Annotated in this window: 44 protein-coding genes and 2 pseudogenes (1 of these 46 running past the window's edge); 28 read left to right on the plus strand and 18 right to left on the minus strand. The window is 60.2% G+C overall.

Annotated features, from left to right (window positions below):
• Together rarD and EKA13_RS08510 are read right to left on the minus strand one after the other, a co-directional pair.
• Positions 1–580 (minus strand): EamA family transporter RarD (gene rarD / locus EKA13_RS08505; RefSeq protein WP_065758998.1); only part of this gene is annotated, 580 nt, incomplete at its 3' end.
• 49 nt (positions 581–629) lie between these two features.
• Positions 630–2,201, minus strand: a complete 1,572-nt coding sequence (locus tag EKA13_RS08510) for an EAL domain-containing protein (protein WP_100250128.1) — start codon at positions 2,199–2,201, stop codon at positions 630–632.
• 427 nt (positions 2,202–2,628) lie between these two features.
• On the opposite strand from EKA13_RS08510, the gene hppD reads away from it, so the two are divergent.
• Positions 2,629–3,705, plus strand: coding sequence for a 4-hydroxyphenylpyruvate dioxygenase (gene hppD, locus EKA13_RS08515; protein ID WP_065758954.1), 1,077 nt, complete (start codon positions 2,629–2,631; stop codon positions 3,703–3,705).
• Positions 3,706–3,789: 84 nt separating this feature from the next.
• On the opposite strand, the gene EKA13_RS08520 is transcribed toward hppD, so the two are convergent.
• Positions 3,790–4,581 (minus strand): CSS-motif domain-containing protein, encoded by a 792-nt coding sequence (locus EKA13_RS08520; RefSeq protein WP_065758955.1) that lies wholly within the window; start codon positions 4,579–4,581, stop codon positions 3,790–3,792.
• Positions 4,582–4,749: 168 nt separating this feature from the next.
• Positions 4,750–5,445 carry a type 1 glutamine amidotransferase domain-containing protein gene (locus tag EKA13_RS08525; protein ID WP_065758956.1) on the minus strand — a complete coding sequence of 232 codons (696 nt, stop codon included), beginning with the start codon at positions 5,443–5,445 and terminating at the stop codon, positions 4,750–4,752.
• Positions 5,446–5,601: 156 nt separating this feature from the next.
• Here EKA13_RS08525 and EKA13_RS08530 point away from each other — a divergent pair, with 156 nt between their 5' ends.
• Together EKA13_RS08530 and EKA13_RS08535 are read left to right on the plus strand one after the other, a co-directional pair.
• Positions 5,602–6,051: a nucleoside deaminase gene (locus EKA13_RS08530; protein WP_065758957.1), complete on the plus strand. Its 450-nt coding sequence runs from the start codon at positions 5,602–5,604 to the stop codon at positions 6,049–6,051.
• A gap of 36 nt (positions 6,052–6,087) precedes the next feature.
• Positions 6,088–7,338, plus strand: coding sequence for a two-component system sensor histidine kinase NtrB (locus EKA13_RS08535; RefSeq protein ID WP_065758958.1), 1,251 nt, complete (start codon positions 6,088–6,090; stop codon positions 7,336–7,338).
• A gap of 23 nt (positions 7,339–7,361) precedes the next feature.
• Here the strand turns inward: EKA13_RS08535 and EKA13_RS08540 are convergent, their stop codons facing one another.
• The 5 genes from EKA13_RS08540 to EKA13_RS08560 form a co-directional block, all read right to left on the minus strand.
• Positions 7,362–8,414, minus strand: coding sequence for a HEAT repeat domain-containing protein (locus EKA13_RS08540; protein ID WP_065758959.1), 1,053 nt, complete (start codon positions 8,412–8,414; stop codon positions 7,362–7,364).
• 182 nt (positions 8,415–8,596) lie between these two features.
• Complete coding sequence (locus tag EKA13_RS08545) at positions 8,597–10,021, minus strand: efflux transporter outer membrane subunit (RefSeq protein ID WP_065758960.1); 1,425 nt, start codon at positions 10,019–10,021, stop codon at positions 8,597–8,599.
• Positions 10,018–13,197, minus strand: coding sequence for an efflux RND transporter permease subunit (locus EKA13_RS08550; protein ID WP_065758961.1), 3,180 nt, complete (start codon positions 13,195–13,197; stop codon positions 10,018–10,020). The genes EKA13_RS08545 and EKA13_RS08550 overlap by 4 nt, the downstream gene beginning before the upstream one ends.
• Positions 13,198–13,209: 12 nt before the next feature.
• Positions 13,210–14,451 carry a multidrug efflux RND transporter periplasmic adaptor subunit MexE gene (gene mexE, locus EKA13_RS08555; RefSeq protein WP_065758962.1) on the minus strand — a complete coding sequence of 414 codons (1,242 nt, stop codon included), beginning with the start codon at positions 14,449–14,451 and terminating at the stop codon, positions 13,210–13,212.
• 174 nt (positions 14,452–14,625) lie between these two features.
• Positions 14,626–15,360: an SDR family oxidoreductase gene (locus EKA13_RS08560; protein WP_065758963.1), complete on the minus strand. Its 735-nt coding sequence runs from the start codon at positions 15,358–15,360 to the stop codon at positions 14,626–14,628.
• A 124-nt stretch (positions 15,361–15,484) separates the two neighbouring features.
• Between EKA13_RS08560 and EKA13_RS08565 the strand changes: the two genes are divergently transcribed.
• Positions 15,485–16,300, plus strand: a complete 816-nt coding sequence (locus EKA13_RS08565; protein WP_065758964.1) for a LysR family transcriptional regulator — start codon at positions 15,485–15,487, stop codon at positions 16,298–16,300.
• Between the two features lie 140 nt (positions 16,301–16,440).
• Here EKA13_RS08565 and EKA13_RS08570 read toward each other — a convergent pair.
• Positions 16,441–16,985 (minus strand): annotated as a pseudogene (locus EKA13_RS08570) (hypothetical protein); the annotation flags it as partial.
• A gap of 61 nt (positions 16,986–17,046) precedes the next feature.
• On the opposite strand from EKA13_RS08570, the gene feaR reads away from it, so the two are divergent.
• From feaR to EKA13_RS08590, 4 genes are all read left to right on the plus strand, one after another.
• Complete coding sequence (gene feaR, locus EKA13_RS08575) at positions 17,047–17,979, plus strand: transcriptional regulator FeaR (RefSeq protein WP_065758967.1); 933 nt, start codon at positions 17,047–17,049, stop codon at positions 17,977–17,979.
• A gap of 178 nt (positions 17,980–18,157) precedes the next feature.
• Complete coding sequence (locus EKA13_RS08580; protein WP_065758968.1) at positions 18,158–20,269, plus strand: PQQ-dependent dehydrogenase, methanol/ethanol family; 2,112 nt, start codon at positions 18,158–18,160, stop codon at positions 20,267–20,269.
• Between the two features lie 94 nt (positions 20,270–20,363).
• A complete protein-coding gene (locus EKA13_RS08585) occupies positions 20,364–21,224 on the plus strand; it encodes a transporter (protein WP_065758969.1) in 861 nt (286 codons plus the stop codon).
• A 204-nt stretch (positions 21,225–21,428) separates the two neighbouring features.
• A complete protein-coding gene (locus tag EKA13_RS08590) occupies positions 21,429–23,450 on the plus strand; it encodes a TonB-dependent receptor family protein (protein ID WP_065758970.1) in 2,022 nt (673 codons plus the stop codon).
• Positions 23,451–23,512: 62 nt separating this feature from the next.
• On the opposite strand, the gene EKA13_RS08595 is transcribed toward EKA13_RS08590, so the two are convergent.
• Positions 23,513–25,063 carry a Fic family protein gene (locus tag EKA13_RS08595; protein WP_065758971.1) on the minus strand — a complete coding sequence of 517 codons (1,551 nt, stop codon included), beginning with the start codon at positions 25,061–25,063 and terminating at the stop codon, positions 23,513–23,515.
• Between the two features lie 296 nt (positions 25,064–25,359).
• Positions 25,360–26,445 carry a CE1758 family FMN-dependent luciferase-like monooxygenase gene (locus EKA13_RS08600; RefSeq protein WP_065758972.1) on the minus strand — a complete coding sequence of 362 codons (1,086 nt, stop codon included), beginning with the start codon at positions 26,443–26,445 and terminating at the stop codon, positions 25,360–25,362.
• 140 nt (positions 26,446–26,585) lie between these two features.
• On the opposite strand from EKA13_RS08600, the gene EKA13_RS08605 reads away from it, so the two are divergent.
• The 6 genes from EKA13_RS08605 (at position 26,586) to EKA13_RS08630 (ending at position 34,686) form a co-directional block, all read left to right on the plus strand.
• Positions 26,586–26,771, plus strand: a complete 186-nt coding sequence (locus EKA13_RS08605; RefSeq protein WP_065758973.1) for a tautomerase family protein — start codon at positions 26,586–26,588, stop codon at positions 26,769–26,771.
• Positions 26,772–27,021: 250 nt separating this feature from the next.
• Entirely contained in the window at positions 27,022–28,173 is a 1,152-nt protein-coding gene (locus tag EKA13_RS08610) for an acyl-CoA dehydrogenase family protein (RefSeq protein ID WP_065758974.1), read from the plus strand.
• A 143-nt stretch (positions 28,174–28,316) separates the two neighbouring features.
• Complete coding sequence (locus EKA13_RS08615) at positions 28,317–29,402, plus strand: efflux RND transporter periplasmic adaptor subunit (protein ID WP_065758975.1); 1,086 nt, start codon at positions 28,317–28,319, stop codon at positions 29,400–29,402.
• A 9-nt stretch (positions 29,403–29,411) separates the two neighbouring features.
• Positions 29,412–32,498, plus strand: coding sequence for a MexW/MexI family multidrug efflux RND transporter permease subunit (locus EKA13_RS08620; RefSeq protein WP_065758976.1), 3,087 nt, complete (start codon positions 29,412–29,414; stop codon positions 32,496–32,498).
• 4 nt (positions 32,499–32,502) lie between these two features.
• On the plus strand, positions 32,503–33,942 hold the full coding sequence (locus EKA13_RS08625) for an efflux transporter outer membrane subunit (RefSeq protein WP_065758977.1): 1,440 nt from the start codon (positions 32,503–32,505) through the stop codon (positions 33,940–33,942).
• A gap of 384 nt (positions 33,943–34,326) precedes the next feature.
• Positions 34,327–34,686 carry an ArsR/SmtB family transcription factor gene (locus EKA13_RS08630; protein ID WP_065758978.1) on the plus strand — a complete coding sequence of 120 codons (360 nt, stop codon included), beginning with the start codon at positions 34,327–34,329 and terminating at the stop codon, positions 34,684–34,686.
• Between the two features lie 26 nt (positions 34,687–34,712).
• Here the strand turns inward: EKA13_RS08630 and EKA13_RS08635 are convergent, their stop codons facing one another.
• Positions 34,713–35,270: a chorismate--pyruvate lyase family protein gene (locus EKA13_RS08635; RefSeq protein ID WP_065758979.1), complete on the minus strand. Its 558-nt coding sequence runs from the start codon at positions 35,268–35,270 to the stop codon at positions 34,713–34,715.
• A gap of 21 nt (positions 35,271–35,291) precedes the next feature.
• Positions 35,292–35,789 (minus strand): flavin reductase, encoded by a 498-nt coding sequence (locus tag EKA13_RS08640; RefSeq protein WP_065758980.1) that lies wholly within the window; start codon positions 35,787–35,789, stop codon positions 35,292–35,294.
• Positions 35,790–36,098: 309 nt separating this feature from the next.
• On the opposite strand from EKA13_RS08640, the gene EKA13_RS08645 reads away from it, so the two are divergent.
• The 7 genes from EKA13_RS08645 to EKA13_RS08675 all read left to right on the plus strand — a co-directional run bounded on the left by EKA13_RS08645 (position 36,099) and on the right by EKA13_RS08675 (position 45,023).
• Positions 36,099–36,710, plus strand: a complete 612-nt coding sequence (locus EKA13_RS08645) for a TetR/AcrR family transcriptional regulator (RefSeq protein ID WP_065758981.1) — start codon at positions 36,099–36,101, stop codon at positions 36,708–36,710.
• Positions 36,711–37,109: 399 nt separating this feature from the next.
• Complete coding sequence (locus EKA13_RS08650) at positions 37,110–38,081, plus strand: acyltransferase (RefSeq protein ID WP_065758982.1); 972 nt, start codon at positions 37,110–37,112, stop codon at positions 38,079–38,081.
• Positions 38,078–39,292 carry a hypothetical protein gene (locus EKA13_RS08655; RefSeq protein WP_065758983.1) on the plus strand — a complete coding sequence of 405 codons (1,215 nt, stop codon included), beginning with the start codon at positions 38,078–38,080 and terminating at the stop codon, positions 39,290–39,292. Before EKA13_RS08650 ends, EKA13_RS08655 begins: the two co-directional genes overlap by 4 nt.
• 35 nt (positions 39,293–39,327) lie before the next feature.
• Positions 39,328–41,499 carry a prenyltransferase/squalene oxidase repeat-containing protein gene (locus EKA13_RS08660; RefSeq protein ID WP_065758984.1) on the plus strand — a complete coding sequence of 724 codons (2,172 nt, stop codon included), beginning with the start codon at positions 39,328–39,330 and terminating at the stop codon, positions 41,497–41,499.
• Between the two features lie 43 nt (positions 41,500–41,542).
• A complete protein-coding gene (gene rfbB, locus EKA13_RS08665) occupies positions 41,543–42,607 on the plus strand; it encodes a dTDP-glucose 4,6-dehydratase (protein ID WP_065758985.1) in 1,065 nt (354 codons plus the stop codon).
• 38 nt (positions 42,608–42,645) lie between these two features.
• Complete coding sequence (rfbA, locus tag EKA13_RS08670) at positions 42,646–43,560, plus strand: glucose-1-phosphate thymidylyltransferase RfbA (RefSeq protein ID WP_065758986.1); 915 nt, start codon at positions 42,646–42,648, stop codon at positions 43,558–43,560.
• Between the two features lie 197 nt (positions 43,561–43,757).
• Positions 43,758–45,023, plus strand: coding sequence for an SGNH/GDSL hydrolase family protein (locus tag EKA13_RS08675; protein ID WP_125862921.1), 1,266 nt, complete (start codon positions 43,758–43,760; stop codon positions 45,021–45,023).
• 24 nt (positions 45,024–45,047) lie between these two features.
• Here the strand turns inward: EKA13_RS08675 and EKA13_RS08680 are convergent, their stop codons facing one another.
• Positions 45,048–45,962 (minus strand): LysR family transcriptional regulator, encoded by a 915-nt coding sequence (locus EKA13_RS08680; protein WP_065758988.1) that lies wholly within the window; start codon positions 45,960–45,962, stop codon positions 45,048–45,050.
• Between the two features lie 193 nt (positions 45,963–46,155).
• On the opposite strand from EKA13_RS08680, the gene EKA13_RS08685 reads away from it, so the two are divergent.
• Positions 46,156–47,178, plus strand: a complete 1,023-nt coding sequence (locus tag EKA13_RS08685; RefSeq protein ID WP_065758989.1) for a zinc-dependent alcohol dehydrogenase family protein — start codon at positions 46,156–46,158, stop codon at positions 47,176–47,178.
• Positions 47,179–47,229: 51 nt separating this feature from the next.
• On the opposite strand, the gene EKA13_RS08690 is transcribed toward EKA13_RS08685, so the two are convergent.
• Positions 47,230–48,210: a hypothetical protein gene (locus tag EKA13_RS08690; RefSeq protein ID WP_065758999.1), complete on the minus strand. Its 981-nt coding sequence runs from the start codon at positions 48,208–48,210 to the stop codon at positions 47,230–47,232.
• A 420-nt stretch (positions 48,211–48,630) separates the two neighbouring features.
• Here EKA13_RS08690 and EKA13_RS08695 point away from each other — a divergent pair, with 420 nt between their 5' ends.
• Both EKA13_RS08695 and EKA13_RS08700 read left to right on the plus strand, forming a co-directional pair.
• On the plus strand, positions 48,631–49,236 hold the full coding sequence (locus EKA13_RS08695; protein WP_065758990.1) for an OmpW/AlkL family protein: 606 nt from the start codon (positions 48,631–48,633) through the stop codon (positions 49,234–49,236).
• A 12-nt stretch (positions 49,237–49,248) separates the two neighbouring features.
• Positions 49,249–50,493: an SfnB family sulfur acquisition oxidoreductase gene (locus tag EKA13_RS08700; protein ID WP_065758991.1), complete on the plus strand. Its 1,245-nt coding sequence runs from the start codon at positions 49,249–49,251 to the stop codon at positions 50,491–50,493.
• A 14-nt stretch (positions 50,494–50,507) separates the two neighbouring features.
• Here EKA13_RS08700 and EKA13_RS08705 read toward each other — a convergent pair whose 3' ends face one another.
• Positions 50,508–51,188 carry a cupin domain-containing protein gene (locus tag EKA13_RS08705; protein ID WP_065758992.1) on the minus strand — a complete coding sequence of 227 codons (681 nt, stop codon included), beginning with the start codon at positions 51,186–51,188 and terminating at the stop codon, positions 50,508–50,510.
• Between the two features lie 954 nt (positions 51,189–52,142).
• Here EKA13_RS08705 and EKA13_RS28790 point away from each other — a divergent pair.
• Both EKA13_RS28790 and EKA13_RS28795 read left to right on the plus strand, forming a co-directional pair.
• Positions 52,143–53,105, plus strand: a pseudogene (locus tag EKA13_RS28790) (HAMP domain-containing protein); the annotation flags it as partial.
• 90 nt (positions 53,106–53,195) lie between these two features.
• Entirely contained in the window at positions 53,196–53,960 is a 765-nt protein-coding gene (locus EKA13_RS28795; protein ID WP_425415167.1) for a methyl-accepting chemotaxis protein, read from the plus strand.
• A 62-nt stretch (positions 53,961–54,022) separates the two neighbouring features.
• On the opposite strand, the gene EKA13_RS08715 is transcribed toward EKA13_RS28795, so the two are convergent.
• Entirely contained in the window at positions 54,023–54,574 is a 552-nt protein-coding gene (locus tag EKA13_RS08715) for a GNAT family N-acetyltransferase (RefSeq protein ID WP_065758994.1), read from the minus strand.
• Between the two features lie 798 nt (positions 54,575–55,372).
• On the opposite strand from EKA13_RS08715, the gene gabP reads away from it, so the two are divergent.
• Entirely contained in the window at positions 55,373–56,773 is a 1,401-nt protein-coding gene (gene gabP / locus EKA13_RS08720; RefSeq protein ID WP_065759001.1) for a GABA permease, read from the plus strand.
• Between the two features lie 108 nt (positions 56,774–56,881).
• Positions 56,882–57,671, plus strand: the 5' portion of a protein-coding gene (gbdR, locus tag EKA13_RS08725; RefSeq protein WP_065758995.1) for a choline metabolism transcriptional regulator GbdR. The gene runs 326 nt beyond the window's last position; 790 of the gene's 1,116 nt are visible here — the first part of the coding sequence; the start codon lies at positions 56,882–56,884; its stop codon lies off the right edge, out of view.

The following is a 57,671-nucleotide window of genomic DNA, read 5'->3' on the forward strand; positions in this document are numbered from 1 at the left end:
CAATGAAATAGAGTGCCGCTGGCAGCAGCAGGCACATGTCGGTCCACAGCCCGCCCAGGTGATCGGTGCGCAGTTTGCGCCGCAGTACGAAATACACAGGGTAGCCGCCGGCCACCAGCAGGGTCTCCCAGGCGAAGCTGCCATGTTGGTAGAGCGCGTGGGCAACACCGGCCATGGCGCAAAGCACGGCCAGTTTTTGCAGGCGTGACAGACGTTCGCCATAGACCATGCGCCCGGTCAGCACCATGCTCAGCGGCAGCAGGAAGTACCCCAGGGAGACTTCCAGGCTACGACCGTGTAGCGGTGCCCAGAGAAACAGCCAGAGCTGCACGCCCATCAGTGCCGAGGTGGCGCACAAACCCAGCAGTAACATCGGCTTCTGACGGATTCTGGCGAGTAACCCGATGACCAGTGACCAGTCCCTGGAAATCAGCATGAACAGGGTAACGCAGGGCATTGTCAGGAGTACGCGCCAGCCGAAGATCTCCTCACCGTCCAGCGGGCTGAGCAGCGAGGTGTAGAAATACATCACGGCAAACAGGAACGAAGCCATGACGGATGAAACGATACCTTTGGACAAGGGTGCCTCTAACTAACGCAAGTGACAGAACGGTTGGCCTGCAATGATCTCAGGGGCACAAGGGCTGGGCAACCGCAGGCTCCTTTTTCTGGTGGGCCAAGGCGTCGATGAAACCGTTCAGCGGCAAGGGCTTGCCGAACAGGTAGCCTTGCTGGAAGTCCACTTGGCGTTGGGCCAGGTAATCCCGTTGCGCCTGTGTTTCTACGCCTTCGGCAACGACGCCCATGTCCAGCTTGTTCGAGAGCTCGATGATGCTGTCGAGAATGTGCAGTGACAAGGCATCCACACCGATCATGCCGACAAAACTCTTGTCGATCTTCAGATAATCCACTTTGAACTGGCGCAGGTAGGTCAGGCTCGACTGACCCGTGCCGAAGTCATCCAGGGCAATCATCACCCCCAATTCGTGCAGCTTGGCGAACAGGTTGAACGTGCTGTCGGTGGGGGTTATCAGCGTACGCTCGGTCAACTCCAGGGTCAGCCGAATGCGCCCGGGTGGAAAGGCCGCAAGCAGCTTCTGGCAGTCATCGTAGAGCGCCAGGTCCTGGCAGTGGGCTGCGCTAATATTGACACCGATATGAAAACCTTCCTCGAAGTTGTCCGCATGGGGTGCCAGTTGTTCAGCGACCTGCTGCATCAGGCGACGGGTCATGGGGATGATCTGGCCACTGTGCTCGGCGTAAGGAATGAACAGGTCAGGACGTACCAGACCGTCACGCGGGTGCATCCAGCGCATCAGCACTTCGGCACCGGCCCAACGATAGTCACCCTGGCGTACGACGGGTTGAAAGTACGGCACGAATTCATCTGCCTCGAGTGCCCGTTGCAGTTCTGCCCGAGGCGAATTGGCGCGCTTCAGTTGCCAGTTGCAGGCTACCCCGGCAATGATGCCGAGGAAGACCAGCAGGCCGAACAAGGGGCCGTACTGGCGTTGCATCAGGCGCCACACCTCGCCCTCCGGGTAACCGCTATGGACCGTGAAGCTGAAATGCGAGGACTTCAGGGCTGTCGGGGCCACGGCAAAGCCTGGCACGGGGTCGTTGCGTACCCGGCCGTCAGTTCCCATCCAGTGGGAGCCCACCTGTACCCGCAGGTCGGAATCCGGGTCGATCAGGCGCAACAGGTGTATCAAATGATCGCCATCGACGGTTGTGATTGCACCCTTGCTGCCTTGACTGAGGCGGTAGACCAGCAGTGGGTGCCCGGGGGAGACGGAGTTACCATCCATCAGCCAGAGGCTGCCGTCGCTATAGTCGCCTGGATTGACTGCTTCGCGGTAGCTGCCGAACAGCGAACTGCAGTAAAGGGTGTCGTCGTAGAACAGGTTGGTCGAGCGGACGAAGGTGCCTCGCGTGACCTGTTCACGCAAGGGCAGCTTGACCTGCTCGCAAGGTTGGCCCGCCAGCGGTAGCAGGTTGCGTGCGGCCTGGGCAATGTTGTCCAGCACCCGGTCGAACTGTTCGATGGCGTGCTCTGCGTTGAGCTGTGCTCTGGCTTGCAGCTCTCGCTGTGCTTGCCAGTTCAGCAGGAGCACGCCGCAAATTAGCGGAATGAAACCCACCAGCCAGGGCAGCAGGACGCGTCCAGTGGAGCGGCTGCGGCGTTTTCGCGAAAGGGGCATGGTTGACTACCTGTCATGGCAAAGGGTCCTTCGTTGGCAAGCATAGCGCTTGCCCCGCCCGCCTGTGATAGCGGGTGTGGCAGTAGTCTATTATGGCTACAGTGTACTCACCATCCTGATAGGGCACCGGCGTTGTCCGAGAGTGTGCCCTGCAACCCCCATGGCCGTGCAAGCAGTGGCGTGAACTAAAGTGCGGACAAATGTTTTTACGCCATGTAGAATCAGGTTACGCATACAATAATAAGGTTCTCCGCCTCCGGGGAATCAAACCCGCCGAGAATGGGTCCATATGAAGTGTCATGGGTTCAAACTGATCTTTGGTGACTACCTCGCACGCAGTGTGAGGGGCATCTCCTGCGCGCCACCCCGTCTGCTCGACATCGATAGCAATTGAACCTGTTTTTACCGTATTGATGAGGACACGAGCATGGCTGATATCTTTGACAACCCGATGGGCCTGATGGGCTTCGAATTCATCGAGTTTGCTGCACCGACCCCAGGGGTTCTGGAGCCGATCTTTCAGATCATGGGCTTCACCAAAGTGGCGACCCACCGCTCCAAGGACGTCCATCTGTACCGCCAGGGCGGTATCAACCTGATCCTCAACAACGAACCCAAGAGCATTGCCTCGTACTTTGCTGCCGAGCACGGTCCGTCGGTGTGCGGCATGGCGTTTCGCGTGCGTAATGCCCACGAGGCGTATGCCCGTGCACTGGAACTGGGTGCGCAGCCGGTGGAAATCGAAACCGGGCCAATGGAGCTGCGCCTGCCAGCGATCAAGGGGATTGGCGGCGCGCCACTCTACCTGATCGACCGCTTCGAGGAAGGCAGCTCGATCTACGACATCGACTTCAATTTCATTGAAGGTGTCGACCGTCATCCAGAGGGTGCGGGCCTCAAGATCATCGATCACCTGACGCACAACGTTTATCGTGGTCGTATGGCCTATTGGGCGGCGTTCTACGAGAAGCTGTTCAACTTCCGCGAGATCCGCTACTTCGATATCAAGGGCGAGTACACCGGCCTGACCTCCAAGGCCATGACCGCACCGGATGGCATGATCCGCATTCCGCTGAACGAAGAATCGTCCAAAGGTGCCGGGCAGATCGAAGAATTCCTGATGCAGTTCAACGGTGAAGGCATTCAGCATGTGGCCTTCCTCACCGACGATCTGCTCAAGAGCTGGGATGCCCTGAAAAAACTGGGCATGCGCTTCATGACCGCACCGCCGGAGACCTACTATGAAATGCTGGAAGGCCGCTTGCCTGGCCATGGCGAGCCGGTAGAAGAGCTGAAGGCACGGGGCATTCTGCTCGACGGCTCCTCGCAGCCTGACGACAAACGCCTGCTGTTGCAGATTTTCTCGGAGACCCTGATGGGGCCGGTGTTCTTCGAATTCATTCAGCGCAAGGGTGACGACGGTTTCGGTGAAGGTAACTTCAAGGCACTGTTCGAGTCGATTGAACGTGATCAGGTACGCCGTGGTGTATTGGCTACCGACTGATTACCGATAGCGTGATACACAAGAGGCCAGCGTTCGTACGCTGGCCTCTTTGTTTTTCAGGTGATGATGCCTGCTCGTGCAGCCCTAAAGCTTGCGGTTGCGTCGGGAAAACAGGCTCCAGTACACAAAGGCGGAGGTAATGATGCCGACCAGTAGTAGTGAGGGCGCACTGGCAAGCATGTTGCTGCGCACTTCCTGCCAGGTGCTACCGTCCGCAAAGCCGCTGTGTACGATAAAGCCGTGTTTGTGGGACACGACGTGAAGGTACTGTTCGTTGATGTTGGTGTGGCTTATATCTTCGACAATGTCCGTCGCTGACAAGTATTCCGTACCGAATTGAACGACCACGGTCGCGGGCTCCTTGATGGCACTGATCATTTGCTGCAAAAGTAAGCCGTTGGTCAGCGCCAGTACCCCGAACGGGTATTCCTGAAGGCGGTAGTACAGAACTGGGGAGTCGGGTGTTACCTGGTTACCGGCGGCCAGCAACAGTTTCTGGTTATGGAAAGTGCCTGGGTCGACGATGATTTCGCTCTCTCCATGTTGAGTGCTGCAGTAGGCGCGGTTTTCTCTCAGCAGCACCAATGAGCGCAGATTCGGCTCGGAGACGACTTCCACGCGCAGTTTGGGCATTGCTTTATCACAGGCCAGCTCTGCAAGACTGAGCACTTTACTGCTGGTAGTGTGCAGCGTTTCGATAACGGTCTCGATTCGATCAAGCGCTTCATGAGCGGCTTTTTCAGCCGCCTCCAAATGCTTTCGGTCTACTTGCAGGGCAATGATCAGCAGGCCGCTGGCCACAGGGGTCAAACCGATCAACATGATCGTCAGGAATTCGAGCAGGACACGGCCTGCGCGTTTTTTATGGATAGCCACGGTTCACCTCTGGACGCTGAGTGAAAGCCAGGGCTCGTATGCCCCGCAGAGGGGCGTTGCGAGCTTTTCGACTGTGTCGTCAGCATAAAGGGTGTTGTGGGGCGCTCCTGTAGTCCCTGAAAACGATCCGCCGTGGTATCGGTCAACAGCGTTGGTCAGGCGTATCGGTCAGGCACGCGGCAGTGTTGCCAGTACCCGCTGCGCTACTGCCGCAGCAGATGCCGGATTTTGCCCGGTAATCAGCCTGCCGTCCTTTGAGTCAACGGCTACAAAGGACGCCCAGGGCTCTTCAGCTTTCTGATAAAGCCCGCCGCGTGCGATCAACTCGGTTTCCGTTAAAAACGGAACGGTTTTGTCCAACTCTGCCAGTTGTTCTTCGATATTGGAGAAACCCGTGACCTCACGGTCCTTGACCAACAAGGTGTGATCGCTGAGCTTGATGTTCAGCAAGCCAACGGCGCCATGGCACACGGCCGAAACAATACCGCCGTTGTCAAAAATCGTTCCAGCAATGCCTTGCAATACCGTGTTTTCCGGGAAGTCCCATATCACGCCATGACCACCGGTGTAATAGATGGCATTGTAGTCCTGCACCTTGACCTGCTTTGGGTTCAGGGTCGTGCCCAGCCTGTTCATGAAGGCCTTGTCTTCATACCAGGCCCAATCGATGTCGGCAGCCATGCTCAGGCTATGTGGGTCGATAGGGACATAGCCACCCGCAGGGCTGACATAGTCAACTACCAGGCCCGCCTGTTGAACCGTATCGACAAAATGCACCGCTTCGCCCAACCACAACCCTGTGGCGCGTTTGAGTGAGGGGTATTTGGCAGTATTGGTCAACACCACCAGGATTTTCTTGCTCATTACGCTCCTCCTTAGACGATCGGCGTTTTGACGTACACCGGCAGCTCAATCTCGGACTTTTGAGCATAGCTGTCGGCTTGAAAGGTGCCATGGTGACTGTCGTGTTGATGGCCCTGTGCTAGTGTTCATTTATCCAAATGCCATTGAGTCAGCCTTATGAGCACTAACCACTCGTCATTCATGCAGGCGGCTATCGATGAGGCCCGCGCCGGTCTCGCCGAGGGCGGCATTCCTATTGGCTCGGTGATTGTCTATGAGGGCCGGATTATCGGGCGCGGCCACAATCGTCGGGTGCAGTCGGGCAGTGCAATCCTGCATGGCGAAATGGACGCCTTCGAGAATGCCGGTCGTCAGCCTGCCAGCGTGTATAGGCAAGCCACCCTTTACACCACATTGTCACCCTGCTCGATGTGTAGTGGGGCGATTCTGCTCTACGGTATCAAGGAGGTGATCATCGGTGAGAACAGTACGTTCATGGGGGAGGAGGCTCTGCTCAAGTCGCGGGGCGTGCATTTGCAAGTGTTGCAGGATCCCGACTGCATCAAGCTGATGAACGATTTTATCGCCGATAACCCCAAGTTGTGGAACGAAGATATCGGTCTATAAGTTTCAGTTGCAGCATTTCAGTACATGGAGTCGACAATGCGCATGAAGCATCTTGCTTCGCCGCTCATGCCACCGAGCGAAATGGGTGAAAAAGTCAGGCAGTTCCCTTGGGAAGACACGCCGCTGGGGCCTATCCTGAGCTGGCCTGCGACCTTGCGCATTGCGGTGGACATGCTGCTGGTATCAAAGGTGCCGACGTGCCTGGTATGGGGCGCGCAACTTTCCACGATCTACAACGACGCCTTCAACGAGATGCTGGGCAAGCGCCAGGTATTGGGCTGCAGTTTTGATGACGTGCTGGGTGAGAGTTGGGAGAAGGTCGGCCCGATCCTGTTCAAGGCGCTTTCGGGTGAAGCGACGCTGATCGAAAACCTTCCGTTGATCATCAACCGTAATGGGGCGTCAGAACCCAGTTACTTCACCTTCAGTTGCACGCCTGTACGGGATGAGAGTGGCGCCATTGTCGGGGTGCTCGACAAAGTGATCGAAACCACGGCCCATGTTCAGTCCGAGCAGCAATGGCGCATGCTGGCGTTTGCCCATGAACAGCAAGTGCGGGCGCGCACTGCCGACCTTGAGCATCTCTGGCAGTTGTCGGGTGGCATGGCGCAGGATGTGAAAAACCTGCTGGGCGGTATTTGCTCCAGCTTGGCATTACTGGAGCAACGTTTGGCGCAGGGGCACCTGGAGCGTCTGGACACCTGTATTGAAAGCGCCAGGGGGGCGGCAAACCAGGCCGTTGCACTGGCAGATCGGTTACTTGCCTTTTCTTGTTTCCAGGCGCTTGACCCTCAACCTGTCAATGTCACTCAACTGATTGATGGCATGGCAGCAGTGTTAAGCCAATCCCTCGGCTCGCAGATCACCCTGCAGATGCACCTGGAGCTGTTGCCCTGGACGGTGCTGGTGGATGTCGAGCAACTGCAGCGCGCGTTGCAGAGCCTCTGCTTGAATGCCTGTGATGCCTTGCCGCACGGCGGCAGGGTGATCGTCAGCACCGGCAATGTGCGCTATGACGCGTGCGAGCAGGGCCGTGACGGCCTGCTGCCTGGCGATTACACCTACGTGCAGGTAGAGGATAACGGTTGTGGCATGGAGCCTGAGGCTGTGGTGCGAGCCTTCGAGCCATTTTTTACGGGCAAGCCTGCTGGGCAGGGGCATGGACTGGGGTTGGCAATGATCTACGGTTTTGTCCGACAGTCGGGGGGACGCGCCTTGATCGAGTCCGAACCTGGCAAGGGCACTCGGGTAAGATTGCTGTTGCCTCGACACTTGGCTCAGGATTGAGCGTTGCGCAATCGCCGCAGCGCTCAGAGGCCTTGTTGTACCAGCGGATCGTCTGGGTTCTGCTGTTCCAGTTGGGCCAACAGAATCTGTACATTCTGCAACTGGCCGGTTTCCTTCCAGTAGTTGATCAGCAAGACCCTGGCCTTGCGGTTGGCCGGTTGTCGGGCAAGGATGGTTTCCAGCTGTTTCTGTGCTGCATCGGTCTGGTCGAGGTCGTGCAGGCTGGTGGCCAGGGTATAGCGGTAATCGTTGTTGGCCGGTTCAAGCTCAAGGGCTCGGGCAAACGCCAGCAGTGCATATTCGTCCTGATGATGACGCAGCAGCCAGAGGCCCAGCTCATGTTGCAGGAAGGCAGACTCGGGGTGGCGCTGCAGGGCCTTGGCCAGCACCTCGCGAGAAGCGTCAGTATGACCTTGGCGCTCAAGCAGGCGCACCTGGGTTGCCAGTGCCTGCAAGTCATCGGGCGCCAGGCTCAATGCGCGCTCCAGTGCGATGCCTGCCTGGTCGAAGCGTTGTTCGTGGATGTACAGCCGTGCCAGATGCACTTGAGCGGAGGGGTCGTCGACGCTTTGCAGTACGTGTTGGTATTGTTCCAGTACATCCTGCAACGGGCCAAAGTACAGGCCGATTTCATCAGGGCTGAGCCCTAGCAGGGCGTCGGCAGCGGCGAAACGTACGCTTTGATCCTTTTCATCGAGCAACGGCCCCAGCAACAGGCTGCGCTGCGCTGCCGGAACCAAGGCGGCAATGCTGGTGATTGCGGCGCGGCGTACCTGCGGGTCTTCATGCTGCAGGTCTTTGCTGGCCAGCTTCAACGCCAAGGGAGAAGGGTAGTTTGGCAATTCGGCATGCAAGCTGGCTCGGCGGATGGACGACAAGTCGTTGCGGGCCAGTTGCTGGTAGAGCACGCGTGCGGCGCCTGGCAGGCCGTCATGGGCCTGGGCCAAGGCGTTGGCGTAGCTGTTTGTGAGCGCCGGAGAAGGTTCAGGGCTTTCGTCGCGCCAAAAGTAACTGCCCAGCCCGAGAACAATGAGCAGGGCCAGACTGATCAGCGTGTAAGTTTGACGCTTGGGCATGCTGAATCCGCGTGTACGGCTGGAGCCAAAAGGGCAGCTTGTGGCAGTGCGCTGTTGGAGTCAAATCGGTTGTCGGCGTGACGCCTGGGTGGCGGGCAATTCAAGGCCTGATAAAAAAGCCCCGCAAGCCATGAGCTGCGGGGCAAAGGGTTGGTTTGCAACCAACCAAAGGAGCCGTTGCGTCAGTGCGCCGAGGCGACGGTTTCGGCTTGCCAGCCTCCACCCAGTGCCTTGTAGATGGCGACGACACCGCTATAGAGTTCAACTTCCGCTTGGGCCTGGGCATCTTCGGCGCTGAGCCGCTCACGCTCGGCATCCAGTAGCACCAGGTAATCCACCGTACCTTCGCGGTAGCGAATGGATGCCAGCTCGGCCGCCTTGCGGCTGGCCTCACTTTGGCGCAGCAGCGCAAGCAGGCGTTGCTGGCGCTTGCTGTAGTCGCTGAAGGCATTTTCCGACTCTTCCAGGGCGAGCAACACCTGCTGCTCGTAGCTGGCCAAGGCGCCTTCGGCTTCAGCATTGGCCCCGCGCAAGCGGGCTTTGACGCTGCCCAGGTCGAAGGCTGCCCAGGTAATGCTCGGGCCCAAGGCCCATGCCTGTGCTGCCGAGGAGCCCAGTTGGGAGCCGCGTGCGGCGGTGAAACCGAGAAAACCGCTCAGGCTGACCCGTGGGAACAGGTCTGCGGTTGCCACCCCGACATTCGCGGTCGCCGCCGCCAACTGGCGTTCGGCACTGCGTACGTCCGGGCGGCGCTTGAGCAGCTCGGCAGGATCACCAATCGGCAGCGCCTTGGCGATGGCGGGCAGTTGCGCCGGGGACAGGTCGACGCTCAAGGTGTCCGGACGCTGACCCAGCAGGGTGGCGATACGGTTACGTGCCCGTACCTGTTCTGCCTGCAATTGCGGCACCGTAGCTTCTACTGCGGCCAGACGCGCATCGGCACGCACCACATCCAGCTCATTGCCGACCCCGGCCTCGTTCAGGGTCTGCGTAATGGCCCTGGAGTCCTGCTGGGTTTTCAGGTTGGCCATGGCGATCTTTTCACGCAACTGGGCGCCACGCAGTTGGCCGTAGGCATCGACCAGCTCGGCGATCAGGCTGACCTGCAGCTGCTGCAAGTCGGCTTCGGCAGCGTCCTGTTGCGCCTCACTGGCTTCCAGTTGCCGCTGGATACGACCAAACAGATCGAGCTCCCAGGCCATATCCAGGCCCAGGTCATAGCGCTCGCTGTTGACCCGATGGTCGCTCTGGCCTGGAATCTGGCCTTTACCCAGATCACTGCTGGCGCGGCTGGTCACGGTTGGCAGAGCATCGTTGCTGACGTCATCGCGGATCGCCCGCGCGGACTTCAGACGGGCGAACGCCACGCGCAGCTCACGGTTATCGGCCAGCGACTGAGCCACCAACTGGTTCAGCACCGGGTCATCGAACTGGCGCCACCAGGCTGCTTCAAAACGGTTGCGGTCGAAGGCTTTAGGCGCCCCCGGCTGGTCCGCTGCACTCAGGTGTGCCGCTGCGGTATCGGGTGCGCGGTAGTCTGGCCCGACCGCACAGGCGGCAAGGGCCAGCACCAGCAGGCTGGGCATCAACAGTCTAACGTGGCTCATGCGTGCTGCTCCCGCTGGGCAACCCGGGCCGCCTTGCGGGCCTGGCTGCGTTCGACATAACGACGGATCAAGACAAAGAACACCGGGGTCAGCAACAGGCCGAAGAACGTTACCCCGATCATCCCGGAGAACACCGCGACACCCATGGCATGACGCATTTCAGCACCGGCACCGGAAGAGAACACCAGTGGTACGACACCCATGATGAAGGCGATCGAGGTCATCAGGATTGGCCGCAGACGCAGGCGGCAGGCTTCCAGTACCGCTGCCAGCGGGTCGAGGCCTTCTGCCTGCTTATCCTTGGCGAACTCGACGATCAGAATCGCGTTCTTGCAGGCCAGGCCCACCAACACGATCAGGCCGATCTGGGTGAAGATGTTGTTGTCGCCACCGGACAGGATCACCCCGGTAATGGCCGACAGCAGCGTCATGGGCACGATCAGGATCACGGCCAGTGGCAAGCTCCAGCTTTCGTACTGGGCTGCCAGCACCAGAAAGGCCAGCAGCACACAGAGCGGGAACACGAACAGCGCGGTGTTGCCGGCAAGGATCTGCTGGTAGGTCAGTTCGGTCCATTCGAAGGTCATGCCGTTGGGCAGTTCTTCCTTGAGCAGCTTCTCCATGGCTTTCTCGGCTTGCCCGGAGCTATAGCCTGGCGCTGCGGCACCGTTGATTTCGGCCGTGATAAAGCCGTTGTAGTGCATCACCCGGTCGGGGCCGGCGGTGTCGCTGACCTTGATGAAGGTCGCCAGCGGGATCATCTCGCCTTGGTTGTTGCGCACCTTCAACTGGCCGATCTGCTCGGCATCAAGGCGGAACTGCTGTTCAGCCTGGACGTTAACCTGATAGGTGCGGCCAAAACGGTTGAAGTCGTTGGTGTACAGCGAACCCAGGTAAATCTGCAGGGTGTCGAAGATGTCGTTGATCGCCACACCATGGGTCTTGGCTTTTTCGCGGTCGATAGCGGCATCGACCTGTGGCACGTTGACCTGGTAGCTGGTGAACAGCCCCGCCAGCTCCGGCACGCCCCGGCTCTTGGCGATAATGTTCTGGGTTTCCTTGTACAGCGCTTCATACCCCAGGTTGCCACGGTCCTCGATCTGCAGGCGGAAGCCGCCGATGGTACCCAGGCCCTGTACTGGCGGTGGGGGGAAGATCGCGATGTAGGCGTCCTGGATGTCCGCGAACTGGGCATTCAATGCGGCAGCGATGGCGCCGGCCGACTGGCTGGGGTCCTTGCGCTCATCGAAGGGCTTGAGCGGAGTGAACACGATGCCGCTGTTCGGGCTGTTGGTGAAACCGTTGATCGACAGGCCCGGGAAGGCGACCGAATCAGCAACGCCAGGCTGCTTGAGGGCAATCTCGCTCATCTTCTTGATCACCGCTTCCGTACGGTCAAGGCTGGCCGCATCGGGCAACTGGGCGAAGGCCACCAGGTACTGCTTGTCCTGAGCCGGGACGAAACCAGTCGGCGTCGAGGTAAAGCCCAGCCAAGTCATGACCATCAGCCCGCCGTAGACGAACAGGGCAATGCCGCTGCTGCGGATAACCCGTCCTACGGTGCCCACGTAGCTGTGGCTGGCGCGCTCGAAGAAACGGTTGAACGGGGCGAACAACCAGCCGCCCAGCAGGCGCTCAAGGGCCTTGGAGAAACGGTCCTTGGGTGCATGGTGGTCTTTGAGCAGCACCGCTGCCAAGGCTGGCGACAAGGTCAGCGAGTTGAAGGCCGAGATCACGGTGGAAATGGCGATGGTCAGGGCGAACTGCTTGTAGAACTGCCCGGTGAGGCCGGAAATGAACGCCGCCGGTACGAACACCGCGCACAGCACCAGTGCCGTGGCGATGATGGGCCCGGTCACTTCGCCCATGGCGCGCTTGGTGGCTTCCAGCGGGGTGAGGCCAAGGCCAATGTTGCGTTCGACGTTCTCCACCACGACGATGGCGTCGTCGACCACGATCCCGATGGCCAGCACCAGGCCGAACAGCGACAGCGCGTTGAGCGAGAAGCCGAACAGGTGCATCACCGCAAAGGTACCGATCAGCGAAACCGGCACTGCCACCAGCGGAATAATCGAGGCGCGCCAGGTCTGCAGGAACAGGATGACGACCAGTACCACCAGGATCAGCGCTTCAAACAAGGTATGGACGACCGCTTCGATGGAGCCACGGACGAACACGGTCGGGTCATAGACGATGCTGTAGTCCATGCCTTCAGGGAAGTTCTGCTTCAGCTCGTTCATCTTGGCCCGCACTTCATCGGAGATCTCGATGGCGTTCGAACCTGGACGCTGGAAGATCGGGATGGCGACGGCGGGTTGGTTGTTCAACAGCGAGCGCAGCGCGTACTGGCTTGAACCGAGCTCGACCCGGGCGATGTCTTTCAGGCGAGTGATTTCACCGTCGGCACCGGAACGGATGATGATGTTCTCGAACTCTTCTTCGCTGACCAGACGGCCTTGGGTGTTGACCGACAGCTGGAAGCTGGTGGTGCCCGGTGCGGGTGGCGCACCCAGTTGCCCTGCGGCAACCTGACGGTTTTGCTCACGGATTGCGGCCACCACATCGCTGGCGGTCAGGTTGCGCGATGCGGTCTTGTTCGGGTCGAGCCAGACCCGCAGCGAATAGTCGCCCATGCCGAACAACTGCACGTCGCCGACACCGCCCAGGCGTGCCAGCTCGTCCTTGATGTTGAGGATCGCGTAGTTGGACAGGTAGAGCATGTCATAGCGGTTATCCGGCGAGGTCAAGTGCACGACCATGGTCAGGTCGGGCGAGGCCTTGTCGACGGTAATGCCGATCCGCGTCACTTCTTCGGGCAGTTTCGGCTGGGTTCGGGTCACGCGGTTCTGCACCTGCACTTGCGCGTTGTCCAGGTCGGTGCCCAGGGCGAAAGTGATGGTCAGCATCAGCTTGCCGTCGGCGGTGGACTGCGAGGACATGTACAGCATGTTCTCCACGCCGGTGATGGCCTGCTCCAGTGGCGCGGCGACGGTTTCACCAATGACCTTGGGGTTGGCGCCCGGGAAGTTCGCGCGCACTACCACCGTCGGTGGTACCACTTCCGGGTACTCGCTGATCGGCAGCTGGAACAGCGAAATGCTGCCAGCGATCAAGATCAGCAGTGACAGCACTGCGGCGAAGATCGGCCGAGTGATAAAAAACTTGGAAAAATTCATCGGTGGTGTCCCTTAACCGCGTGGTGCCTGGTTACTGGCGAGCTTGACCGTGGTGTTGCCCATCGGTTTGCCCTGAGTGCTGGCTTCAAGTGCCTGACGTTGCCGGGCGAGGGCGGCCAAGGTCGCTTCGCTGGCCATCGGTGTGTCCTGCGGGGTGACTGGCGCGCCAGGGCGAACCCGCTGCAGGCCCTTGACCACGATGCGCTCGTCCTTGTTCAGACCGCTACGAACGATGCGCAGGCCTTCCAGCTTCGGCCCCAGTTCGACCGCGCGATAATCGGCCTTGTTGTCCTTGTCCATCACCAGCACGAACTTCTTGCCCAAGTCGGTACCGACGGCTTCGTCGTTGATCAACACCGCAGAGTAAGTGGCACTGCCGACCAGCTTCAGGCGAGCATACAGCCCGGGGGTGAACTGCCCGTCGCGGTTGTCGAACACGGCACGGCCGCGGATGGTGCCGGTCTTGGGGTTCACCTGGTTGTCGACGAAGTTCATCTGCCCCAGGTGTGGGTTGCCCTGTTCGTTGGACAGGCCGAGGTACACCGGGGTGCTCTGGCCACGCTGACCGTCGCGGGCCAATTGGCTGTATTTGAGGTAGACCCGCTCGTCGGCATCGAAGTAGGCATACACCTTGTCGGTGGAGACCACACTGGTCAGCGGCGTGACATCGGCGCTGACAATGTTGCCTGCGGTGTACTGGGCGCGGCTGACGCGACCGCTGATGGGGGCGGTGACGCGGGTGAAACTCAGGTTCAGCCGGGCCAGGTCCAGTTGTGCCTGAATCGCCGCGACGCCGGCGCGTGCTTCTGCAGCGGCGCTGGTGCGCGACTCGGCCAGCTCGGCGGAAATCGCATTGCCGCTGCGCAGGCGCTCGCCACGTTCGGCTTCGTTGGCGCTGCGGGTGGCGGTGGCACGGGCTTGCTGCAGTTGTGCCTCAAGGCGGCGGACTTCGGCCTGGAACGGGCGCGGGTCGATCTGGAACAGCAGGTCGCCTTTCTTCACCTGAGCGCCTTCGGTAAAGGCCACCTGATCGATCTGCCCGGAGACGCGAGGCCGAACCTCTACGGTTTCCGGCGCTTCCAGCCGGCCGGTGAACTCGTCCCATTCATTGACAGGCTGCTCCAGCACCTTGGCCACACTGACCGTGGGCGCACTGGGTGCCTGTACGGCTTCAGGGGTACGGCCGCAGGCACTCATGACCAGAAGTGCCAAAGCGGCGAGGGGATAACGCAAGGGTTTGAGTGTCTGCTCCATGGAGAGAATCCGCCAATTATTGAAAGTGGGCGAATTCTGCGTGCTAGAGCGGTCAACAACGAATCGAACGAGGCGAAGGTAACTATCACTGGGAATGATGGATGGTGTTGGATCCCTATCATCAGTATCAGCGATAGGCGTCGCCTGGCCCGTCCAGGGGCGCGTGGTTGGGCATCAGGCCTGCTGGCGGGTCGCTGCCAGAACGATCTCGCGGATGCACACGCCTTGGGGCTGGCCATAGGCGTAGTCGATGGCATTGGCGACGTCGTCGGCCGAGAGCACCACGCCACCCATGTCCTGTTTCCAAGCGTGGTAACCGGTCTTTATGGTTTCCTCGGTGGTGTGGCTGAGCAGTTCGGTTTCCACCGCGCCTGGCTCAATGGTGATGACCCGGACGTTGTGGGGGGCCAACTCTTCACGCAGGTTTTCCGAAAGGCCTGTGACGGCGAACTTGGTGCCGACGTAGGCCACGTGGTTGGAGAAGGTTTTGCGCCCGGCGACGGAGCTGACATTGATGATGGTGCCGTGTTTACGCTCTACCATGCCACGGGCTACGGCGAGGATGCCGTTGAGCAGGCCACGTACGTTGATGTCCAGCATCTGGTCCCATTCCGATGGGTCCTGTCGGGTGATATCGCCCAGCAGCATGACTCCGGCATTGTTGATGATGGCATCCACCGGGCCGAACTGTTGCTCGGCCTGGGCGACCGCGTCGAGCAACGCGGCGCGGTGGGTTACATCCACTGATACCGCCAGGGTGTCAGGCAGGTTCAGTGCCAGCATGGGTTCCAGGCGACGAGCCAGCAGTAACAGCGGGTGTCCACGACGGGAGAGCAGTCGGGCGGTGGCTTGGCCAATACCGGAACTGGCGCCGGTGATGACAATGAGGGGCTTGCCGGTAGTCGTCATGAAAGGTGCTCCTGGGATCGAAATATTTGATGGCTTGAAGTGGGCAAAACTATAGGCTTTCTCTTGAAAGCCTGAAAAATGGATTATTCTTCTTCCTGCCATCGGTTTTTGTTATGGGTAAGCAATGGACTACCGCCAGCTTCGCGCTTTTATCGCCGTTTTTGAGGCGCGCAACATCACGGTTGCTGCGCAGCGTATCCACCTCAGCCAGCCGGCACTTTCCGCGAGCATCAAGCTGTTGGAAGAAGCCTTGGGTACCCCATTGTTTGTGCGCCAGGCGCGTGGGGTGGAGGTCACCGAAGATGCTCGCGCGCTTTACCCGCAGGCCAGACGCATGGTGGCGGATGTCGACAGTCTGGCCCGACAATTTCGAGAAAAGCGTCACCGTGTGCTGCTGCAGGTCGGCGTGGAGCAGGACATAGCCCGGTGTTACGTTCAGGCGCTGATTCGCGGCGCGAGTCAACTCGTTCCCGGCGTGTTACTGGGGCTATTGGAGGGCTGTGAAGGAGATGCTCGGCTGGCGAGCGAGGAACTGCGTTGTGAAGACGAACTGTTCTTGCCGTTGTGGAGCGAGCCTTATGTGCTGGCGCTGCCTATGGACTTCAGCCTGGCGGAAGGTGAGTCGACCGTCGACCCTGCACTGGAGCAGGCAGCCTGGATCACATGCCCAGGCCATGCCAGTCATCAGCGCTTGCTGCCCTTGTATGGCGCGGGCGCCATCACGCCTGAAGCCCAGGCCGGTTCCTTCAGGCTGGCACTGGCCTTGGTCGCTGCCGGTCAGGGCATCGCGGTGGTACCAAAGTCCTTGGCCGAAGAGCAGCCTGAAGTTCTCGTACGGTCATTGCCCATGCTTGATCTCAAACGCCGCATTGGCCTGTGCTATTCGGCCCAGGCACTGGACAACCCGGCGTTGGTGCAACTGCGTGACGCCATGCGTTGACCCCCGGCGTGAATCTGTAATTCGACCGTGCTGTCGACCTTGAGCTTGCAAAATCAAGGAGGAGGCAATCTTCAGCAGCGGCCAGCGGTGATGACGACGCACTGCTTGCCCGTCTTTGGCGATACGTAGGTCATCGGGCCACTTTGGCTGCCCATCGGCATGCCTACCGATTTCGGCTGGGTCAGCGAGTAAGGCTCGTTCGGGATGTTGGCCGCCTTGACCGGAACTTCTTCAACCTTGGTTAGCGGCTGGCCAGTGTTGCGGTCCAGCACATAGATCTGGCCGGCTTTGGTGCCGATCACAACGGCGGGGACTTTGCCGCCGTCAGCCTTGGTGAAATCGATCAGGCTTGGTTGCATCGGCAGGTCGAATGCCCAGCTCATATCAGGGGCGCCGAGGACAGCTGGTAATAGGCTTTAGGCACATTGCCCAGACCGACCTTCAGTTCAACCTGTCCATTTTTGCCGAAGCCTTGGCAGTACTCGCAGGTGTCGGGGTCCAGTGCAATGAGGTTGTTGTGCGGGGTGCAGATGAATACCCTGTCGCCAACCTGCAACGGCGTCATTTGGTCTTCGGCGCCATTGCCATCACTGATGGCCATGGCGCCAATGTGGTAGGTCCAGGCTGGCGCCAGCTTCGAAACGTTGTCACGGTTGATCTGGTCCAGCACTACGAAGCGACCACCCCAGACCTTGCCCTCCAGCAATTTAGATAATATGTTAATAAAAATAGATCCTGGAGGCGCCATGTTCCTGTCATCAAGCGAGCAGATCGGATTCGAACGCTGGTGCCAGTCCCTACGCAGCATCTGCGGCAATTTCAGCACGCTGCCTTCTAGCCTTACCCGGCATTTCATCGGCGAAATCCACAGCCAGGCGATTGGGGCGCTGGATACGGCGCATATCCGTACTAATGCCCGTTTGATCAGTCGTGAGCGTATCGGTATCGACAGTGATGACAGTCACTGCTTCCTCATCTATCAGCGCAGCGGCCGCCAGCGGATCCGTCAGGCCGGGGTGGAGGTGGAGTTGGGGCCGGAGGACATTGCACTGGTGGACTCGGCGAGGCTGTTCGAAATCGAGCCGCTGGGGTTGGTGGAGAACGTCTCGGTGCATCTGCCCCGGGACATCGTCACCTGCAAATTCAAGGGCGATAACCTGTTCGGCAAACTGTCGCGCAATAACGTTTCCAGTCGCATGGTACGTTCGCTGGTGCAGTCGATCGGCATGCTTGGCGACGGTGCCGCCAGTGGTGACGATGGACAGGCGATCCAGAGTGCGCTGGTCAGCCTGGTGCTGCCGGCGATGTCCGGCCAGGCGCAAGGGCAGGAGCATCCGCTGGAAAGCAGTAATCTGTATTTGACTGCGCTGCGCCTGGTGGATGAGTCTTTGCATGATGTCGATCTGGGCCCGGCCTATCTCGCCGATCAGTTGCACACGTCTGTGCGCAGCCTTTATCGCCTGTTTGAAGAGCACGGTGAAAGCGTGTCGCGCTACATACTCCGAACCCGCCTGAGTAAAGTGGCCCATGACCTGTGCAGCCCGCCATTGCGCAGTCAGTCAATCACCCAGATTGCCTTCAAGTGGGGCTTTGTCGATGTTGCCCATTTCAGCCGGGCGTTCAAGCGTCAGTTCGAAGTCTCGCCCCGTGATTACCGGGCGCATGCGTTCCAGAAGTAAGCCCAGTCGGTACTGGCAGAAAATGCCAACTGAATTGGCGGCCACAGTCAAGCGCAGCCCTCCCGCAAAACTTCTAATACCTCTACGTAGCGCAAGCCCTGCTATTGCGTGACCCGCGTGGGCGGTCTGCCCTGTGGATTCATAAAAACAATAAATGTGTCGTTGGAGTCAGAAACACATGAAAACCCTCTTTCTGCTGGCGGGTCTCCCATTGCTGCTTTCCTCCCTGCATGCCTCGGCTGTGGAAAGCACGCACCCTGCCCAGGTCGATACGAAACGCCTTGTTAACGCCAATCTCGAACCCGGCAACTGGATGAGCCACGGTCGTACCTATGATGAACAGCGCTACAGTCCGCTCAGTGGTGTCAATGACAAGAACGTCAGCCAGCTCGGCGTGGCCTGGACCACTCGCCTGGATATCGACAGCGGTACTGAAGCGACGCCCTTGGTGGTTGACGGGGTGATGTATACCACCGGTGCCTTCAGCATCGTCTATGCGATGAATGCGGCCACCGGTGAGCTTCTGTGGAAGTACGATCCGAAAGTGCCGCCAGCCAACCTCAGCCAAGGCTGCTGCGGCCCGGTCAACCGTGGTGTCGCGGTGTGGAACGGTAAAGTCTACGTCGGCAGCTTCGACGGCCGTCTGATCGCCCTCGACGCGGCTACGGGTCAGGAAGTCTGGTCGGTGGACACCATTCTCGATCGCTCCAAGAGCTACTCCATCACCGGCGCCCCGCGCATCGTCAAAGGCAAGGTGTTGATTGGCAACGGCGGTGCCGAGTTTGGCGTGCGGGGATATGTCACCGCCTACGACGCCGAGACTGGCAAGGAAGCCTGGCGCTTCTACACCGTACCGGGCGATCCGAAGCTGCCGCCGGAAAACCCGGCGATGGCCATGGCCCTCAAAACCTGGACCGGCGACAGTTGGGTAAAGTGGGGCGGCGGCGGCACGGCTTGGGACTCCATGGCCTATGACCCGGAGCTGGACCTTCTGTACATTGGCACCGGCAACGGCTCGCCGTGGAACTACCAGTTCCGCAGCGAGGGCAAGGGCGACAACCTGTTCGTCTCGTCGATCCTGGCCCTGCGCCCGGACACCGGCGAGTACGTCTGGCACTACCAGGTCACGCCGCAGGACCGTTGGGACTACACCGCAACTCAGCACATGATTCTCGCCGACATCAAGGTTGACGGCCAAGTGCGTAAGGTGTTGATGCAGGCGCCGAAGAACGGCTTCTTCTATGTGCTAGACCGCACCAACGGCAAGCTGATCTCGGCGAAGAACTACGTGCCGGTGAACTGGGCCAGTGAGATTGACCTGAAGACGGGGCGTCCGGTGCTGACTGGCGCCGCGGACTACTCCAAGGAGCCGAAAGTCGTACAGCCGAGCTTCCTCGGTGGACACAACTGGCACCCAATGTCCTACAACCCCAACACCGGTTACGTGTACATTCCGGCCCAGCACACCCTGGCCGAGCTGAAGTCGGCCAAGGAGCCGGTGTTCTTCCCGAACAAGTCGGTGGTGAACTTCGGTCTGGACGTGCCCGACCTGCCGGAAGACCCGAAGATCCTCAACCAGATCCGCGACGCCTGGACCGGCGAGTTGATCGCTTGGGACCCGGTCAAGCAGGCGCCGGCCTGGAAGCAGGCGTACATCAGTGCAGGCAATGGCGGCACCCTGAGCACCGGCGGCAACCTGGTGTTCCAGGGCACCGCCGATGGAAGGGTTGTGGCTTACAGCGCCGACAAGGGCGAGAAACTCTGGGAGCACCGTGCCAACTCCGGCGTGATGGCCGGACCCATTACCTACACCGTTGGCAACGACCAGTACGTGGCGTTCTCCGTGGGCTGGGGCGGTATTCTGCCGTTGCTGACCGGGCCGCTGACTAACAAGGGCAAGGTGCAGCCAGAGTCGCGGATCATCGCCTTCAAGCTGGGCGCCAAGGGTGAACTGCCGCCGCCGCGTCAGGCACCTGTGTTCCCCAACGTCGACCTTGAACTGACTGCCACGCCGGAGCAGTTGGTTCAGGCCCGCGGTATGTTCAACGGCCTGTGCGCCGGCTGCCATGGCCTCAACGCCATCAGCGGTGGTGTGGTCCCGGACCTGCGCTACCTGACCAAGGACAAACATGCGGCCTTCCCGGCGTTCGTCAGCGGCGCGCTGATCTATCGCGGCATGCCGAACTTCTCCGACATCCTCAAGCGCGAGGACATGGAGCTGATCCGTCAGTACCTGATCAAGCGCACCCATGACCTCCAGGCCGACCTGAAGGCCACTGCCGCGCACTAAGTCTCACCGCCAACCCAACCAAAGCCTTGGTGGCCCCTGAAAAGGGGCTGCCCGGGGCGCTTCACGCCAACAAAAACAACAACGAGAGTTCACCATGAAGATCATCAGTCCCTCGACCCTGGCGACCGGCCTGGCTGTGTTTGGTATTTCCCTGTCCGCGCTGGCCGACGTAAAGCCCGATCCGGGTGACTATACGGCGCTGCCCAAGGGCACCGACGTGGTCGTGCTTTACCAGCAGAACCCGCGCGGCGACAAGGTCTACTCCGGCGGCAAGAAGGTCGCCGACGACCTCGACCTGGACATGACCGTCGGCGTTCTGCGTCTGATCCACTTCACCGACTTTTTCGGCACCGGGTATACCTGGGACCCACAGATCGTTATCCCCTTCGGCCAGCAGGACATCGGCGCTAGCCATAGCAAGACGTCAGGGCTGGGCGACATCACCTTCGGCGGCACCTTGTGGACCATCGGCGATCTGGAACACAACGAGCACCTTGGCTGGTCGGTGTTCTTCACGGCACCTACCGGCAGTGACAAGAACGAAGGTTTTGCCCTCAGCAACAACCGCTGGGCCGTGGACTTCCAGGTGGGCTACATCAAGGGCCTGACTGACAAAATCAGTTGGGATGTGATCGCCGAAGCTGAGTTCTATGACGATCAGCGCTCTACCGACGCGAAAAAGGACACGCTGCTGCAGCTGCACAATCACCTGCGCTACAACTTCACGCCTGACACCTATGCCGCCATCAGCTACAGGCACAACTGGGGCGCACGGGAAACCCTCGACGGCGAGACCCTGGCCACCAGCCACAACAATGGCACTGTCGGTTTCACCATGGCGACCATGGTCAACAAGCAATTGCAGTTGATGGGGCAGGTGATGCACGACACCTCGGTGCGTGAGGGGGTGAAGATCGATAATTCGCTGCAGTTTCGGTTGGCGTATTTCTATTGATCCGACTCGCTGGGGTAACGGGCCGCACGGCGGCCCCAACTTCCTGCCTTCGAGTGACCAACCTTCGTACCCTGCGCTTCTAAGTCCTGCTTAATAGCCATGTGCCTGTGAGCTTGCGCATGGTCTGCCTTAAACAGCGTCCAACCCAAGAGAGGGCGCCCCGGTACGTTGGAAAATGTCCAGCGCTGCCAAGTGGAACAACCCATGAAAAATAACCAGCGGCACCGTGCCGCACATCGCCGTAATGCATTCGGCGCACTTTTACTGACCACCACCGGCGCTCTGGCGGACTCATCCGTCGAAGTCGAACCGGTAGTCGTCACGGCTACCCGCACCGGTGACCAGTGGGCGCAGACCGCGCTGTCGGCCAGCGTCGTAGATGCCGCTGACAGCCGTGGCGAGCAGGCGTTGACTCTCGGCAATATGCTTTCCAGCGTGCCCGGTGTCGTCGTGCAGAGCCGCTACAACGCCGCCCAGGGCCTGCGGCCGGAGATCCGCGGTTTCGGCTCGCGCTCCAGTTTCGGCGTGCGCGGCATCCGCGTGCTGGTGGACGGCGTTCCCCTGACCATGCCCGACGGCCAGACTGAACTCGACGGCGTCGATATCGGCCTGGTGGAGCGTATGGAAGTCATCCGCGGCCCGGCCGCGGTGCTCTATGGCAACGGCGCCGGTGGCGTACTGGCGATCAACACCCGCGAGCCGGGCGACCATCCGAGCGTATCCGGCAACTTCGGTTTTGGCAGCTCCGGCTATCGCTGGCGGAGCGTCGAAGCCAGCGGCACCGAAGGCAACTTCGGCACCTTGGTGGCGGTCAGCTCGACCCAGGTGGATGGCTATCGTGATCACGCTACCAGCGAAGCCAACAATCTCACTGGCAAACTGCGCTGGTGGGGTGAGACCGGCCGTTTGGCGCTGAGCTTGCACGCCCTCGACAATCGATCCGAAGACCCCGGTGGTCTGACGCTCGATCAGGTTCGTACTGATCGTCATCAGGCGCGTCCGCAAAGCCTGAGCTTCGACGCTGACGAGCGCATCACCCAGCAGCGTCTGTCACTGGTTTGGGACGGCCAGTCGGTGGGCGAGGATACGTATCAGGTACGCAGCTACGTTGGTCAGCGCGACTTCACCAACCATCTACCGTTGGCGGCCAACGGGCAGACGAGCTACGAGCGACTGTTCGATGGTGTCGGCGCGCACTACAGCCATGTCGCAGATTGGTTCGGCCTGAGCCATACGCTGACGTTCGGAGCAGACCTGGAATCCCTGCGCGACGACCGTGATCGCAACAACAACCTCATCGGAGGCGAAAAAGGTGCCCTGACCCAACGTCAGCGTGAAGAGGCCCAGAGCCTTGGACTGTTCATTGAAAACCAGACTGCGCTAGGCGAAAACTGGATGCTCAGCCTCGGCCTGCGCCATGACGAAGTGCGTCTGAGCATCGACGATCACTTCCTCAGTGATGGCCGCGATGACTCCGGTGATCGGGTCTTGCGCGACCTTAACTACAGCGCAGGCCTAAGCTATCGCCTGGACGAGCACCACACCCTTTACACGCGCGTTGCGACCTCCTTCGAAACCCCGACGGTCAGCGAACTGGCGAACCCCACGGGAGGCGGTTTCAACAGTAGCCTGGAGCCGGCCCACGCCCTCAACCAGGAAATCGGCCTGAAGGGCGAAACCGCCCACTGGCGTTACGAAGCGGTGGTCTACCGCATCGACACACGCGATGAGCTGGTGCCTTATGTCGATGGCCGTACCTTCTACCGCAATGCCGGCTCCACCCGCCGCGACGGCCTGGAACTGAGCGCGCGCTGGCAGCCCGACGAGCACTGGCAACTGACCACCGCCTACAGCCTCAATGATTACAGCTACCGCAGTTTCGAGAATTACGATGGCAAGCGCCTGCCGGGCATCCCCGTGACGAGCCTGTTTGGTGAGCTGAGCTATAGCTGGGACAACTGGTATGCACGCATCAACACCTCGGTCTATGACCGCCAGTACGCGGACAGCGCCAACACCGCACGGGTGGGTGGCTATGCGGTGGTTAACCTGCGTGCCGGTATGTCACTCAAGGGCAAGGCGAAAAATCTGGAGCCTTATGTGGGGCTGGATAACCTCACGGACCGGCGTTACTACGACAACTTGCGGATCAATGACAATGCTGGTCGTTACTACGAACCTGCTCCAGGGCGGACGTTCTATGCAGGGCTGAAGGTACAGTTCTGAGTGGGGAGGGCAGTGCTCAGCTTGCGGTACACGAACGCGTACCGCTGATTTAGAAACCGATCTCAAAGACTGTCCGGGTCCTTAACCGAGTCCGGTTCTTCGAATGCTGAGCGCACGGCTTCCACAACACGTTCTGCCCGGTGAGCGTCGTCCAGTTGCGGATACGCTTTTTTCAGCTTGCCAGATACCTGCCAGCCGTTCTCCTTGAGAGAACGAATGATCCGGCTCGCATCCTGATCCGGCATTTCCAGCACCTCTTTGAGCCGTTCCTGAGCACGCTGGAAAATAACCAGCACACGGGCCTCGTCTGCCATTTCGGTACGGACCGTATGCGCAACGACCTTAGCCGTGTAAAGAACGTGTTCGGTCAAATCTGGATGGCGCCATGCGAATTGCGCGTCGTTGTAGTCATCGAAGACAAGGTTGCTTTGTGTGCCATCTTTGTAGACGACGAGTTCGCCAAATCGATAGGATGCTGCGTATCGTTGCATGAGTGGCCGCGAAAACACCTCCAGCGTACGGTCGTAGCGTGCCCGGAAATCGATCGAGCTCGTGATGGTGGCCGACACTGGCAAAATCACGCCATCTGGCACCACTTTATCGCGGATCAGTGTGTCATTGATCAGGAAGCGATGGATCCGGCCATTGCCGTCCCGCATGGGGTGGATGTATACAAAAGCGAAAGCGATAGCCGCTGCTCGAGCCAGCGGCTCGGCGCCCCGCGTTGCCAGTTCGAATGCTTTCAGGCCTTCGAGCAGTTGCGGCAGCACCTCAAATTGCGGCGCAATGTAGTGCACGATGTCCTCGCGCATGGTCGCTTGCCCGACGAAGACCGGCGAGTGCCGAAGGCCAAGTCCGAGGGCGTCATGCCCCAAAATACCGGCTTGCAACCTGTGCAGGCTGTCGTTGCTCAGCGGATCCTCGATATGGCCACAGTACTTGGCGATCACGTGGGCAAACCGCTGGATCCTGTCGGCCTTGTCTGCCTCTTTCTCGATCAGAAAACTCGCACGCGACTCCTTGAATGTCAGCCAACTGGCTGTGCGCATGAGGATGTCTGCGCCAAAGGTCTGGTTCAGCTCGCGCAGTGCCGCATCCAGGTCAAATTGCAGTGCTTCCTGTACGGATTCGGTACGGCGGACCAGGGGGCAGAACTCCGGCACGCCGGGCAGATTATCGTTGATGCGCCAGCGCCGTATCCGCAGTGGCTCAACGCGGGTCAGGTACTGCAGTGGCGAAATGGCATCGACATAGCCACCATTTTTGATATCTGGTACATCCAGCCGTTGTCCGGTCAGCCACTCGTACAGGAATCCGGTGCGGCGGGCATATTGGCCAAAGGGCGCTTGTCGGCACCAGGCTTCGATGGGCTCTGGGCCAACAGCCGCAAACAACCGGGCGAAAAACTCGAGGTGAATTTCTTCATACTTGAGCCCAAACTCGAAATGCCCCGCGAAGTCGTCCGTCGGCTGGTAGCTGGCCGGATACTTGCCCTCGATATGTCCGTTGCTCTCGCGACTCATCCGTCTTGTACCGATCACCGATTCGACGCGTAGGGGTTGTGCAAGTGCGATACCGTAGTGATCGGCGAGTGCCTTGAAACCTACTTGCATTGTCGAATCCCCTAATGAGAGCTTAAAAATGATAGCCAGAAGGAAATGGTAGGTGAAAACAGTAATTTGGTGGGCGCGAAAACGCTAACGATCACTTAGATTTGATAACGAATCTACTAGTTTTGCTGAAAACGATAACACGCTAGAGGCCCATTACAACCAGGCGTAAAGTCGGCGCTACGGATCTTTGATCCATGGCGGCAAGCCGGCCTCCTCGACGCTGGACGAGTCCTGGCAGGACACTGCCCACTGATGCTCGATCAGGGTGATAGCCGGCAGACATCGAATTTTCTTGCTCAGACCTCGAGCGGTGCGCGTTGCGCCAGCCGACCGGCGTGGGTCGGCGCCGGGGCCGCGCCGGGATGGCGTGCCTTGGCGGTTTCACGGCGCAGAATTGGGAGGACCTCGCTACCGAACAGCTCCAGCATTTCCAGCACTTCAGGCAGTGGGATACCGGCATGGTCGAAGAGGAACAGCTGGCGCTGGTAATCGCCGAACTGCTCGCGGAAGGTCAGGGTCTTGTCGATGATTTCCTGAGGGCTGCCGACTGACAAAGGGGTATCGCGCATGAACTCTTCCAGCGAAGGGCCATAGCCGTACACCGGCGCGTTGTCGAAGAACGGGCGGAAACGCTCGCGGGCGACTTGCGACTGGCGGTTGACGTAGATGTGCCCGCCAAGTCCGACGATGGCCTCCTGAGGAGTGCCATGGCCGTAGTAGGCGTAGCGAGAGCGATAGAAGGTGACCAGGCGCTGGAAGTGACCCTTGGGCCAGAGGATATGGCTGGCAAAGAAACCGTCCCCGTAGCGCGCCGCCTGTTCGGCGATCTCTGGGGTGCGGATCGAACCATGCCAGACGAACGGTGACAGGCCGTCCAGTGGACGCGGAATCGAGGTAAAACCACGCAGTGGCGTGCGGAAGCGCCCCTCCCAGTCGATGTTCTCCTCCCGCCAGAGCTGGTGCAACAGGTCGTAGTTGTCCAGTGCCAGGGGCAGCCCCTGCATGATGTCCTTGCCGAACCAGGGGTAGACCGGCGCGGTGTTGCCGCGCCCGAGCATCAGGTCCATGCGCCCACCCGACAGGTGCTGCAGCACGGCATATTCCTCGGCCAGGCGTACCGGGTCGTTGGTGGTGATCAGCGTGGTCGAGGTGGAAAGAATCAGGCGGGAGGTCTGTGCGGCAATGAATGCCAGCAGCGTCGTGGGCGACGAGGTCACGAACGGTGGGTTGTGGTGTTCGCCAGTTGCGAACACGTCCAGGCCAATTTCCTCGGCTTTGAGGGCGATGCGCACCATGGCCTGCAGTCGCTCGGCTTCGCTCGGGCTACGTCCAGTGGTCGGGTCGCGGGTCACGTCGCCGACGCTATAGATTCCGAATTGCATCCTTGCCTCCAGTAGTCGAGATTTTTTTCGATTGTACGCATGTACGCGAACTGTTCAACTCCTTTTCCCCGGCGTATTATCGTTCTGTCGCCGGCGCTTTGGCCGCGACGTCCATGGATAAGCAGACAAGGAGACCCTTCATGCCAGAAGTCATCGTCTATGCAACCGCCGGCCGTTCCGAGCAGCAGAAGAAGAAATTGCTGCGTTCGGTCACAGAGGCCGTTGCCAGCAGCTTCGAAATTGCCCGCGAGCACGTGGTGGTGCAGATCGTCGAGGCGCAGCCTGGCGACAAGGCCAAGGGCGGGATCCCTTTCGACGAGCGTTGATGCCCACCTGGGGGACGGTGTGCGGCACCGTGTCTTTCTATGCATTGCCTTACAGATATCTGGGCAGTGCCCTGTGCGAGCTGATGTTTAACGGTGTTTTCAACCCGTTTTCAGTGAATGGCGTTTACATGCGGCCTTTTACAGAAAGACTGTACGAAGGGCTTGCAACAGTACGACTGTATGCGTACATTGGCCTCGTTCGATGTCGACACGGACCCCAGGATTTATCCCACCCAGCAAGGAGCTGAACATGAAGACATTGATGCAGTGGCGTGACCTGCCTGCCGAGGCGGAGGAATGGATGGCGCGTATCGAGGCGGTACGGCCGCTGATCCTGCGGCATAGCGACTACGCCGAAGAACACGGTGAAACCCATCCCGAAGTCATGGCCGAGCTGTTCAAGCTGGGCTTTTCCCGTCTGTGCGTGAGCAAGGCCTTTGGTGGCCAGCAACTGGATATCCGCGTCATTTCGCAGATCGTACAGCGCCTGGCCGCGCTGGATGCCTCGGTCTCGTGGCAGGTCATGGTGCAGGTCGCCATGGGGCGCCTGGCCGACTACCTGCCTGAGCAGGCCGCGCAGGAAATCTACAGTTCCTGCCACGGCTTTGTGGTGGGCGCGATCCATTCGGGCGGCGAAGCCATCGCGGTCGAGGATGGCTACCGTGTGAGCGGCAAGTGGGGCTTTGCCAGCGGCTCGGCGCATGCTGACTGGCTGGTGTGCACTGCGACGCTCAAGCAGGAAGTCGCCGACGGTTCGCAACCCCAGGTTCGCATGTTCTTCGTGCCGCGCAACGAGTGCCGCATCATCAAGACCTGGGATGTGCTGGGCATGCGCGGCACCGGCAGCAACCACTTTGAGTGCAACAATGTTTGGGTTCCAGCCCATTACTGCGTCGACACCGAGGCGCTGAAGAAAGCACCGGCACCGCGTGATTCCCTGGCTTACAAGGTGGGCTACTACGACTTCGGCACCATCGCCGCGATGGGAACCGTGCTGGGCGTTGCCAAGGGCGCGCTGGAGTATTTTCGCGACGAGCGCACCGTGCCGGCCGACGAAGGCGTGGCCGCCCTGACCTGCGAGAAGACCGGCATCGTGCTGGCGCAACTGCACACCGCCCAGCTGTTGCTTGAGGACGCCATCAGCCACGCCCAACAGGCCGATGGCGATGGCCTGAACGTGCGGGTCGGGTTGGCTGGGTCGATGCTCAACGAGCATGCCGTCAACGCGGTCAACCAGCTCCATGGCCTGACCGGCTCCAAGGGGGTCTACAAGGCGTGTGCGCTGGAGCGCAGCCTGCGCGACATCCATGTCGGTTCCAAGCATTTTGTCCTGTCGCCGTTGAACCTGTTCGGCCTGGGCAAGCTGTATCTGGGCAAGGCGCAGACCAGCAAGATCTATTGATCGGGCGGCATCGGTCGTCCATCCGTGACAGTCAGTTCGTGCGGCTCCCGGTCAAACCGGTCGGGCCAGGGCTGATGCAGGTTGGAGTTTTTTAAATGTTGAATTTCCAGGCGGTCGCCGTAAGAGGCGACAGGGGGTAAGTCATGCGGGCGAAACACTATCTAGGGAAGGTAACGGCGTCGGTGGTCACGCTTGCTGTGCTGGGCGGCTTGACGCTGCGTTACATGGCTCACGGAGAGGAACCGGCGCCCGCCCCTGCACTGGTACCCGCGGCACTGGCTCTGGTCCGGCAAGTGCCGTACACCTATTACCAGGTCGCCATCGGCCAGATCGAGGCTCGCCAGCAGGTGCTGCTGTCGGCCGAGGTCAGTGGGCAGGTGGTGGCGCTGGCCTTCGACTCGGGCGACCGGGTCAAGGCGGGCAATGTGGTGGTCAGGCTCAACACTTCGCCGGAGGAGGGTGAGCTCACCCGTCTGCGTGGCGAGTTCGAGGCCGCCAAGACCCATTACGCACGGCTGCAGGCGCTGGCGCGCAATGGTGCCGAGAGCCAGCGGGCGCTGGACAGCGCACGGGCGCAGTTCGATGCGGCCAAGGGCAACCTGGAGAACATCCAGGCGCAGATCGCGCAGAAGACCATCCGGGCGCCATTCTCCGGCGAGCTGGGCATCCGCCAGGTTCACCTGGGCGACTACGTCCAGGCTGGCCGACCGTTGGCCACGCTCACCGACCTCAACGGGCTGCGGGTCAACTTCACCGTGTCCGAGCGTGACAGTGCCAGCATCGTCAAGGGGCAGGCCGTGGAAGTGGCGGTCGATGCCTGGGGCGGCATGACGTTCGAAGGCGTGGTCAGCGCCATCGATCCGCAGGTCAACAATTCCCATGTGATTCGTGTCCAGGCGCTGCTCAAAGACCATCAGGACAAGCTGCGCCCGGGCATGTACGCCAAGGTGAAGGTGCAACTGCCGGGCAAGGACGAGCTGGTCGTGCCGGAGACCGCGATCACCTACAACGCCTATGGCGAGAGCGTCTTCGTCACCTACGAGGAAAATGGCCAGAAGAAGGTGCGGCGCAAGAACATCAGCATCGGCGAGCGTCGCGATGGCTTGGCGGTGGTGCTCAAGGGGTTGCAGGCCGGTGAAGAGGTGGTGACGTCCGGGCAGATCAAACTGCAGGACGGCGTTGCCATTGAGCCCGTGACCGACACGGTGCGACTGAACGTCCAGCGCTGAGGAGCGATCATGCATTTCACTGATATTTTCCTGCGCCGCCCGGTGCTGGCGCTGGTGGTCAGCACGTTGATCCTGCTGTTCGGGATCATGGCTTTCAGCAAGCTTCCGGTGCGTCAGTACCCGATGCTGGAAACCTCTACCATCACTATCACTACCCAGTACCCCGGCGCCTCGTCGGAGCTGATGCAAGGCTTCGTGACGCAACCGATCAGCCAGGCCGTGGCCTCGGTCGAAGGCATCGACTACCTGTCGTCCACCTCTACCCAGGGAAAGAGCCTGGTGACCGTGCGCATGCAGCTCAACAGCAACTCGATCAATGCTCTGACTGAGGTGATGGCCAAGGTCAACCAGATCCGTTACAAGCTGCCTGAAGAAGCTTATGACCCGGTGATCGAGCGCACCTCGGGCGGCTTCACCAGTGTCGCCTACGTGGCGTTTTCCAGCGAGCAGCTGTCGATGCCCGAAGTGGCCGACTACATCTCGCGAGTGGTCGAGCCGATGTTCTCGGGGATCGATGGTGTCGCCAAGATCAACGTGCTGGGCGGGCAGACCCTGTCCATGCGCCTGTGGCTTGACCCGGACTTGCTGGCCGGCTACGGCATCACGGGCCAGGACGTGGCGGATGCGATCAAGGAAAACAACTTCCAGGCCGCGCCCGGCCAGGTCAAGGGCCTGTATGTGGTCAGCAACCTGCGGGTCAACACCGACCTGAGCAGCGTCGACGACTTCAAGGACATGGTCCTGCGCAACGACAACGGCAACATCATCCGGGTGCGCGACGTCGGTACCGTGGAGCTGAACGCCGCGTCGTTCGACACCAGCGGTGCGATGAGCGCGGTCCCGGCGATGTTCCTGGGCCTCGACGCGGCTCCCACCGGCAACCCACTGACCATCGTCAACGCGGTCAAGGCACTGATCCCCGAAATCGAGAAGACCCTGCCGCCAGGCGTCAAGGTGCAGATCCCGTTCGAGGTGGCGCATTTCATCCAGTCCTCCATCGACGAGGTGACCCATACCCTGGTCGAGGCACTGGTGATCGTGGTCCTGGTCATCTACCTGTGCCTGGGCACCTTCCGCACCGTGCTGATTCCCCTGGTGACCATTCCGCTGTCGATGCTGGGTGCAGCGGTGCTGATGCAGATGTTCGGTTTCAGCCTAAATCTGCTGACCTTGCTGGCGATGGTGTTGGCGATCGGCTTGGTGGTGGATGACGCCATCGTGGTGGTGGAGAACGTTCACCGTCACATCGAAGAAGGCAAGACACCGTTCGAGGCGGCCTTGCTCGGCGCCCGTGAGGTGGCCGGCCCGGTGGTGGCGATGACCTTCACCTTGGCGGCGGTGTATGCGCCTATTGGTCTGATGGGGGGGCTGACCGGGACGCTGTTCAAGGAGTTCGCGCTGACCCTGGCCGGCTCGGTGGTGGTATCAGGCATCGTCGCCCTCACGCTGTCGCCGATCATGAGCACCCGCCTGCTCGATGCCAAGTCGAGCGAAGGCTACATGGCGCGCAGGGCCGAGGCTTTCTTCAGTTGGCTGGCCGAGCGTTATGGCAAGTTGCTGGGCATGTCGTTGTCCATGCGCTGGATCAGCCTGGCCATCGCCCTGGTGATCTTCTTCAGCCTGCCAGTGCTGTACAAGTCGGCGCAGAGCGAACTGGCCCCGCTGGAAGATCAGAACATCCTGCTGACCGCGATCAAGGCGCCGCAGCATGCCAACATCAATTATGTCGAGGCGTTTTCCCAGAAGCTCCACGAGGTGTTCCAGGAATTCCCCGAAGGCTACAGCGACTGGGTGGCCAACGGTACCGACGGCTTGTCCAATAGTGTCGGCGGCATCAACCTGGTGGATTGGGACAAGCGCGAGCGCAGTGCCAATCAGATCCAGCCACTGCTACAGCAACGGGTGAGCCAGATCGAAGGCACCAGCATCTTCGTCTTCCAGATGCCGCCGCTGCCAGGTTCCACAGGTGGCCTGCCGGTACAGATGGTGGTGCGCAGCGACCAGGACTACCAATTACTGTTCGACGTAATGGACAAGCTCAAGGCCAGTGCTCGCAGTAGCGGCCTGTTCGCTGTGGTCGACAGCGACCTTGACTTCAACAACCCGGTGGTCGAGGTTCAGATCGACAGGGCCAAGGCCAATGCCATGGGTATCCGCATGAGCGACATCGGCAGGACGCTCAACAGCCTGATCGGCGAGAAGTACGTCAACCGGTTCGCCTACCATGGCCGTTCCTACGATGTGATTCCCCAGTCGGTGCCCCAGGACCGCCTGACCCCCGAGGCGCTCAATCGCTACTACGTCAAGGACCAGCATGGCAACCTGGTGCCGCTGTCGACCCTGGCTACCATCCAGGTCAAAGTCGAGCCGAACCTGCGTCCGCAGTTCAACCAGCAGAATGCCGCGACCTTCCAGGCCATCCCGATGCCAGGCGTGACCCTGGGCGACGCCGTGGCCTTCCTGAGCGAGCAGGCCAGGCAGTTCCCGGCTGGCTACACCTACGACTGGCAGTCCGATACCCGGCAATATGTGCAGGAGGGCAACACCTTGGTGCTGACCTTCGCCTTCGCCCTGGTCATCATCTACCTGGTGCTGGCAGTCCAGTACGAAAGCTTCATCGACCCGTTCATCATCCTGATCAGTGTGCCATTGTCGATCTGCGGGGCGCTGCTGCCGCTGGCGCTGGGCTACACCTCGCTGAACATCTACACGCAGATCGGCCTGATCACGCTCATAGGGCTGATCAGCAAGCACGGCATCCTAATGGTAGCGTTCGCCAACGAACTGCAGATGCAGCACGGCATGGGCAAGCTGGAGGCGATCCGGCATGCGGCCGAGGTGCGCCTGCGGCCAATCCTGATGACCACTGCGGCCATGGTGGTGGGGCTCGCACCGTTGATCTTCGCCACCGGCGCGGGTGCCAACAGCCGCTTCGGCTTGGGCCTTGTGATTGTCGTCGGCATGTTGATCGGCACCTTGTTCACGCTGTTCATCCTGCCGACGGTCTACAGCCTGTTGAGCACTGGCAGGCAGCCAAAGGTGCTGCCCGTCGCGGAGCACGACGGCCAGGTCATCGATGCCGCGGCGCGGGGATAATCCAATGTTGAAAATGACACGATGTGCACGGCCGCTGTCGCTGGCGGCCCTGGTGGTAATGGGTGGTTGCGTGAACTACGCCGGCATCGACCATCGTCAGACCCTGCTGACCCCCGAGGGAGCGCCTTCGGCGTCCCTGGCCGACGCGCGGCTGCCAGCCGCGCCCTGGCCGACCGACAATTGGTGGCAGCAGTATGCCGATGCCCAGCTCGACCGTCTGGTGGCCAAGGCCTGGGCGAGCAACCCCGGATTGCAGGAAGTGCGGGCGAGGGCGGACAAGGCCAACGCCTATCAGGAATACTACGACGCCGACCGTGCTCCACAGGTCGATGCCGCAGGTGGTGTTTCCCGCTCGCGGCTGTCGCGCAGTGAGGACTTCGCCGGACAGGGCAATCGCTATGTCAGTGTGCGCAGCCTGGGCGTGACCTTCGACTACGACCTTGACTTGTGGGGCGGCAAGCGCAGTGCCTGGGAGGCTTCGGTCAACCAGGCCCGGGCCGCGGAGGTCGAGCTGCAGTCGGCGCGCTTGCTGCTGGCCGCCAACGTGGTCAAGGCCTACAACCAACTGACCTATGCCTGGGACGTGGTCGACCTGAGTGAGCGTGATCTCAAGCGTTTGCGCAACCTGCAGAGCCTGACCGGTGACCGCTTCCATAACGGTTTGGACAACAAGTCCCAGCTGCAGCGGGTCGATGGCCTGGTGGCGCGCGCCGAGGCGAGCCTGCTGGGGGCGCGCAGCGATGTGGAAATTGCCCGCCTGCAGCTATCGGCCCTGCTCGGCGCGGGCGTTGACGGTGCCCGCGACATCGTCCGGCCCAAGCCGCTGAAAAGCACCGAGGCGGCGCTGCCGGAGAGCCTGCAGGCCGAACTGCTTGGGCGGCGTCCAGACATCGTCGCGGCCCGCTGGCGGGTTGAGGCCGAGTCTCGCACGGTGGCCTCGGTGAAGACCCGTTTCTATCCCAACATCAACCTGCGTGCCGCAGGCGGTATCCATGCCATGTCTGGCGACAGTTTCAACGACACCGTCAGCCGGTTCTGGAACATCACGCCAACCGTGACCGTGCCGTTGTTCGATGCCGGTCGCCTGCGTGCCGACCTCAAACAGAGCAACGCCGACCTGGACCTGGCGATTGCCCGCTACAACGCCACGTTGAACACGGCGTTGCACCAGGTCGCGACGTCGGTGACCGAACTGCAGGCCGTCAACCGGCAGATCGGCCTGCAGCGTACTGCGCGCGATACGGCCCAGTCTTCCTTCGACTTGGCTGTAGAGCGGTTTGAAGTCGGGGAAAACAACTTCCTCGATTCGCTCAATATCGAGGAGCAATTGATTGAGGACGAACTGCGTCTTGCCCTGTTGAGCAGCAAGCAGATTGACTTGGCAGTGGGCCTGGTGACGGCACTGGGCGGTGGTTACCAGCCCGAGTCAGTGAACGTTCAGTAGATGCCCGTCTTCCGGCGCCAGGGTTGCATTCTGGCGCCGGCTTTACACCTTGAAACAATCCCTTCATCCGCTCGCATGGTTTTCAACCCTTTGTTTTGCAAGGCTCAATGGGTTGCGCCTCAAGGGCCTCCGGTAGCACGTTTGCCGTGTCTGGTTCACGGAGCGCTGCAAAACTGGTGTATAGTCCTATATTGCTCGTACTAACAAACAGTCGCGATTCCAGATGCAGGCAGCCATAGGCTGACGGCCCGAGGTCAATGGGAGATTGCTTTCCCCCAAGGGCGCGACATGGAATCGTACCTGTTCAATACGAGGAAACCGCTGTGCCGACGCGCTTCCATGCTTCAGTACGCGGTGATCCTTGTAAGGTTATTGAGGTATCGCATGTACACTGCCAACCACCCCAGTATTGAACAGATCCGCCTGGAAAACGTCCTGACAGCACTTGGCAATCCGTTGCGCCTGACCGTGCTGAAGGTACTTTCCGATGGTGAGGAACACCCTTGTGGGCGCATTCTCAAGGGGGCATCGAAATCGACCATGACCCACCATTGGCGTGTCCTGCGTGACAGCGGTGTGATCTGGCAACGCCCTTATGGTCGCGAGAACCTGCTGTCGATTCGCCGCGAAGACCTGGAGAGCCGTTTCCCCGGGCTGTTGAGCTCTCTGCTCGAAGCCGTTGCGAATGACCCGCAGACCGTGCAGGTCATTCGCGACAACGAAGCACGTTTGGAGGAAGGCTGAGTCGCCTTCCTGGGCGCGCCCCTGGCTCAGATCGCCAGCTTGAGCGGCGCGCCTGTTTCCTGCAGCCGTTTCCAGAATCCAGGCACGAAGCATTCTGCAATCAGTAGAGGTTGGCCATCGCGCGTGAAGCGCGAACGGCGGGCCAGCAGGCCTACGCAAGGCTGGCCCAGTGACTGGGCCAGGCGCAGCAGTGGCGAATCGCCCTGCGGGCGCTGGCACTCGAAAGCACCTCGATGGATCGCTGTCGAGGTGTACAGCATGCTGCCCAGGGGTTGGTTGCCATAGCCCGCCAGCTCCGGCCAGGCCGGCAGGTCATTGTGCATGGGGGTCAGGCTGCGTGCGCAGACCATGACCTGGCCATCGACCTTCAATGCCACTTCGCGGATCCAGACCGGCAGGCCCGGGGCGATGCCCAGAGCCCGTGCTTCACCCTGTCCGGGAAGCGCGACCCGTTGCCCGGCCACTTCCAGGCCGAACTGACCCAGCGCCTTCAGGCGCAGGGTTAGTGACCCGGGGGCGAACAGCCAGTGATGCTGATCGTCGCAGAGGCCAGGCAGCGGCAGTGAAGTCCAGAAATCGTCCATAGCGCGTGTTCTCCGGAAAACTCAGGCGGCTGGCTGGCTGGCCACGGCGATCCGGTGATACGCGCGGTCGAAATAGATCAGACCTTCCGGGTACTGGGCACTGTCGATATTCAGTACCTGGCAGTAGAAGATGCTGTGGCTGCCCACGCTGTGGATTTCGTTGATCCGGCAGTCGAAGCACACCAGTGCCTCGTCCATCGTCGGTGCGCCACTCTGGCCGGTGGACCACTTGGTAGCGAGGAAACGCTGCTCCATGTCCAGGTGTTTATTGGCGAAAATACCCGACAGATGCTGATGGTCGCCGCGCAGCACGTTTACGCATAGCACGCCGTTTTCTTCGAAGCTGCTGCGCTGGCGTGACTGGCTGTTCATGCACACCAGAAGGGTAGGTGGAGTGTCGGTGACACTGCAGACCGCCGAGGCCGTGAAACCGTGCCTGCCACTGGGGCCGTCGGTGCTGATGATCGAGACGGCGCCGCCTAGTCGGGCCATGGCATTTCTGTAAGTGGCAACATCCATTGCTGAAACGCTCCATTATTGATTGAGTGTGGCAGTCCTTAGCGAAAAACCTTTAGCTATCATGCATGTACGCCATTGTCGATACTTTGTAAGCCAGGGTTGACGGACCCCTCTGGCGGACGCATATCATTGATTGTACGGATGTATTAGTACAATACAAATATTTTTGTAGCGCGGTCTATCTATTGCCTGTTAAACCCGCGTGGTATGAGGCGCGTGAGCCGCAGGTGGATGTGAATGACGCTTTAAAATCTCGGGCTGTGACTGCCCTGGTCGCGGTCCACCCGCTGTGAGAAGGGAGAAGTAGATATGAGTGGTCGTGGAAGACCCCGGGAATTTGACCGTCACCAGGCGCTGGTCAAAGCCATGCTGTTGTTTTGGGACAAGGGCTACGATGGGGCGTCGCTGAATGAGCTGATGGCCGCGATGAACATCAAGTCCCCCAGCCTCTATGCCGCCTTCGGCTCCAAGGAAGACCTGTTTCTGGAAGCGCTGGAGCTCTACTGGTCGACAGTTGGCGAGGAGATCTGGAGCGAGTTGTACAAATACGAGCGGGCACAGGACTCGATCCACGCCGTCCTGCTGGCAACCGCGAGAAGCCTGACCCGTGAGGACCGACCGCATGGTTGCTTTGTTACCCAGACCGATCTCAAGTCACCGTTGCCCAACCTCAGGGTCGGACTCAAGGTGCTGCGCTGCAAACCGTTCGAAATGCTGAAGAACCGCTTGCGTCTTGGTCAGGCCAGTCGGGAAATCAGTGAGCACGTCGATTGCGAGAGCGTGGCCAATTACTATGGTGTGGTCCAGCGCGGGATGGCGATGGTCGCACGCGATGGCTCGCCACGGGACACGCTGGAAAAAGTGGCGGGCCATGCCATGGGCACCTGGGACACCATCGTTCCGCATCACCTGGCGCACTGACGCCCACTCTCTAGCTGGCCTTTGGCCAGCTCTTGTGTTTATCCTCCCTCGATTCAGCCACTAGAGTGGCTGCTCTCGTCTTTGTCACGCCTGTGCATTTATGTGCAGGCTGCACGTTAAATTCTGCTTTTTTTCATACAATCGAAACATTTTCATGTGTTCTGGCCCCGCTTAAATTTTCTAACGACCAGCACAGAAAACGTGTTGCCTCGGCAATTTGTATGTACTAGGATGTGCGAACAGTACTAATCGACTAGTACATTATTTCCTTCGCAAGGCCGCTCAATTTCCCCCTGCTCAGCAGGGCGAGCCCCACCAAGGACTGGCAAGCAGGACGCTGGTAGAAGCACCGCTCAGGCGGCAGCAACGACAGTGTCCGAACACGCAAGGGAGTGTGTGATGCAGACAACATGGCTTGTCGAAATAGGAACGCGCGTCTCGCCCGACAGCTGTATCGGCGAAGCGACCTGGGTTCGCGCTGGCAACCAGTTGGAAGGGGTGACCCTCGGTCAAGGTTGCTTCGTCGGCTTCAACTGCCATCTCGAGCACCTGGAAGTGGCCGATCGCGGCATGCTGGCCACCGGTGTCGTCGCCCGTGGTACCCGTGAGCGTCCGATCAGTATCGGGCGGGGCGCCTGGGTTGGCGCCCGGGCCACCCTTGCGCCTGGTGTGCGTATTGGGGCCGGTGCGGTTGTGGCCGCTGGCGCTCTGGTCAACGAGGACGTCGAACAGGATTGCATCGTCGTAGGTCGCCCCGCACGGATCATTGCTCGTCGGCAGATCCGTGAGGATGGCTGGCCGGATCCTGCACCTGTGCTGCAGAAAGTGCTCAAGCGCCAGCGAGAAGGGTTGCCGTCTTTCCTCGACCCTGAATCCTGCGCGATGGACCGTGTGCGCCAGCTCAATCCGCAACTGGCCGCCTGGCGGATCGGGGAGGGTGCGCTGATCGATGCCGAGCTTCGCGGTGGCCCCTTGGTGCAGGTCGGTGCGGACTGCGTGCTGATCGGGCGCAGTACCCGACTTGGCGGAATGCACGAGCTTGGCGGCATCACCCTTGGCGAGCAGGTCGTGCTCGGGCGCGGGGTGGTCATCGAAGGCGCTGGCGGTGTCAGCATCGGCGCGCACAGCTGTCTCGGCGACCATGTCACCCTGGTTTCCTCGTCCCATGATCACGGTTTTCGGTCGCTGCCCTGGAAGGCTGCGCCGATCCGCATTGGCAAGCGTTGCCACATCGGTGCCGGCGCGCTGATCGTCGGTCCCGTTGCTCTGGGCGACGACGTGAGGGTCGAACCCTACGCCGTCGTCATCCGCGATGTACCCGCAAAATCCGTAGTCAAAGGCATCATTCAACTCAAGGAGGAAGTCGCATGATTCTGTTCGCCCCCGCTCCCACGGGATCTGGTCACAACATGCGTGTGCTGTCGATCGGTCGTGCCCTGCGCGAGCGCAATCCTGGTATCGAACTGACGGTCGCCCTGGCCTCGCTGCAGGATGTGTTCACCCCGATGTTCGAAAGCTCCGGCATCGATGTGATTGATGTGGCCGGGCAACTGATGGACTATTCAAAAAAGAGCAATCTGTCGCGCCAGCTCGACTGGGGCAGCTACATTGCCGGCTATATTTCCAACACCTTCCTGTCCAGCGAACGCATGCTTGCTTACCTGGCGATCATCGAGGAACACAAGCCACGCGTGGTGATCTCCGACTTCAACATGGCAGCCTGCCTCGCGGCGATTTTCAGTCGCACGCCCCTGGTGTTCGTCACCGAGCGGTATGACTTCACCCTCTGTCAATTGACCGACCAGGACCTGAGCGAAGGTGGTTTCGAGCTCAATACCGAAGACCTCAAGCGTGCGCGCAAGGCCCTGCACAAGCAGTTCTCGTGGATGATCGAACAAAGTCAGCTGGTGCTGACCGACAAACCGTACATCCCGGAGATGGACAACGGTACGCCGGTGGCCAGCGCACTGAAGGAAGGCAAGGCACACTTCGTCGGACCAATGATCCGCGACTTCAGCCAGACCAACGCCTCAACCGTGCGGGCTGACCTCGGCCTGGGCGACGGACCATTCATTGTCGCCTCCATCAGTGGTACCACCATGTTCGCCGAGAGCAAGCAGAGCCTGCTCAATGCTTACCTGGAGGCGTTCGAGAAACTGCGCACCGAGCGTCCCGAACTGAAGATGGTACTGCTCGGGCGCCAGGACATCGCGCCACGGGAGGGTGTCATCAGCGTGCCTTATTACCCGGACTGGATGGGCCTGCTGCGCGAGGCCAGCCTGTTGGTGTCGGCGCCAGGTTGGATCACTGTCACCGAGATCGCGGCATTGAACATTCCGACCCTGTTCGTGCTGCCGTCGAAATCCGAGTACCACGAAGCCGAAGCGCTCGAGCGCCTTGCACGCCTTGGCTTCCCGACCTATCTCGGTTGCCAGGCCGCGACCATCGCCGAGTTGATCGATGCCGAGCTGGACAAGGACACAGGTATCCCCAGCTACTTCGGCGCGCACCAGCGTGTGGCCTCGCCTGACGGGCTCGGCGCCCAGCGTGCGGCCAGCCGGATCCTCAGCCTGGCGCAGTAAGCGTGAACATCCACAGTATTTTCAGGGAGGGTGCCATGCACAGCACCTCATTTACCTTCTTGACCGACGCCTTGATGGACCGTGAAGTGGGTGGCTTTCTCGCCATCACCGATGCGGCTGGCGCGTTGCGCATCAGCAGTGACAAACGTCTGGAAGATCAGGTGGCAGCAACCTTGTTCTTCACCCATCATGGCGACGAGCAGCAGGCCGAGTTCGCCTTGGCCGGGCTGCTGGCGCTGCACGACGGCGAACAGGAGGGGTTTACCGAGCTGGCCGACCGGCACTGGAACGCGCACGGGTCCGGTCGCTGTCGGACCCTGGCGCTGCAGTTCGACGCCCTGCGCGCGTTGCTCGAGTTCCGCCGCCAGCGGCGTGACGATGCCCGACTGCAGGGGGTGACCAAGGGTGTTCTGCAGCGCTTGGAGCAGGTGTACGACAGTCGCCTGTTTGGCGGCGTGCTCAGCAGCGACTGGACGACAGTCGTCGACGGTCCTATGCCGTTGGAGCTGGACATCGCCGCGCTGAACCTTCTGTGCAGCCTGTGCACCTGCAAGGGCGACAACCCCTTGCCCGCGCACCTGCAGCAGCATGTGTGGAAGCTCGAGGACGAAGTGCGTGCAGAGCTCGACGGGCTGGGCGCCGGCCCGCTACGCCAGACCGCCAGCCGTGCCCGTGCCGTATCGGCACTGGCGCGCTGGGCCCGGGCCAACAGCCACCAGGAAATGCTGCAACTGGCGCGCAAGCTGCTCGACGACACCCTCGAGCGCCTGCATGACAGCGCCTACGGCGGTTACTGGGACCGTCTGCGCTACGACCAGCGCGTCGGCGCCGACTGGCTGACTTCGTTCAAGCGCAATGAGTCGCCGTTCCCGATCAAGACCAGCTTGGACGTGGCCTTGCTGCTCGAGGCCCTGGAACTGGCGCAGCCGCGCGAGACCAGCGTGCATCGTGAGCAACTGCTCAAGGCGCTGGCCGACTTCCATGACAGCCGCCATGGTGGGTTCTTCCTCGGCAAGGGGTATTTCTGGTCGACGCCGGTCGATCCGACCGTGCCGTTCATTCGCCAGTTCTGGGCACCGCCCCGACAGCTGGGTGTGTTCCATATTGGCAATCTTTCATACCTGCCGCTGCATATCAAAAGCCTTGAAGGGCAGTTGGCCTGCCTGGGCGCACTGCGGGCGCATGGCGCAGTCCTGCCGCAAGCATCGGCGCCGACGAAGGTCGACGGCAGCATCCTGCGCGTAGTGAACAACCGCGGCCGGCTGGAACAGCCTCACCTTGGACAATCGCCAGCGCTGGATGTCGATCTGCCGGCCTATTTCGCCTGGCTTAGCCAGGCGCGTGCATCCTTGGCAGTGCCATATGGCCTGACCGCGGAAATGGCGCCCCAAGGTTTTCGCGCCGACCGTTGCTGGCAAGTGTTCTCAGCGCTGCATGTGATCTCAGACCTGTATGCCCTCAAGGCGGACATCGACGACACCGCCAGCCTGGTTGCCTGCATCCAGGGTTCGCAGAACGTGGATGGCGGGTTTTCCGAGCAGCCTGGCCAGCTCAGCGATGTTTTCGCCACTTACTGCGCAGTGATTTCCCTGCGCCTGCTGGGTAGCGAACCGCGTGCGGTGCAAGCCTGCGTGGCCTACCTGCACCAATGTCAGCAGGCCGATGGCGGCTTTGGCAACGTACCGGGCTACCAGTCGGACATCTGGCACAGCAATCTGGCAGCGCTGTCGCTACATGTGCTGGGGGCGCAGGCGAGCGAGCCGCAGGCGCTGCTGGATTTCATCCTGGCGTGCCGTCACGCCGACGGTGGCTTCGCCAACCGTCCGGGTAACCCGCCGGATACCTTCTCCACCTACCGGGCCCTGTCGCTGCTGCATGCGCTGGACCGCGAGCTGGTCGACCCTTCCGCCACCGTGTCCTGGCTGCAAGGGCTGCAACAACCGCAAGGGGCGTTCCTCTATCGCCCGGGCAAGGCGGTCAGCCTGGTCGGCAGTTACATGGCCGTTGCCGCCCTGTACCTGCTCGATGCCCACCCGCGCGACGTGCTGGGCGTCCAAGCCTGGATCGCCCAGCACCAGAAGCAGGACGGCGGTTTTGGCCCGCTGAACACTACGTCGGCGACCACCGACGAAAGCTTCACCTGCATCCAGTCGCTGCTGATCCTCAAAGGGGCGCTCAGCAAGTACTGGGTCGCCCTGGTCAACTGAACCCACTGAACGGACGCGTCACATTCATTACAGGAGTACTTGCGTGAACATCTTGATTACCGGCGGTGCGGGCTTCATCGGCTCGGCTGTGGTCCGTCATCTGATCGAACAGACCGATTGCCAGGTGGCCAACGTCGATGCCCTGACCTATGCCGGCAACCTCGAGTCGCTGACGAGCGTCTGCGATTCCGAACGCTATCGCTTCTACCAGGCCGACATTTGCGACAAGGCCCGGTTGAAGCAGATTTTCAGCGAGTTCCAGCCTCAGGCGGTGATGCACCTGGCGGCTGAATCCCACGTCGACCGCTCCATCGAGGGGCCGGATGCGTTCGTGCGGACCAACGTGCTGGGGACCGCGACCCTGCTGGAAGTCGCTCGGGCCTATTGGAACGGCCTGGGGCCAGAGGCCCGCGCAGCGTTTCGCTTCCACCATGTTTCCACTGACGAAGTGTTCGGCGATCTGGAAGGGACCGACGACTACTTCACCGAGGACACGCCCTATGCGCCCAGCTCGCCATATTCGGCGAGCAAAGCCGGCAGCGATCACCTGGTCCGTGCCTGGGGGCGCACCTATGGCCTGCCGGTGCTGGTGACCAACTGCTCGAACAACTATGGCCCCTGCCATTTCCCGGAGAAGCTCATCCCGCATGTCATCCTCAACGCGCTGCATGGCAAGCCGCTTCCGGTCTACGGCAACGGGTCACAGGTCCGCGACTGGCTACATGTCGAGGACCATGCCCGTGCCCTTTACACTGTACTGACCCGTGGTGCGGTGGGGCAGACCTACAACATCGGTGGCCACAACGAGCGACGCAACCTCGAGGTGGTACAGGGCATTTGCGCCCTGCTCGAGGAGTTGCAGCCGAACAAGCCGGAAGGCGTGAGGGCCTACAGCGACCTGATCGAGTTCGTCAGCGATCGTCCGGGGCATGACCAGCGTTACGCGATCGACGCCGGCAAGATCGCCGACGAGCTGGGTTGGACTCCGCAGGAAACCTTCGAGACCGGCCTGCGCAAGACCGTGCAGTGGTACCTGGACAACCGCGGCTGGTGGCAGCGCGTGCTCAACGGCGCCTACCGCCTGGAACGCCTGGGTAACGCCGCCTGATCCTTACACCTTCATTCATGTTTCAAGGGAGCTGTTTCATGAACAAGACCAAGTACAAAGGCATCCTGCTGGCCGGTGGTTCGGGCACCCGCCTGCACCCGATCACCCTGGGGGTGTCCAAGCAATCCCTGCCGATCTACGACAAGCCGATGATCTACTATCCACTGTCGGTCCTGATGCTGGCAGGTATCAGTGAAATCCTGGTGATCTCCACGCCGACCGACCTGCCGGGCTTCCAGCGCATGCTGGGCGATGGCAGCCAGTTTGGCATCAAGCTCAGCTATGCCGAGCAACACAGCCCGGACGGGCTGGCCCAGGCGTTCATCATCGGTAAGGAGTTCGTTGGCGACGACAACGTCTGCCTGGTGCTGGGAGACAACATCTTCTACGGCACCCAGTTCAGCGAGACTCTACGGCAGGTCACCAGCCGCGTCAGCGGCGCCACGGTGTTCGGCTACTATGTGGCCGAGCCGCAGCACTTCGGAGTGGTTGAATTCGATGCGCAAGGCAAGGCGGTCAGCATCGAGGAAAAGCCCACGGCGCCGAAGTCCAACTACGCGGTGACCGGCCTGTACTTCTACGACAACCAGGTGCTCGATATCGCCGCCCAGGTGAAGCCATCGGCCCGTGGCGAGCTGGAGATCACCGATATCAACAACGCCTATCTGGAGCGCGGCACACTGAACGTCAACGTCCTGGGGCGTGGCTTCGCCTGGCTCGACACGGGAACCCATGACTCGCTGCTCGAGGCTGGCAACTTCGTTCAGGCCATAGAGAGCCGTCAGGGCCTGAAGGTGGCCTGCCTGGAGGAGATCGCGTTCCAGAACGGTTGGATCAACCAGGCCCAGTTGCTCGCGCGCGCCTCGGCGCTGAAGAAGACCAGCTACGGGCAATACTTGGCGTCCATTGCCGCGGCGGCCGATGACGGTGTGCTTAAGGCGTTGATCGCCTGATACCGCTCGTCAACGCTGACGGGGCGCCGCGAATGAGAGACCACAACAGGATGGGCGCCCCTATGCATGTCAGTTCCTGATGGACGCGTTAGGCAGCCATCAGTAGCGTTTTGATTGCACCTGCAGTAGCCTCTGGCCACGGTTGCATAAGGCACCGTTGGCCAGGGTGCCAGCTTCTGCGAAAGGGATTATTCCGCGTGTCTGCTTCTTCTGTTCCTGATCCACGCGATAGCGTGGGCGCTACCTCCTGGCTGTCCACCTGGACCGCTCCGGCTCAACCTGTCTGGGGGGCCGAATTGCCATTTCCCACCCAGCTTCCCGCACTGATCGGTCCCTGTACTGTGCGCCAACCCATGCGTATCAGCAAAGGGGGCAAGGCGGTGCGCCTGCTGTTCTCCAACGAGTATGGCTACGCGCCACTGCGCCTTGGATGTTGCCGGCTGGCTTTGCGTGAGCAAGGTCAGGCCCGCGTCTGGAGCGATGTCACCTTCGCCGGTCGGCCCCAGGCGACCCTGGCCCCCGGCCAGCGTCTGCGTAGCGATCCCCTCATGATGGACATTCCGGACCTTGCCGACCTGGAGGTGGCCCTGCATTTGCCCGAGGCTTTCGAGATCGGAACGTTTCACTGGGATGCGCGCCAGACGGGCAGCCTTGAGCCTGGCGATCGCATGGGCAACGACAGTGCATTGCCCGACGCCCAGCCGTTGAATGTGCGGGTATTGGTTCATGCCATCGAGGTCCAGGCCGAAGGCGCGGTCCTGGTGGCAATCGGTGATTCGCTGGTCAATGGCCATGGCCTGGAAAAGAACACCCATGGCTGCTGGGCGGACCTGTTGGCCCGCCACTTGGCGCCATGGGGAATTGCCTTGGTCAATGCCGGGCAATCGGGTGGCCGCCTGCTGTGTGACAAGATCGGCATCAGCGTGCTAAATCGGTTCGAGCGGGATGTGTTGCAGCAGCCCGGCATTGCGCTGGCGATCCTCCAGGTAGGCTTGAACGACCTCGGCTGGGCCGACTCGGTGGTCGATCCTGGGGCGCCGCTGCCGAGCTACGAAGCTCTGACCGCCGGTTATGCCTCGTTGGTCGAGGCTGCCCATGAGCGGGGCGTCCAGGTATTGGGCATGACGCTCACCCCGTTCGAAGGGGCATTCGCCGGCACGCCCTTCATGGCGTTTTATCAACCGGCGAAGGAGTGCCTGCGCCAGCGTCTGAATCGCTGGATCCGCGAGGCCGGTTGCTTCGACGCCGTGTTGGATATCGACGCACTGCTGCGTGATCCGCAGGAACCGCAACGGTTGTCGGCCTTGCATGATTCGGGCGACCATTTGCATCCCGGGCCTGAAGGCAGCCAGGCGATCGTGCAGTGGTTGCTGGAGCAGCCGATACTGGCTGGTCTCATGGCGCGGCAGACGAGCCAGCATGGTGAATTTGAACGGGCGGATGCACGGCCGACCTATGAATAAGGCCCCACAGGTTTGTCGCAAGCGTCAAAGGCTATCCGGATCCCCAAAAAACATCTGAATCCGCGAACGCAGCCAGCGTTCACCCGGGTCGTTGTCCTGAGCGCCGCGCCAGGCCATGTGCAGTTCAAAGCTGCGGACGTCGATCGGCAGTTCTTCGGCGCGCAAGCCGCCTGCAGCGGTCAGCACTTCGGCGGTGTAGTCGGGCACGATGGCCAGGATGTCGGTGCCGGTCAGCAGGCTACCCAGGCCATTGAACTGTGGCACGGCCAGTACGACATGGCGCTTGCGGTCGAGTTTGGCGAGTTCTTCGTCGATAAAGCCACTCAGGTCACCGGCGAACGACACCAGCGCATGGGGGCGGCAGCAGAAGTCGTCCAGGCTGAGGCTGCCCGGCATGCTGTCGGCCCGCAGCAGCTTGGGTTTGCTGCGCCGCAGTACCTTGCGCTTGGCATTTGCCGGCAGGTCACTGGTGTAACTCACACCCACCGAGATCTCGCCCGAGGCGAGCAAGGCCGGCATCAGAATGTAGTTCACCCGCCGCACGACCAGCACGATACCCGGGGCTTCGGCGCGAATGCGTTTGAGCAGTTGCGGCAGCAGGGCAAACTCGGCGTCGTCGGAGAGGCCGATGCGAAAGACCGCCGTGCTGGTGGCTGGGTCAAAGTGGGCCGCACGGCTGACGGCAGTGGAGATGGAGTCCAGCGCGGGGGAGAGCAGGGCGAAGATCTCTACCGCACGCGCCGATGGCTCCATGCTGCGGCCGGTGCGGACGAACAGCGGATCGTCGAACAGCGTGCGCAGGCGCGACAGTGCGGCACTGATGGCCGGCTGGCCGAGGAACAGTTTCTCCGCTGCACGGGTCACGCTGCGTTCATGCATCAGGGTTTCGAAGACGATCAGCAGGTTCAGGTCGACGCGGCGCAGGTCGTTACGGTTCATCGCTTTGCTTCACTGGATGGGGCAGGGGTGAATCTTAAGGGGAAAGGCTGCTACCCTGCACCGAATAAATTGAACGTATGCCAGTACCTTCAATCAATGACAGGCATGTCGACTATTAATAGCCACGGATGGCCTAACCAGGAAAGCCCCGATAGAGTTCAGGGTATTAGCGATTCACTTGGCGAGGTTTGCGATGTCCCGCATGATCCGTTTCCACAAGTTCGGTCCGGCCGAGGTGCTCAAATGCGAAGAGCAGGCAGCGCCGACCCCGGCTGCCGGCGAGGTGCAGATTCGCGTCCAGGCGATCGGCGTCAGTTGGTACGACGTGCTCTGGCGGCAGAACCTCGCCTCGTCTCCGGTTCGCCTGCCTGCCGGCATCGGGCATGAGATGGCTGGCGTGGTCATGGCCGTGGGTGAGGGTGTCGATGACCTCGCCGTTGGTGATAAGGTCGCCAGCTTTCCGGCCAGCAGCGCCAATACGCACCCGGTGTACGGTGAAGTCATTGTGTTGCCGCGAGACGCCTTGACGCGCTACCCCGATGTCCTCAGCCCTGTCGAGGCCAGTGTTCATTACACGCCCTTGCTGATTGCCTATTTCGCCTATGTCGACCTGGCCAGGGCCAAGGCCGGGCAGACGGCACTGGTGACCGATGCCAGCCACTGTGCCGGGCCTGCCTTCGTGCAACTGGGCAAGGCGCTGGGCATTCGGGTCATCGCTGCCACCAAGCAGGCGAGTGAGCGTGACTACCTGCTCGGTTTGGGTGCCGAGAAGGTGATCGTCACTGAAGAACAGGACCTGCTCATGCAGATCAACAAGTACACCGAAAACCGTGGCGTTGACATGGTGCTCGATGGGCTCGGCGGGCCGCAGATGTCGTTGCTGGGCGATGTCCTCGCACCGCGTGGCAGCCTGGTGCTGTACGGCTTGCAGGGCGGTAACCAGACGCCGTTCCCGGCGTGTGCGGCCTTCCAGAAGAACATTCAGTTTTTCGTTCACTGCATTGGCAACTTCACCGGCAAGCCGGAACTGGGCATTGTGCAGGACCATGTGGCATTGCAGCGTGCACTACGTGACATCAACCAGTTCACCGCCGACCACTTGCTGACACCCCAGATCAGCAAGGTCTATCCGTTCGAGGCGTTTGTCGCCGCGCATCGGCATATGGATGAGTGCCCGAGTGGCGGGCGGATTGTGCTGGAGCTTGCTCCGCACTGACGGCTTGGGCCTGTTGGGCCGCAGTCGTTTGATTTAATGACAGGCTAGGCCTTACGGTTGCGGTTCGTAAGGTCCTGGCGGGGCATCGATAGCGCGAACACTGCTTTCGATCTGCTCTGCCAGGTAATACACCCCGGCCATTACACCCGTGGCGCGGTTTTCCAGCAGTGTTGCCCATTCTTCGTCCAGGGCGACGTTCAATATGACCCTGAGCTGCTCGACCATCTCTGGTCGCTCGCTGTCATGCATCAGTGCGCCAACGCCCGTGACTACCAGTGAAATCATCATTCCGGCAACCCGGCCCACGGCGGCCGCCGTTGCGCTCGCCGCACCACGCACGGGCAGGGTGGACTCCAGTTTTTCGCTGGTGCGTTGCGCAACCGAAGACAACACCGCATCTGCCTGGTCTGCTCCAGTTGCACCCGCAGCCGTGCGCACCTGCGTTACCAGTGCCGCATACGCCGGCAGTTTGCTGACTGGGTTGGTGTAGACCAACTGGTAAAGCGATGCGTTGAGGGTAGGGGGTGGCCCCAGGCTGATCGCAGGGATACGGCTGAGCCGCAGGTTGAATTGGTCGGGCGGTAAACGATAGCGCTGCACGATACCCTGAAGTTGCGGACCGAGCAGTTGGGCGTACAGCGCGATGGCTTGTTGCATGACCGCATCGGGATCAATCTCCTTGGCGACCGGCTCCAACACCCGTTCGTGGTATTGCTCTTGAAGGTATGCAGCCAGGCGCTTTTCGCCGGGTTCAGTGTCATTGCCGGCGTTCATTTTGTACCAGGCAACCTTGATGGTCAGCCATTGCTGGGTCCAGTAGCTGGTGAACCAGGGAATGAAGTCGGCTTCGGTCTGCTGGTAGACGCGGTCCCGCCAGGCTTTCATCGAGCGGCGTGCGTAGTCTTTGACCGACTCTGTGACTGCCTGCGAAGCACTGACGATTTCCCAGTCCACCTGCTGCCAGGTGGATTCAGGTATCACCACAGGCGCTTGCGTTTCGGGTGCCGGCGCTTTTGAGGCGCAGCCAGGCATACCCGCCAGGAGCGCAATGATCAGGGCCACGGTCAGGGAACGTCGATTCAAGACCGCAGTCCCCCAGATGAGGTTCGACAATGGGTGGGTTCTGCTGTGCCTGCCCCCCCCCCCCCGCCAGTACGCTACCTGTTAAGTATAGGTGGCGAACCGGTCGTTCAGCGCCCGTGCGGTACAACGCTTTCTATTGTGTGCAAGCCGCTGTCCAGTGGCTAACAGAGTTGCATAAAGGCTGTTGCGCGAACAACAGCAGCGGTGTTCTTCCTGGAAAAATATTCAATAAAAACAATTGGATACGATTGGCACAAAAGCTGCTGATAGTCCTGCAGCCTGTCCGCCGGACATACCGAAACAGTGCCTTAGCCGGTGCGGTGTTTAGCCCGCACCCAGGTCCAATCGAAATCGACAAGGAAGAACCGCATGTCAATACACTGGCTTCGCCATGCCGCCCTGGGTGGGCTGCTGCTGGCGGCGAATGGCCTCGCTCTGGCGGCAGACAGCCCTTGGCAAGTGCGCCTGGGCGTCAGCAATATCGTCCCAACCTCCGAATCTGGCAGCATTCAGCCTGGCACGGTCGATATCGACAGTGATGCCGGCCCGACCTTCAACCTGGCGTACTTCCTGACACCAAACCTTGCCATCGACGTACTGGGCGGTCTGCCGTTCAAACACGACATCAAACTGAACGGCAGCAAGGTTGGCAGCACCAAGCAATTGCCGCCGATTGTCTCGCTGCAGTGGCACTTCGCCCCCGACGCCCGTGTGCGGCCCTTTGTCGGTGTCGGCCTGAATTACACCTATTTCTACGACGAGCATCTGGATAACGGCGCCAAGCTGGAGCTTTCCGACTCTTGGGGAGCCGCCTTCCAGGCGGGGCTCGATATTGCCATTGATGACCACTGGAGCCTCGGCGGCGATGTGCGCTACGCGAAAATCGACAGCACCGTGAAGATCGACGGCCAGAAGGTCGGCAGCGTCGATGTCGACCCGACGGTGTACAGCCTCAACCTTGCCTATCGTTTTTGAAGGAAACTCGCCATGACTGAATTGAACATCCCATTGGCCGAGCAGGCCGACGCCTTTATCCAAACCCAATCAAGCACGCCGGCACAGCGCCTGACCAGTGAAGCGCAGGCCATTGAAACGGCCCGGCGCCTGGCCAGCGAGTTTGCCCGTGAGGCCGTTGCGCGTGATCGCGAGCGGCGTCTGCCGGTTGCCGAACTCGACGCATACTCCCAGAGCGGGCTATGGAGCATCGTGGTACCCAAGGCGTACGGTGGGCTGGGCGCCGGTTACCGAACGGTCGGTGAAGTCTTCAAGCAGATCTCGTCGGCGGACGGCTCACTGGGCCAACTGGCGCAGAACCACTTCGTTATCCTGGCCCACATCGCCTTTGACGCCAGTGAGCAGCAGAAGCGCTTTTTCTTCGACCTGGCACTGTCAGGCGCACGCTTTGGCAATGCCTTCTCCGAGCGTGGCAGCAAGCACGTAGCAGACTTCCAGACCCGTATCAGCGCTGAAGGCGACGATTTTGTGGTGAGCGGCCAGAAGTTCTTTTCCACGGGGGCGCTGTTGGCGCACTGGGTGCCGATTGTCGCGGTTACCGAGGAAGGCTTGCCACACCTGGCCGTGGTGCCACGCAATGCACCGGGGCTGAAGGTGGTGAACGACTGGTCCAGTTTCGGTCAGCGCACCACCGCCAGCGGTACGGTGCTGATCGATCAGGTAAGGGTACCTGCCGCGCAGGTGGTGCCGATCTGGAAGGCGTTCGACCGTCCGACCGCAGGCGGTGCCATTTCTCAGTTCATCCAGGCTGCCATCGATGCGGGCCTCGCCCGTGGCGCGTTCAACGATACCCTGGACTATGTGCGTCGGCATACCCGTCCATGGATCGACTCGGGGTTGGAGAAAGCCACGGATGATCCGTACATCATTCAGCAGGTGGGCGATTTGCAGATTCGCTTGCGTGCCGCTGATGCGGTATTGGACCTGGCGGCTGATGCGATTGACCATGCACTGCGCGAGCCGACAGAAGACAACGTGGCGCAGGCCTCGCTGCTCACCGCCGAAGCCAAGGTGCTGACCACCGAAGTGGCAATCCTGGCCAGCAACCGCCTGTTTGAATTGGCGGGTACCCGGTCGACCCTTGAGGAATACGGGCTTGACCGTCATTGGCGCAACGCCCGCGTGCATACGCTACACGACCCGGTGCGCTGGAAGTACCACATCGTTGGCAACTATGCGCTCAATGGCGTCAAGCCACCTCGCCACCCCTGGAGCTGATCGGCGTGTGCTGGCTAGGCACTGTGTGGTGTTGTAATGCGACCTAAGTGTCCTGTTTTTATCCAAACGCTTGCGCCATCAGTGCCCGCTGTGGCGACCAAATGGTCGCCTTTGGGCAGGCGCATCCACGACAGGGTTGAGAGCAGGTCGCCATCAACCTCCACCTCACCGGCCAGCACCAGCAATTCGGCGCCATCCGGGCATGCCATCTCGATGTGCGTGCCTGGCACCAATACCTCCAGACGTACCGTTTCGTGGCCGTCCTGGAACAATGGGATAACGCCTACACCCGGGCGTTGGGTATCCGGTATCAGCGTTGCGTGGTTCATGTCGATCACGCAGTGATGACGGTCTGCCGGATCGAACTGCCAGAGTTTGACGAAGATGATGCAACCATTGCTGGAGCGAGGTGTGTGCCGCGAGGTTGGAGGATTGCGCACATAAGTGCCGGCAGGGTAGTCGCCATGTTCATCCTGGAACACACCCTCCAGTACGATGAACTCCTCGCCGCCGTCGTGGGTGTGAGGGCTGAATTGACTGTCAGGCGCATAGCGCACGATGGAGGTGGCGCGTGCAACTTCGTTACCGATGCGGTCGAGCATTCGTCGCTGCACGCCCTGCATAGGGGAGTCTACCCAAGGCATGTGTGCTGCGTGCAGCACGATACGCTGGTCGAAGTCGGCGTTGATTTCCATGCAGGGGGTTCTCGTTTTGGCGGCGGTTCGGGTTACCTGTCACCCGTTAGTGTTGTGCCAACGCCGCGGCCGCGCAAGGCGTTAGTACTTGCCGCTGGGAAGCAGGCTCTTTAAATAAAAAACCCTTGCGTTCTGGCAAGGGCTTTTCCACGTCTGAGGGTGGTTATTCTTCGACAGTTTCGAGGGTGTTCTTGATGTGCTGAAACAGCGTGTCCTGGCACGTCCGGTATTGGCGTTCTAGTTCATCAAGCTCTTGCATTCTAGAAAGCCAAACCTCGTCGGATACAGTACTTAGTTGTTCCAGGGTGTTTTGCCAAGTAGCTTTGGCGCAGTCAGTGGCATTCAGCAAGGCTAGAAAGTGTGCGTCTACAGGCAGTGCTTGCGCAGAGTGTTTCCGTGACAACATTAAAAAACCCGGTAATCCATTGAATTAGTGTGGTTAATGTTAACCCTCTGTGAGCGAAAAATCGTGTGGTATACGACGAATGGATAGTGGGCTATCGGTTTGTGCTCGGTGTTGTCAGAGGTTTTCCATGGCCTGTCACAAGGCTTAAACATGGCGTCGGCAAAATGACGTCAAAATGCTCACGGGGCGATGTTAAAGTGATATTATTCTGCGCTGGCGATGTGCAGGTTTGAGCTGTGAGGGTGTGCGTATCGGCCCAGGAGCAGATTATTTAGAAGCGTATTCACGGATGGCATCGTAAAAAGGACCCTCGGGTTTGTAACTTTCACATACCGCATTCATAACCGCTCAACTTATTCAGGGTTCGCCGTGTGCCTGGCGATTTAACGTCATGAACGCTGCGATGTAGTACCAGTCGCCTGAAAATCATCGGATATAAAGTTTTTGCCAGAGCGTTTTACACGTCGTGGCCGCCAAGGATTATGTGCATGTTCAATCAGCTTAAATTCAGCCAGAAAATTTTGCTCGCCGCCGCTGTGGTAGTGGTGATGATTTTCTCCTTATCCAGCCTCTATAGTTACTCGTTACAGCGCGATGCGGTCAGCAAGAGCCTGGAGAACTACCTCAACGATATTGGCGGCGCCACCGCCAAGGGCATCCAGAGCTGGCTGGCAGGGCGTATTTTGCTGGTGGAAAACACTGCTCAGTCGATTGCGCGTAACCCGGCACCCGAGGAGGTCGTTAGCCTGCTGGAACAAAAAACGCTGCTGTCAAACTTTGTGTTCACCTACCTGGGGAGCACTGACGGCCGTTTTACCATGCGCCCGGACAGCAAGATGCCGGATGGCTATGACCCCCGCACGCGACCTTGGTACCTGGCCGCCAAGGCGGCTGGAGGCACCATCCTGACCGAGCCCTATGTTGATGCGGTCACCGGCGGGCTTGCCGTAGCCATCGCCACGCCTGCAGGCAGCGCGGGTGTGCTGAGCAGCGATCTGAACCTTAACGTGCTGAATGACACCATCAATTCGCTGAATTTCAATGGTTTGGGTTACGCATTCCTCATGAGCAGTGATGGCCGGATTCTGGTTCACCCAGACAAGAGCCTGGTCATGAAGAACCTGAAGGATGTGTACCCTCACAATACGCCACGTATCGGCGACAACTTCAGCGAGGCGAGCAACCAGAACGGTACGCGTATTCTCAGTTTCTCCCATATCGACGACCTGCCTTCCGCTGACTGGTACATCGTACTGTCTGTTGATAAAGCCAAGGCTTACTCGCTGCTCAGCGAATACCGCACGTCAGCGATCATCACCACGCTGGTCGCGGTCGCTGTGATCATGCTGTTGCTCGGCGTCCTGATCCATGTGCTTATGCGCCCGCTGAACGCCATGGGTGTTGCCATGCGTGACATTGCCAAGGGCGAAGGGGACCTGACCAAGCGCCTGACGGTACATACTCAGGACGAATTTGGTGAGCTGGCCACGGCCTTTAACCAGTTTGTCGAGCGCATTCATGCCTCTATCCGCGAAGTGTCGTCGTCGGCTTTCCATCTGAGCGATGTGGCGACCCAAGTGGTCACGGCTTCCAATTCGTCGATGCTCAACTCCGACGAACAAGCCAGCCGTACCAATAGCGTGGCTGCGGCCATCAATGAACTGGGTGCCGCCGCCCAAGAAATCGCACGCAATGCCGCAGAGGCTGCACACCAGGCCAGCGATGCGCGGGCGCGGGCGGAAGAAGGCCAGAGCATTGTGGACGCCACCATCAAGACGATGAACCAGCTGTCCGCCAGGATCAGTGACTCGTGTGGCAACATCGAGGCGCTGAACGGCAAGACGGTCGACATTGGTCAGATTCTTGAGGTCATCCAGAGTATTTCCGACCAGACCAACCTGCTGGCACTCAACGCCGCCATTGAGGCAGCGCGTGCCGGTGAAGCCGGGCGCGGCTTCGCTGTGGTCGCCGATGAAGTGCGCAACCTTGCCCACCGCACACGAAGCTCGGCGCAGGAAATCCAGCAGATGATCGAGGAGTTGCAGGTTGGTTCCAAGCAGTCGGTAGAAACGATGGTAGAAAGCCAACGCGACAGCGAAAGTAGCGTCTTGATCGCCAATCAGGCCGGCTCCAGCCTTGGGGTTGTCACCGAGCGTATTGGTGAAATCGACAATATGAACCAGTCCGTGGCCACGGCGACAGAAGAGCAGACATCGGTGATCGAGGCGCTCAACCTGGACATCAACGAGATCAATACCCTCAACCAGGACGGTGTCGAGAACCTGCAAGCGACCTTGCGCGCCTGCAACGATCTGGAGCGTGAAGCCAACCGCCTCAAGCATCTGGTCGGAACCTTCCGCATCTGATTTCGGCCAGCCGCTGCGCCATGTGAGCCAAGGCGCAGTGTTGGACGGGTAGGGGCTTGCCCTTATCCGTCCTGGTGCAGGCGTGCGCCGTGCCGCAAACTCATCCAGTCCTCACGACTCAAGCGGTACATGCGCACTGGTCGGCCATGAAACTCGCGTAACTCGAATGTCGTAAAGCCGGTTTTTTCAGCCACCCTCAACGAGGCGACGTGCTCCGGTTCGATGACTACAACGACAGACGCTATTTGTTTTCGAGCAAAAACGTCATCAACAACAGCGTTGCTCGCTTCGCAGGCAAGCCCTTGGTTCCAGTACCTTCTGGCCAGGCGATACCCTAGATTGGCCTCTTCTGCGCCATCAATCACTTCCGGCCCAACGCCACAAAATCCGACGAGGTCATTCGCGGCTTTTTCGACCAAGGCCCACGGACCTATGCCGAGCGAGGCGTAGCAGGCCTGGCACCATTCAATAAAACGCCGGGTAGCCTGCTCGTTACATACCCCGCGCACCGAATACCTCATCACCTCAGGGTCGCTCAGCATTGCTGCCAGCGCGGGTAGATCGTGCTGTGATAGATGTCGCCCCATCAACCTCGGCGTTTCAAATACATGCACTCATCTCTCCTTGTGCCTGCCCTTAAGTTGATCTGCGCGCGGGTGCGCGTCGTCCTTGCATGCTGAGTAATTGCATGGACTTGACCACCCATTTGCATTCGACTTGACCAGTGCACGTGATCTCCATGACTGGCTGGACTCGAGCCAAAGCATACGGTGGCGAAAGGCGAAAGTCGGCCGATTGTGTTGAAAAAGTCGGTCCTTCCAGACTGCCCTCGTACTTACAGCTGAAAATGCCTTTTTTGCGCGCAGCTACGCGAAATCCGAGCCTGGAATCCTCTGCTGAAAGTAAAGATTTCAATGTCAAGCGCGTACTTTTTTTGCCGTGGAAACGATGGCCGACTGTTTTCAACAGAATCGGCCGTTTTCAGTCGGTCGCGGCAGGCAGTAATTGTCCAATCCACTCTTCCCAGAGAGATCTCGCGGCCCTCGCCCCGAAACCTTCTCGGCCGCTTAAACCTTCCAAGCAATCCCCATCTGTTGCTGCTTTAGTAGAGTCCTCAAAAAACAAAATGATTCCACCTCGCCATTTCGTGACTGATTGGTTTTCACTGTGAGCGTTAAATTGGCACGTGTCGATATCAGGCACGGAGGTGGCGTGATCAGGCAACTGAATCGTCGGACTAGCCGGGTAAGGTGGCGCGTCTTTTCATAGAAATAACCACATCGCGATGATGGATTTGATAAGAACTGCAGCAATTGAAGGTTGCCATTTTTAGGAAGCGGCAGCAGGCAACAATGATGATCAATTGCCCTCATCAATTCGCTTAAATGTTGATCAGCAGAGAAAATAAACCAATGGTTAGCCCGAGCTCCAAGGATTCGAATGGCCAATTGGCGCAGGGCTTCAAGCCTCGTCACGTAACAATGCTCTCAATCGCCGGTATCATCGGCGCCGGTTTATTCGTTGGCTCAGGACATGCCATTGCCGCTGCTGGCCCGGCGGTCCTGCTGGCCTATCTTTTCTCTGGCCTGCTCGTCGTCCTGGTCATGCGCATGCTCGGTGAAATGGCGGTGGCGAACCCGGACACAGGTTCGTTTTCCACCTATGCCGACCAGGCAATAGGTCGCTGGGCCGGCTTCACCATCGGTTGGCTGTACTGGTGGTTCTGGGTGCTGGTGATCCCTATCGAAGCACTGGCTGCCGGCCATGTTCTGAACCAGTGGTTCCCCCAGATCGATGCCTGGCTGTTCGCCCTGGTGTCGATCATTGCGTTGGTCATCACCAATCTGTTCAGTGTCTCCAAGTACGGCGAATTCGAATTCTGGTTCGCCATGGCCAAGGTGGTGGCGATCATCGGTTTCATCGGCGTGGGTTTTGCCGTGTTGATGGGCTGGGTTCCCGATCGGGAAGTCAGCGGATTAAGCGGCCTGATGGCCGAGCATGGCGGATTTGCCCCCAACGGACTGTCGGCGGTAGTCGGTGCTTTCATCACCATCATGTTCAGCTTCATTGGTACTGAAGCGGTCACCATCGCCGCCGCCGAATCCGACAATCCGTCGCAGAATATTGCCAAGGCCACCCGTTCGGTGATCTGGCGCATCGGCGTGTTCTACCTGTTGTCGATTTTCGTGGTCATCTCCGTGGTGCCTTGGAACGATCCGCTGCTGGCCCAGGTAGGCTCCTACCAGCGGGCACTGGAAATCATGAACATTCCTCACGCCAAGTTCATGGTGGACGTGGTGGTGCTGATCGCGGTGGCCAGTTGCATGAACTCCTCGATCTACATTGCCTCGCGCATGCTGTATTCGCTGGGCCGCCGTGGCGATGCACCAAAGGCGCTGAAGGCGACTTCCTCCGAAGGCGTGCCGCGAGCAGCCGTCATCGCTAGCACCGTGCTGGGCGCAGGGATCACAGTATGGAGCTACTTCATGCCCGCCGGGCTGTTTGAGTTCCTGCTGGCCAGTTCCGGCGCGATTGCCTTGGTGGTGTACCTGGCCATTGCGGTTTCGCAACTGCGCATGCGCCGGATGTTGCGTCGGCAGAACATCGAGCTGACCTTTCGCATGTGGCTATTTCCGTGGCTCACCTGGTTGGTGATCGTGTTCATCTGCGCGGCACTGGCTGTGATGATGGCCACCCCTGAACACCGTACCGAAGTGAGCACGACTATTGGACTGGCGCTGGCGATTTCCTTTATCGGTCTTGTGACATCGCGTGAGCCTGCGCAGGCTGCAAGAGCGACATCGGTGGGATAACACAAAGGCATTTGCGTCGAATTTAATACTTGCGGGCGCAAAGACCAGGAGCAGCACAAGCTCCCGCGTCTCAGGCTGTAATCGCTTTTTGTGAGGACATGACCCCCGATGTCATCGAACTCTATCGTTTCCGACCGTGCAACTACCCAATCAGTTGGTTTTCTGCTGCTGGATAAATTCACATTGATGTCCTTGGCGTCCGCCGTAGAGCCCCTGCGCATGGCCAATCAGTTGTCGGGGCGAGAGCTGTATCGCTGGCATACGTTCAGCCCCGGTGGAGAGCCCGTCTGGGCCAGTGACGGCATGCCGATTACGCCGGATGGTTCGTGGAACAATCCGTTGGTGGCGGACACAGTAATCGTGTGCGGTGGTATTGGAATCCAGAGTGCAATTACTCGCGAGCACGTCACCTGGCTGCGAGCTTTGGCGCGTAAATCCAAGCGATTGGGAGCGGTGTGCACCGGTAGCTGGTTGCTCGCCGAAGCAGGGCTGCTCGACGGGTACGAGTGTAGTGTGCATTGGGAATGTTTGGCGGCCATGCAGGAAGCTTTTCCGCGAGTCAGCATCAGCGCGAGCCTCTTTACCCTCGACCGGAACCGATTCACAAGCTCCGGCGGAACAGCGCCAATGGACATGATGTTGCACCTGATCGGCCGCGATCATGGCCGTGAACTGTCAGCTGCCATTTCGGATATGTTTGTCTACGAGCGCATCCGCAATGAACAAGACCATCAGCGCATTCCACTTAGGCATGTACTAGGGACTCATCAACCCAAGCTGCAGGAGATCGTCGCGTTGATGGAAGCTTATCTTGAGGAGCCGCTCGACTTGGATAAGCTCGCAGAATACGTTGATCTGTCTCGTCGACAGCTAGAACGGCTATTTCAGAAATATCTGA

The organism is Pseudomonas defluvii (assembly GCF_001695625.1).
Lineage (GTDB): Bacteria > Pseudomonadota > Gammaproteobacteria > Pseudomonadales > Pseudomonadaceae > Aquipseudomonas > Aquipseudomonas defluvii.

What these genes read in the sequence shown, in the direction of transcription:
- EKA13_RS08630 (WP_065758978.1), top strand. Translation starts at nt 34,327, where the DNA reads ATGTACACTGCCAACCACCCCAGTATTGAACAGATCCGCCTGGAAAAC.
- EKA13_RS08610 (WP_065758974.1), top strand. Translation starts at nt 27,022, where the DNA reads ATGAAGACATTGATGCAGTGGCGTGACCTGCCTGCCGAGGCGGAGGAA.
- EKA13_RS08585 (WP_065758969.1), top strand. Translation starts at nt 20,364, where the DNA reads ATGAAGATCATCAGTCCCTCGACCCTGGCGACCGGCCTGGCTGTGTTT.
- EKA13_RS08680 (WP_065758988.1), bottom strand. Translation starts at nt 45,962, where the DNA reads ATGAACCGTAACGACCTGCGCCGCGTCGACCTGAACCTGCTGATCGTC.
- hppD (WP_065758954.1), top strand. Translation starts at nt 2,629, where the DNA reads ATGGCTGATATCTTTGACAACCCGATGGGCCTGATGGGCTTCGAATTC.
- EKA13_RS08510 (WP_100250128.1), bottom strand. Translation starts at nt 2,201, where the DNA reads ATGCCCCTTTCGCGAAAACGCCGCAGCCGCTCCACTGGACGCGTCCTG.
- EKA13_RS08660 (WP_065758984.1), top strand. Translation starts at nt 39,328, where the DNA reads ATGCACAGCACCTCATTTACCTTCTTGACCGACGCCTTGATGGACCGT.
- rfbA (WP_065758986.1), top strand. Translation starts at nt 42,646, where the DNA reads ATGAACAAGACCAAGTACAAAGGCATCCTGCTGGCCGGTGGTTCGGGC.
- EKA13_RS08550 (WP_065758961.1), bottom strand. Translation starts at nt 13,197, where the DNA reads ATGAATTTTTCCAAGTTTTTTATCACTCGGCCGATCTTCGCCGCAGTG.
- EKA13_RS08700 (WP_065758991.1), top strand. Translation starts at nt 49,249, where the DNA reads ATGACTGAATTGAACATCCCATTGGCCGAGCAGGCCGACGCCTTTATC.
- gabP (WP_065759001.1), top strand. Translation starts at nt 55,373, where the DNA reads ATGGTTAGCCCGAGCTCCAAGGATTCGAATGGCCAATTGGCGCAGGGC.
- EKA13_RS08645 (WP_065758981.1), top strand. Translation starts at nt 36,099, where the DNA reads ATGAGTGGTCGTGGAAGACCCCGGGAATTTGACCGTCACCAGGCGCTG.
- EKA13_RS08650 (WP_065758982.1), top strand. Translation starts at nt 37,110, where the DNA reads ATGCAGACAACATGGCTTGTCGAAATAGGAACGCGCGTCTCGCCCGAC.
- EKA13_RS08600 (WP_065758972.1), bottom strand. Translation starts at nt 26,445, where the DNA reads ATGCAATTCGGAATCTATAGCGTCGGCGACGTGACCCGCGACCCGACC.
- EKA13_RS08625 (WP_065758977.1), top strand. Translation starts at nt 32,503, where the DNA reads ATGTTGAAAATGACACGATGTGCACGGCCGCTGTCGCTGGCGGCCCTG.
- EKA13_RS08545 (WP_065758960.1), bottom strand. Translation starts at nt 10,021, where the DNA reads ATGAGCCACGTTAGACTGTTGATGCCCAGCCTGCTGGTGCTGGCCCTT.
- mexE (WP_065758962.1), bottom strand. Translation starts at nt 14,451, where the DNA reads ATGGAGCAGACACTCAAACCCTTGCGTTATCCCCTCGCCGCTTTGGCA.
- EKA13_RS08685 (WP_065758989.1), top strand. Translation starts at nt 46,156, where the DNA reads ATGTCCCGCATGATCCGTTTCCACAAGTTCGGTCCGGCCGAGGTGCTC.
- EKA13_RS08525 (WP_065758956.1), bottom strand. Translation starts at nt 5,445, where the DNA reads ATGAGCAAGAAAATCCTGGTGGTGTTGACCAATACTGCCAAATACCCC.
- EKA13_RS08655 (WP_065758983.1), top strand. Translation starts at nt 38,078, where the DNA reads ATGATTCTGTTCGCCCCCGCTCCCACGGGATCTGGTCACAACATGCGT.
- EKA13_RS08635 (WP_065758979.1), bottom strand. Translation starts at nt 35,270, where the DNA reads ATGGACGATTTCTGGACTTCACTGCCGCTGCCTGGCCTCTGCGACGAT.
- EKA13_RS08690 (WP_065758999.1), bottom strand. Translation starts at nt 48,210, where the DNA reads ATGCCTGGCTGCGCCTCAAAAGCGCCGGCACCCGAAACGCAAGCGCCT.
- EKA13_RS08595 (WP_065758971.1), bottom strand. Translation starts at nt 25,063, where the DNA reads ATGCAAGTAGGTTTCAAGGCACTCGCCGATCACTACGGTATCGCACTT.
- EKA13_RS08560 (WP_065758963.1), bottom strand. Translation starts at nt 15,360, where the DNA reads ATGACGACTACCGGCAAGCCCCTCATTGTCATCACCGGCGCCAGTTCC.
- EKA13_RS08530 (WP_065758957.1), top strand. Translation starts at nt 5,602, where the DNA reads ATGAGCACTAACCACTCGTCATTCATGCAGGCGGCTATCGATGAGGCC.
- EKA13_RS08605 (WP_065758973.1), top strand. Translation starts at nt 26,586, where the DNA reads ATGCCAGAAGTCATCGTCTATGCAACCGCCGGCCGTTCCGAGCAGCAG.
- EKA13_RS08540 (WP_065758959.1), bottom strand. Translation starts at nt 8,414, where the DNA reads ATGCCCAAGCGTCAAACTTACACGCTGATCAGTCTGGCCCTGCTCATT.
- feaR (WP_065758967.1), top strand. Translation starts at nt 17,047, where the DNA reads ATGTTCCTGTCATCAAGCGAGCAGATCGGATTCGAACGCTGGTGCCAG.
- EKA13_RS08615 (WP_065758975.1), top strand. Translation starts at nt 28,317, where the DNA reads ATGCGGGCGAAACACTATCTAGGGAAGGTAACGGCGTCGGTGGTCACG.
- EKA13_RS08535 (WP_065758958.1), top strand. Translation starts at nt 6,088, where the DNA reads ATGCGCATGAAGCATCTTGCTTCGCCGCTCATGCCACCGAGCGAAATG.
- EKA13_RS08590 (WP_065758970.1), top strand. Translation starts at nt 21,429, where the DNA reads ATGAAAAATAACCAGCGGCACCGTGCCGCACATCGCCGTAATGCATTC.
- EKA13_RS08695 (WP_065758990.1), top strand. Translation starts at nt 48,631, where the DNA reads ATGTCAATACACTGGCTTCGCCATGCCGCCCTGGGTGGGCTGCTGCTG.
- EKA13_RS08565 (WP_065758964.1), top strand. Translation starts at nt 15,485, where the DNA reads ATGGACTACCGCCAGCTTCGCGCTTTTATCGCCGTTTTTGAGGCGCGC.
- EKA13_RS08705 (WP_065758992.1), bottom strand. Translation starts at nt 51,188, where the DNA reads ATGGAAATCAACGCCGACTTCGACCAGCGTATCGTGCTGCACGCAGCA.
- EKA13_RS28795 (WP_425415167.1), top strand. Translation starts at nt 53,196, where the DNA reads ATGCTCAACTCCGACGAACAAGCCAGCCGTACCAATAGCGTGGCTGCG.
- EKA13_RS08640 (WP_065758980.1), bottom strand. Translation starts at nt 35,789, where the DNA reads ATGGATGTTGCCACTTACAGAAATGCCATGGCCCGACTAGGCGGCGCC.
- EKA13_RS08580 (WP_065758968.1), top strand. Translation starts at nt 18,158, where the DNA reads ATGAAAACCCTCTTTCTGCTGGCGGGTCTCCCATTGCTGCTTTCCTCC.
- EKA13_RS08620 (WP_065758976.1), top strand. Translation starts at nt 29,412, where the DNA reads ATGCATTTCACTGATATTTTCCTGCGCCGCCCGGTGCTGGCGCTGGTG.